The organism is Clostridium sp. BJN0001 (assembly GCF_022869825.1).
Taxonomy (GTDB): domain Bacteria; phylum Bacillota; class Clostridia; order Clostridiales; family Clostridiaceae; genus Clostridium.
Window position 1 is genome coordinate 1,109,133 of the sequence record NZ_CP094971.1, and the last position, 57,671, is coordinate 1,166,803.

Sequence of the window (57,671 nt, forward strand, 5' to 3'; positions counted from 1 at the left end):
GAAGAGTTTCTTAATCATCCTTTTTTTATTGTTACTGTACTTGATGATAACTTCGCAATTTTATCGATACCGAAAGATAAAATAGAGGTACTTGAAGAGGATTTAAAATCATCAACAATTGTTTATCTAAAATTACCTGAAATGTATACATTAGAACAAATATCTCCAGTTCAAGCGTCTCAGGTAGAGTTTCTTCAAATAGATCTTCCACTAAATTTAACTGGAGAAGGTGTAGATGTTGCAGTTATTGATACTGGAATAGATTATTTAAATGAAGAATTAATGGATTTAAATAATAATACACGAATAAATTTAATATGGGATCAAACTATTGATTCAAATAGTAATGATTATGATATAGATATACCATTTGGAAAGGTATTTACTAAGAATCAGATACAAGGAGCAATTGATGAATATAAGGCAGGAAGAGATCCATATAAGGTAGTAGATAGTAAAGATATTATTGGACATGGAACTGAAATGGCAGGACTTATAGGAGCCACTGGAAAAGATGAACAATTAAAAGGTATTGCGTCAAAGTGTAATTTCATATCAATAAAAATGATGGAGGATTATTCTTATAAAGCTTCATATGATATAAATATACCTGTTTATAATGTAACTGTTATTTATGCTGCATTACAGTTTTTATATAGATATTCATTAAAAACAAATAAACCCTTAGTTATATATATGCCATTTGGATCTAATTTAGGGAACCATAGAGGAAAAGGAGTATTAGATTATTATATAGATTTTATATCAATGAATGCAAAAATTGTTGTTGTAACATGTACTGGAAATGAAAGAATAACAGATTGTCATGCTTCAGGAAATATAACTGAAGAAGAGAAAATTAAAGTGGTTGAATTAGATGTGTCTCCTGGCGAAAAAAAATTATGGCTTGAAATTTGGGCAGATGCACCTAATATAATTTCTGCAGAAATTGTTTCGCCTTCTGGAGAAAATAGTGGAATTATTAACTCATTAATTAATGTTACAAATACGTATTCTTTTGTTTTTGAAAAAACAATAATGAAAGTGGCATATCACATTCCTGAGGAATTATCAGGCGATGAACTTATAAGAATTCAATTTTATGATTTGCAACCTGGAATATGGAAAATAAGATTATTTGGTAATCTAGTTTTAGATGGAAACTTTAATGTATGGATTTCTCAAACAGGTCTCACTAAGTTTGATACGCGTATTACTCCAGCGGATACGTATGGAACAATAGCTAATCCTGGAAATGCTGATTTCTCTGTTACAGTTGCAGGATATAATCAGAATAATAATAATATGGTAAATTATTCTGGAATGGCTTTTAGTAAGAATTATATAAATGCTATTGATGTTGCAGCAGGTGCGGTTAATGCTCTTACTATTGCTCCTTCAAATAAAAATGTTATTGTAAATGGTACATGCGTATCAGGCTGTATAGTTTCTGGAGCATGTGCAATGTTATTTGAATGGGGTGTACTTAAAAATAATGATCCATATATGTATTCAAAAACATTAAAAACATATTTAGCAAGAGGAGTTATGAGTAGAAATGGAGATATGTATCCGAATGCTCATTGGGGATATGGCATTTTAAATATATTAAATATGTTTAAAAATTTAATGTAATTTATTATTTTTTATTTTAAGAGGGTGATTATAGTGGCTGAAAATAATAAGATATTAGATAAGATTGATGCAGAAATTGGTCTACTTAGTAATGTACCTGATATATTATTAGATAAAATATTAAAGAAAATGAAAATTAATTCTGATAATGAAAAAATAGAAATTATTATAATGTATAGATATTCTGCACAGAGCATAAAAGTTTTAGTAGAAGAATTGGGCGGTAATTTTTTTGATTTGGATTTTAATTTTGCAATTGTAAATATACCTATAACAAAAATATTTGATCTTGCAAAAATTAATGAAATTCAGTATATGGAGCTTCCACAGAATTTATATGAGTCAAAAATTACTGAAGAAACAGATTTAAGGCAAAAAGAGGGTATCAGTGCAGAATATAATTTGACAGGAAAAGATGTTATTGTAGGATTTATTGATTCAGGGATAGATTATATGCATCCTGCTTTTATGGATAAGGAAGGAAATACCAGAATATTATATATTTATGATTTGACTAATAATGCAGTTTATTCTAAAAGCGATATAGATAAAGCAATAAAATCAGATGATCCTTCTGAAATTGTACCTGAAAACGATACGACAGGACATGGAACCCATGTTGCAGGTGAAGCATGTGCAGGAGGCAGTATACCAGATGAATATAAAGGTATATCAGAAGAAGCATATATAATAATGGTTAAATCTGGACGTGGAAATTGGGTGCTGGCTTCAAATATAATGAAAGGGCTTAAATTTCTAATAGATAAGAGTAAAGAAGTTAATATGCCAATAGTAGTAAATATAAGTCTAAGTACAAATAATGGTTTGCATAATGGATCAAGTCTCTTAGAACAATATATTAGTGCTATAGCAAATTTAGAGAGAGTTACTATAGTAGTGGCAGCTGGAAATGAAGGAGATGCTGGACATTATACATCAGGAATAATAAAAAATACTCAAGTAAGAAGTTTTAATATTTCAAGTGATGAAAATTTAATATCAATTAATATGTATAAATCTGTACTTCCAAATGCATCGATAAATATAATTGGACCAGGTGGTCAAAAAAGCGGGTTCATAAATATAAGTCAAGGATATTATAGTGGTAATATAAGTAGTGATAGATATAGTATTTTTATATCAGGACCAAAACCATTTAACCTAGTAAGTCAGATTCAAATAATGCTTACTCCAATAGTATCTGATTATTTGGTCAAAGGAACTTGGAAAATAGAAGTTAAATCAGATGGTAGAGACACTGGAGTATTTTATATATGGCTTCCAGTACTGGAAGGAATAAATCCTAAAACAAGATTTTTAGATCCTGTTCAGACAAATACTTTGGGAATACCAGCTACAGTTGAAAATGTAATTTCAGTTGGAAGTTATAATTCCTTAACAAATACATTATCTACGTTTACTGGAAGGGGAAGAGAAAGTTTAGATTTGAGTTTGATAAAACCTGATATAGTAGCTCCAGGTGAGAATATTATTGGACCTCTAAATGGGGGTGGATACGGGAAAAAGACAGGGACTTCTATGGCAGCAGCACAAGTTTCAGGAATTTGTGGTTTATTTTCTCAGTGGGGAATAGTAGATAAAAATGATTTATATTTATATGGTCAAAGACTAAAATATTATTTGGCAATTGGTGCAAATAGAGATAGAGCGAATATCATTTATCCTAATGTATCATGGGGATATGGTGCTATATGTGCATTATCAAGCTTTAGAATTTTATTAGATGATCAGTTAAAAAATATTAGAAGCATCTCGGAATCAACTAATATAAAATATGTTAACTTTAAAGATATAAGAAATTATACAAAAAAAATTAAGAAATTAGAAATACAAAAAGAAGGATTCTTTTACAGATTTCCTCGTTATTTTTGATAAAATACAATTTTATTGCATAAAAAAGGATATAAATGAATTTATTTGTTTTAATCATTTATTTATGTTATTATATAATTGTTTATTTATTAAATTAAGTTTGGGGATGACAATATGAATAAAAATAAACTAGTTGTTATTGGAGTTGGACATGTTGGTTCATATGTTTTAGCGGATGCAATGAAAATTGGATTGTTTGCTGAAATAGGGGTTATTGATAGTTTAAACAATGTAGCTTATGGTGAAGCTTTAGATCAAGCTCAAGCTACAGCGTTAACATACATGAACAACATAAATGTTACAAGTGGTGGCTATGAGCAGTGTAAGGATGCAGATGTAATAATCGTTGCAGCAGGACCTAGTATGATACCAGATCCTAATGATCCTACGGGAGAACCAGATCGTACACTACTTACTAAGACAAATTGTGAAGTTATTCGTGAGGTTATGACAGGAATTACTAAGTATACAAAAGATGCAGTTATAATTTTTATTACAAATCCATTAGATACTATGGTTTACATTGCTGAAAATGAATTTGGATATCCAAAGGGACGTGTATTTGGAACAGGAACAATGCTTGATTCTGCACGTTTACGTAAATTAGTTGCAGATGTATATGACATTGATCCAAAATCAGTTACAGGTTATATGATGGGAGAACACGGAAGCACAGCATTCCCTGTACTTAGTCATGTTAATGTTTCAGGTGTTCCACTTAAGGATTTAGATAAATATCTTAAATCATCTAAAGATATTAATGATCCTTATACAGTAAAAAAAGAAGTAGTAAGCGCTGCATATAAAGTGTTTAATGGTAAAGGATGGACTAATGCAGGTGTTGCTCAATCTGCAGTCACTATGGCTAAAGCAGTTTTATTAGATGAAAGAAGTGTTTATCCTGCATCTACAACTCTTCATGGTCAATATGGTCATGATGGTGATGTAGCTTTAAGTATGCCATGTGTAATTGGACGAGAAGGTGTTTTAAAACAAATACCTGTTGAGTTAAATGAATGGGAAACTAAAAAACTTCAGGAATCTATTAAATTTATTAAGGCTACTATGCATGATGCTAAAACTGGTCCTGAATTTTTAAAATAGTGAAGTTAAGTTCTATTAGATATTTTTCTAATAGAACTTTTTTTATTTGCAACTATATATTCTTAAGATTTACTATATAAAGAAAATAGAAATATTGTTAATCCTTTTTTGTTTTAATTATCCTTTATATAAGGATAGTGATATAATATTACTAAATAATCAATTATTTGTAAAAGATTATTTAAGATCATTAATGGGAGTGAAACGAAATGAAAAAAAAATATTCTTTAGAAGATTTAGAGAAATTAATTAATAGCCTTCCATATGAAGTATCTCTTCAAAATGAAAAAGGGGAGTATGTTTTTGTAAATAATTTATTATTGGAAACATTAAAAATAGATAAAGAAGATATTATAGGAAAAAAGCCTGATGAAGTTTTTGCTCCAGGCGATGCTAAAATTATGAAAAAGGTATATAATAACGTTATTAATAGAGGAAAGGGAATTTTTACTGAAATAAAATCTGATACAAATGGTAAATGGTATGATTTATATAAAACAGTTATAGATAATAATTATGTTGCATGTATAGTTAATGAATGCAATGTGAACATTTTTAAAGCATATGATAATTTTTATTATGAAGATGAATCAAATTCTTTAGAATATAGTGATATGCTATGTGATAAAAATCAGAATGAAAGTACGTATTATGAACTTAAGAAGAGATTTACTTCACTGTGCAAAAACATTCAGTATAAAATTAAAGCAGACGGAATTAATGTATATTTAGTAAATGATAGAACTAATGAATTATATGAATTTATAAAAACAGGAGAAAATATAGACAAGTATCCTGAAGTAAAAGAATGCATTCGTAATTTTAAAAAAAGAGGTATTGAAAATTATGATGAAATTTTAAGTACTCAATGTAAAGGTACATACAATTCTAATAAAAATAATAAAGACAGAGGAGTAATAAAGTATTTTCCAATTAAATATGGGTTAAAATTTATGGGCTTTATTGCCGTTTATTATATAGATGAAAATTTAATAAAATTTGAAGCTGATGATTTTCTTAAATCAATATGTTATAAAGTTGGAATTATCTGTAAAAACACTAAAATTAGACGCAGACTTGAAAAAGTATCTCGCGAAAATGAAGAAAGTAAAGAAGAACTTAAAGCTTTTTTAGAGACAGCAAGTGATGTATGGTCTATAATAAAAAAAGATGGAACTTTTATAAAAATGAGTAAAAATATAACTAATATTTTTGGATGGAGTGAGGATGAAGTATTTAAATATAATTATAAAGATTTAATTCATCCAGATGATACAAAATTAGCTCTTGAATATTTACATAAAACAGGAAATACTAATGGAGAAAAAAGAAACGATTTAATAAGCAGATTTAAATGTAAAAATGGTGAATATAAATTAGTACAATGGAGTGCTACATCAAAAAATGATAATAATATTATTATTTTAACTGGAAAAGATGTAACGTTTCAAAAAAAACTAGAAGAAGAAAATAAAAAAATACATGATGAACTGGAATTTGAAACTTTAAAAACAGAATTTTTTATGAATATGTCGCATGAATTTAGAACACCAATTAACATAATACTTTCATCAGTTCAGTTAATAAATATGTATCTTCAGAACAACGAACCGGAAAAAAGTTTGAAAAATTTGTTATATATAAAGCAGAACTCATATAGACTTTTAAAGCTTGTTAATAATATTTTAGATATTAATAAAATTGATTCGGGTTCATGCAAGCTTAATCTAGAAAACTGTAATATTATAGATGTTATTGAAAAAACAGTATCATCTGTAGTTAGATATGCAAAGAGTTTTGACAGCAATATAACGTTTGATACAGATGAAGAAGAGGTAGTAACATCGTGTGATACAGATAAAATAGAAAGAATTATGTTAAATTTATTATCTAATGCATTAAAATATGTAAATAAAAATGGAAAAATACGAGTTAAGATAAATACTGATAGAAAGAAAAAAATTATCTGTGTATCAATATGGGATAACGGAATAAAAATAAAGAAAGAAGATTCAGAAAAAATTTTTGACAGATTTACAAGAGTAGATAATTCACTTACAAGAATTTGTGAGGGTGGAGGAATGGGTCTTACACTTACAAAATCTCTTGTAGAACTTCATGGAGGAAGAATTTGGGTGAACACTAATATTAAAGAAGGTGCTGAAATAAAATTTACACTTCCAATAAAGACAGTTTATAGTAAAGAAAATAAATATTATAAAAAGTTTGATTCAAAAATTGAAAGATGTAATATTGAATTTTCAGATATATATTCATTAATGTAAATTAGTATCAATGATAAAGTTTAATATAAAGAAGCAAATAATAAAAAATGTTGTAATGATTCAAATTTATTGCAGCATTTTCTTTTATTTTATAATTATAAATATTTATTAGATTTATATATTATTTGACTGTTATTTAACTCTAGTCTATAATAAAATTCAGTAAAAACAAGTTTCAGAAAGGAAAGTAAAAATAGATATGTTAAGCATTGTGAAAACAGCAATAATAACTATAATAATATCATTTATTTCAGGTGTCTTATTAGACTATTATAAAAATTTTGGATCAAAAATAGTATGTTCGCTGAAAAAAGTAAAATTAAAAAATGGAATTGAATCAAACTGTAAAGTATATGTAGTAGATATAAAAAATATTTCAAATAAAATAATTCATGATTTGAATTTAAATATTCAAGCATCTTGCAGTAAAATCAGGATAGAAAAAGCGCAGATAACGAAAGGTTTAAAGTTTGATATAGAAGATAACAGAATGTTTTATGATGTATCAATCCCGTTTTTAAGCAAAGATGATGAGTTTAAAGCTTTTATATATTTAGAAGACACAAAAAATGATAATGTTAAGCCAATTTTAGCGTTAAGATCGCCAGAAAAATTCAAAAAAGTTTATAAATTTAATAATAAACAAATAGAAAGTAATAATGATGAAGTTAATAAAAAAACTTCATTATTAGGAAATTTTAATAAAAAGAAAATTATAGCTGCATTTTTATTATTTATAGTAGTATTTGGAGTAGTTTCTATCGGAGAACATATGATAAATAAAATATCTAATCTTTCCGATGTTTTGCCTAAAAGTGATGATTCACAGAAAAATACTACAGATACATCAAGTGTACAAACTGATACACAAACAAATCAAAAAACTAATACTACTGATAAGAATATATCAAAAGAAAATGAACAAAAAAGTGATACGCAAAATAATCAATCTAGTGCATCACAAAATTCTGATAAAAAAGCAACTGAAAATATACAAAAAGATACCGATTCTGAGAGTAGTGATAAAAAAGTAGAAGAAAATGAATCGCAAAGTATTAACGCAAATTCAAATACTGTGCAAAATGTAGAAAAAAGTAAAGATGCTACTGAATCACAAAGTAATGATGTAAAAGAAAAATAATAATTTTATAAATAAAAAAATAATAGGAGAATTGTTATGAGTGTTAATGAATTAATAGAGGAATACTATAAAAATAATAATGATAAAGTTATATACAAAAAGATAGTAGAGAGTTTAAAAAATGAAGATGAAATATATATTGCATACTGTCCTTATATAAGAAACTATTATGTTGATTTTAATGACAAAAAAGCATCAGCATATATTTTTTCAAGCGAAGAAATTTATAAGAAATTTGAAGAGTGTATGGCAAAAAATATGTTCATATTAAAAATTATTAAGAACAGAAAGGATGAAAGAATTTCTCTTTTTCAGGATTTTTATAGAAACGGCATTGAGCAGATTGTAGTAAAAGCTGAAAAAGATTTAAAAATGAGCCTTTTTGATATGATAGACAAGCCTGATTTTTCAGATATTCCGTATGTAAATAGACCTATTTTAAATCCATTTCTTCTATTTAATATAAATTATTTTTTCGAATGTTTAAGTGCAAAAAAAGCAGATAAAAAGATTGAGATAAATATGTTTAAAGAAATAAAAAAAGGAAAATATTTAATTCCTATGGATGCAACAGGAGTTAATTTAGAAAAAAGTGATTCTAAAAATACAGAAGCTACAATTAAGAAAGATAGTGTTATTCATTTCCCAATAATAAAAAATAGAGATGGAAAAAGTTTTTATCCTATATTTACAGACTGGGCTGAATTTATTAAATTTGACTCTAAAAAGAAATATGTAGGTAATATTATTTCGTTTGAAGATATTAGCCATCTTATCAAAAATGTTGAAGGGGTAGCAATAAATCCATTTGGTGTTAATTTAATATTAAATGATTCTATGATAAATACAATTAAAAATATATAAATCTTAAAGTGAAAATCAATATAATGATTTTAAATTGTATATGTGTTAACATATATACGTAAAGCCGTCTCAGTTAAAGACAGTTACTTAAATAATATAAGGGAGCGATAAAATGGATAAAATAGCTAGTTTTACTATTAATCATCTAAAACTTTTACCAGGAGTATATGTATCACGAAAAGATAAATTAGAGTCTAATGTTCTTACTACATTTGATTTAAGAATGACAAGACCTAATTATGAACCTGTAATGAATACAGCAGAAGTTCATACAATAGAACATCTTGGAGCAACTTTTTTACGAAATAATAAAGAATATAAAGAAAAGACTGTATATTTTGGACCAATGGGATGTAGAACAGGATTTTACTTAATATTAGGTGGAGATTATGAATCAAAGGATATAGTAGGACTTGTTACAGAAATGTTTAAATTTATTGCAGATTTTGAAGGAGAAGTACCTGGAGCAGCCCCAAAAGATTGTGGAAACTATCTTGATATGAATCTTAATATGGCAAAGTATTTAGCTAAGAAATATCTTAATGATGTTTTATTAAATATAACTGAAGAAAGACTTATTTATCCTCAGTAATTTTAAACATAAAAAAGCTAGCAAAATAGGCTGGCTTTTTTTTATTTTCTTAATAATATATAGTGACATTTTTTCCTTAAATACTATAATATAAGTTAGAATAGGGGGAGATATTTTGAAAAATGATGAATGTAATTTCATTCCATCTTCACTTGCAGCTTGTTTTATAGATAATAAAGAAGTTCATATAATGAAAATGTCTTCTAGAGGTATTTTTATTAGAACAATTGAAGCTGAAGATAATATAACAAAAATCAATATGTCTTTTTATGATTTTTCAAAATCAAAGTATCAGGAAATAGAAATTAGAAATATAGAAGTAGAGAAAGTAAATAAAAATGAATTTTATTATATATATAAAATAATAATAAATGATGAGAATTATGTTAATATGGTTAACTTCATTTTTAGAGATTATTCAAGATATGTAACTCTTAAGAATTATGGAGAAGAAAATGAATTTTCAGAAGTTATGACTGGTTATCCTGCAGAAAAAGATTTTGATTTCTATGAATTTTATGATGATCAGAAAAAAGATTTAATAAAAGATGTAGATTTTGATAAATTTAATTATATCTTAAAAGATGTTGAACTTGCATGTACAATTAATACAGATGAACTTTGTGACAAATATCTTCTAAATAATATATATGAGTTCACTAAATATTATTTAGAAGATAATTATATATATTCTAGTAGTATGCTTAAAAAGAAATTTTCAAGAATATATATTGGAAATGAGTTTTGCCACAATTTGTTTCCTAAAAAAGATATTCTTTTAAAAATGCTTAATAAAGCTTTATTAGAAAAAGTTAATATAACTATCTGCTTTACGTATATGAGAGAATGTTATATAGAAAAAAATAAAGAAATATTAGAGAAAATTTATAAATGGTGCAAAAAATCAAATAAAAAAGTTGAAATAGTTATAAATGATTGGGGAATGATAAAACTAATATGTGGTAAAGAAGATTTTTTTAGTATTAATTTAGGAATACTTTTAAATAAGAGAAAAAAAGATCCACGTTTCATATTTAAAAAAGGGTTTAATGAAAATAGAGAACTTTTGTCCGAAAATAGTTTAAATGTTCCTTTATATAGGGAATTTTTAAAACAATATGGAATTAAAAGATTTGAATTTGAGACATCTTTATATAAGCTTAAGATTCCAAAAGGAAAACATAGTCTTCATATGCCGTTTTATATTACAAATACTTCTCAGTATTGCCCTTTATATGCAATGTGTACAAAAATGGATAGAGGAGAGCAGATACTTGTTAAAAACTGTCCTAAATATTGCACAGATTATATCTTTTCTTATCCTAAACATCTAAAAATGGTAGGAAAATATAACTCACTTTTTAGTTTTGATGATACTATTTTAAAAGATAGTGAAAAGCTTAATTATTATCTAAAAAATGGTATTGATCGTATAGTTTTAAATTTTATATAAAAGAAGGAATATAAAATGAAAATAGTTGCTGGAATTGGTCTTATTGATGATTATATAAAAATTGTACAAGCAGGGGCAGATGAGATGTTTATTGGTTTTGTTCCTTATGAGTGGACTAAGAAATATGGAAGCCTTTTCCCATTAAATAGAAGAGAAGTTCTTTATTATAACGTTCAGGTAACTTCATATGAAGATATGAAAATATTAAAAAAAATGATAGATGTATATAATGTACCTGTTACAATAACAATAAATTATCCATACTATCCTAAAGAGCAGTATAAAATTATAGAAGATATAATTGAAAAACTCTGCAAAATTGGATTTAATGAATTTATAATTGCAGATATAAGTCTATTATTGTATTTAAGAGAAAGAAAATTAAATTTTAAAGTTCATTTAAGCGGGGAATGTGCCGAAATCAATAAACTTTCAATCGAATTTTTAAATCAGTTTGATATAAAAAGATATATATTTCATAGAAAAAATAGTATATGTGATATGAAAGAATGTATAAAGTCAAATAAAGTTAAAAATTTAGAGTATGAGGCATTTATATTAAATGAAAGGTGTCATTATACAGGAGCTTTTTGTAGTTCACTTCATTGTGATGAACTGTCCCATCTATGTAAAATAGATTATATTATGGCAAAGAATTATAAGAATTCAAATCATTTTAAAAATGTAAGTAGAAAATTAGAAAAGTATTATGAAGAGAGTGAGACTTATGAAAATCATAAAGGATATTTTTTAGGGGAGAATGGATGTGGACTCTGTAGTCTTTACAATTTAGATAAAGCAGGTGTTACACACCTTAAAGTTGTAGGAAGAGGAAACTTAATTTATAATATAGAAAATGATGTTAAAAATTTAAAAAGAGCACTTCACATACTTAAAAATAGTCAGAATTATAAAGAAGATATGAGAAAAGAATTGTTTCCTGATGGTTGCAGTAAAAAATGTTATTATTTTATATGAATAATAAATAGTAATTTATTGAATATCTTATTCGATAATGAAATAAAGTTATATAAAGAAGGAGGAAAGAATTATGAGAAATAAAGCATTATTTATTACAAGTTTTGTCCTAATGATTATATCATTATTTTTTATGGCAGTTAATGCATTTATATTTAAAATTCCTGATGAGTTAATAAGAATATGTGGCATAGCTATTTTTATTAACACTCCGATATTTATATATCTTTTATTAAGGGGAAATAGGTAAAAATAAATTTTGTCAGAAAATGATTTATTAAAAATAGCTTAATTTATGGAAGTACATGCATAATTAATAATTGATAAAAATAGATATATATAATAGATGTATTAAATAAATATCTAGGGAGGTTATTATGAAGAGCAAAAGTGTACTTTCAATTTTAGTACTTGTCTCAATTTTATTTATGACTACAATATCTTCTGTTTCTGTATCTGCAGAATTCAAATATAATAAAGATGGTATATGTAAGTTTTATGATCAAGGCAATTATGTTACTCAGTGGAAATTGATTGATAGAAATTGGTATTATTTTAATCAAAATGGAATCCTTCAAAATGAAAAATGGATAAAATCTAATAATAAATGGTATTATGTGGACCATTATGGAATAATGCCTAAAGATATGATTATTGATGGATACTATGTCAATAAAAGCGGAGAATGGACAGGTTCTAATGAAAATATAATTAAAAGTTCAGAAGCAAAAAATTTAATATATGTAAACGATGGAGGCTTCTTAAATAAGCAACTTAAAAGTAAATTTGTAACTCTTGTAGGACCTGAAGACTTTACATATGATGAAATTTATGAATTATGGGATCTTAAAGGAGCTTTAAGGGAAAATTATTATAGATTTGCAGTGATGAATACATCGGAAGATGGGAAAGAATATTATTTTGATGAATGTTCTTATCTAGTAGGAAAGAGCACAGGAAATGTTTATATGATTCCTCATCAGGGATGTCTACCTATGTATCAGATTAATAAAAATAAAGTTATAAAAAAATTCAATTGGTTTGAAGTAAGTGATTACTATGATTATGATTGGCGCAGTGATTTATTATAAATATAAAAATTTATAGTAATACAGATTGGATGTTACGGAGGATAAAATAAATGAAAATATACCTAATAAGGCATGGAGAAACAGATTGGAATTTGAAACAAATAATTCAGGGTACAAATGATACTGTTTTAAATGATACAGGAAGAAGACAGGCTAAAAAATTAGCAAATAAACTATATTACGATAAAAACATAAAATTTTCCAAAGTATATACAAGCAAACAGAAAAGAGCAGTGGAAACAGCAAAAATAATAGCAAGAATTTTAAATAAAGATTATATAATTGTTCAAGGAATTGAAGAAATGAATTTGGGAAGTTTTGAGAAACATAAATGGGAAGATGTAGAGAAAAAATTCAGTGATGAATTTTCTTTATGGATGAAAGATATACGATATAGAAGAGTCCCTTTTGGTGAATCTTATGAAGATGTTTTAAAAAGAGCAATAAAAACGTTATATAAAATAATAAAGTCTAATTCAGAAAATGTTGCAATTGTAACTCATGGTGCAGTAATTATGGCAATTGTATGTCTTATTAAAGAAAACTCTTTTAACGATATACTTAAGTTTTCTGCGTTAAATAGTTCAATATATGAGATTAATAGTGAAGACGTATTAAAACATATTAATATCTTTAAAAAAGCAAAATAAAAAAACTTCTTATTGAGAATTTTCAATAGGGAGTTTTTTTTATTTAATTTAATGAATAACTAATTCTTTAATAGATAAATCTTTATTTTTTGAAAGATCAATAAAATCATCATCTACAAGAAGAAGTGGCTTTGAAATTTGTTCTGGATTAATTTGAATTATTTTTCCCTGCTTATTATTGCTTAAGATAACACTTTCACCCATATAAAAATTTGCTATATGTTCTAAAAATACTTTTGTATATATATAGTCAAATTTATTAACACTACTTTGTTTTATTTCTTCTAGAGTTTCAAATGCACTTTTTTTAGTGATTCCTTCTATATCTGAATTCAATACATCTAGCTTGTCTGCAATTGCAATTATTTTTGCGAATGGATGGATTTTTTCTCCTTTAATCGCAAAATATCCACTTCCATCTTCTCTCTCATGATGCATTAAAACACCATAGCTTACGCTTTTATCAAGATAAGGAATATTAATAACTGATTCATAACCTAATTTAGTATGTTCTTTTATTTCTTTATGTCTTTTTTCTAAAATCATATCGGGTTTCTTTTGAAGTTCATAATCTAACTTTGTCATACCAAAATCATGAAGAAGAGCTGAATAAATTAAAAGATTTATTTTAGCTTTATCAAAGCCAAGCCATTTAGCAATAAGTGCACTCATAACGGCAACGTTTACCCCATGTCTATATATACAGTCATTTCCGCTTCCTTTAAATAATACACTACTTACTACTATTTCTTGTGATTCGAGTTCTTTTAAAATTTTATTGGCAAAATTTCTTAGCTCATTATTTACTGTAAGATTATTTGTGTGTTTCATTTGCTCAAACATTTTTGTAAGATTATTGCTTATATCATCAAATGTTTGTTCTACTTTTTTTATTTCTTCTTCTTTACTATAGCTTTTTAATATTTCATCTGGTATTCCTACTGTTATTTTATCAAAGAAGTATGATCTTTTAAGAATCGATATTTTCTCCTCATCAAGTGTGGTATCCTTTTTTATAAGAAGATTTCCGTTTTTATAAACGTCATTTGTAATTATCATTCCTGGTTTTAATTCGTTAATTGTTAAAATGCCTAAATTTTGCATAATATCATTCCTTTTTTTCATAACTATACTTCTATTATTGTATATTTATAGAAATTTGTCAAAGAATTTCTTTATAAAAAATTAATTTGTATATATATTAATGATAAAGATTACATTGAGTTATATAATCCTTTTATATCTTTTCACAAAAATTATTATCAGCTTTTGTAAGAAATGATTATTGAATTAAAACCATTACACTAGTAGAATAATAACTGTAGCAAGGAAAAATAAATAACAAAGATTTAAAGAGAGAGCTACACAAATGAAAGGGAGGGATTTAAATGGCAGGTTTGTCATTAAAACATATTTACAAAGTTTATCCAGGAGATGTTACAGCAGTAACAGATTTTAATCTTGAAATTGAAGATAGAGAATTTATAGTATTCGTTGGTCCATCAGGATGTGGAAAATCTACTACATTAAGAATGATAGCAGGACTTGAAGAAATATCAAAAGGTGAATTATATATAGATGGAAAATTAGTTAATGATGTTGAGCCAAAGGAAAGAGATATAGCAATGGTTTTCCAGAACTATGCATTATATCCTCATATGACTGTTTACGATAACATGGCATTTGCATTAAAATTAAGAAAGACTCCAAAAGATGTTATAGATAAAAAAGTTAAAGAAGCAGCTAAGAGACTTGATATTGAACATTTATTAGATAGAAAGCCAAAGGCTTTATCAGGTGGTCAAAGACAAAGAGTTGCCCTTGGAAGAGCAATTGTCAGAGAACCAAAGGTATTCTTAATGGACGAGCCTTTATCAAACCTTGATGCAAAGTTAAGAGTTCAAATGAGAACTGAAATTTCTAAATTATATCAAAATTTAGCAACTACATTTATTTATGTAACACATGATCAGGTTGAAGCTTTAACAATGGGTACAAGAATTGTTGTTATGAAAGATGGTGTAATTCAGCAGGTTGATACTCCACTTAACATATACAATAACCCAACAAACGTATTCGTTGCAGGATTTATTGGAAGTCCACAAATGAATTTATTAAATTGTGTCTTAAAAGAAGAAAATGGAAAAGTTTATTGTGTATTGGAAGATAATAAGATATTAATTTCAGATGCAAAAGCAAAGATTCTTAAAGACAAAGGATATATTGGAAAAGAAGTTGTATTTGGTATAAGACCAGAACACATTGATGATGATCAAAATATAGTTGCAGCAAATCCAGAAGAAACAGTAAATGGAGCAGTTGAAGTTGTTGAAAGAATGGGAGCTGAGAGTTACATTTATTTCAAATCAGCAAATAAGAGTTTAACTGCAAGAGTTAGTGGAAGCACTAAGTTAGAACCAGGAGACAACATCAAATTAGCAATTGAGATTAACAATATCCATATATTTGATGCTGAAACTGAATTAAGAGTATGTTAATATATAAGTAAATATATATATAAATTTTAGCTCCACTACTAAAGTGGGGCTAAAATCATAATAAAGAGAGTTGAGGTGAGTACTTATATTGAATAATTTAAATATATATCTTAAAGATATGTATGATGCTTGTAAATTTGATTTTTCTGTGTATGTTGATGAAAAATTAATATTTTCTTCAAATAAAAAGTTTCAAAAAGATGATGAGGATCTTTATAAAGAAGAATTAAGCATTGAAAATTCAAATATAAAAATAATAGTATTCAAAAAAGATATAAATGTAGCAAATATTATAAAGTTTTTTCTTCAGGAAAAATATAAACCAATTAATAATGAGAAAGAAAACGTAATCTTAAAACTTTTAAAAAGAGAACCAGTGTCAGCTGCTGTTTTAAATAAAAAAATGCCTTTACTAACAGAAAATACATATATGATAACTCTATATCTTGAAAATAAGGTGTTAGATGTAAAAGATATACTAGAAAAAATATATACAGATACTGATTCGATTATTATTAGAAAAGATGATAATGTAGTAATGATCGGAAATTTTGAAGAGATAAAAGATCATATTTCAAGTATTAGTGAAACTATATATACATCTTTATATGAAAAAAGTTTTATAAATTATGATAAAATATATTCATATAATAATTTGGCTGAATTATATGATGAAGCACTTTATCATATAAAGCTTGCTAAAAAATATAATTTAGAAGAAAAGGTTTTTAATAACGATAGTTTATTTTTTGAAAAGATTATTGATGGTCTTTCAGATCAAACTAAAAGCAGAATATTAAAAAGATTTTCTGATGGATTTTCTAAACTTGATAAGGAACTTATAAAAACTATTGAAATATTTTTTATTATGAATCTAAATTTAAGTGAATCAGCAAAAGAATTATATGTTCATAGAAATACACTTATATATAGATTAGATAAAATAGAAAGATATACTACATATGATATTAGAAAATTTAATGATGCTATAATTTTTAAAATGGCATTTTGCATATGGAAGGAACATAATCTTCAGAAAAAGTAAAAATTAGAGAAAATGGAGAAGTGGTATGAATATAAAAGATATAGCTAAATTAGCTAATGTAGGCGTAAGCACAGTTTCACGAGTTATAAATAATAGTCCTGATGTAAAAGAAAGTACAAGAGAAAAAATAAAAAATGTGATTAAAAAGTATAATTATGTACCAAATAACGGTGCGAGAATGTTAAAACAAAATAGAACAAAAAATATCGGACTTCTCGTAAAAGGTGTATTTAATCCATTTTTCTCAGAGATGACAAGTATTATAGGTTCAGAAATAGTTAAAAACGGATATAGTATGATAATGGAGCAAAACGATTTTACAAGACTTGATGATGTTGATACGTTAATTTCATTTATTAAAGAAAAGAAACTTAGAGGAGCAATATGTCTTGGAGGTAACTTTGTAGACATAAATAATGATAGCTTTAATGAAATTACAATACCACTTGTTTTAGCTTCTGTAGATAGTGTCGACTATAATGATGGTGGAAATTACTCATCAATAGGTATAGATAATAGAAATGCAGGGTATGAAGCAACAAAATACCTTATTAAGAATGGGCATAAGAAGATAGCTATTATTATTGGTGATTATGAAGATAGAGGCATAAGTCTTTTAAGACTTGAAGGATATAAAAGAGCACTTAAAGAAAGTAAAATTAAAGAAGAATATATATTAAATGCTAATTATTCAAGTTTTGATGCTTATGATGTAACAAAAGAATTTCTAAAAAAGAATGGAGATAGTGTAACAGCAATATTTGCATTATCAGATATTATGGCTATGGGAGTTGCAAAAGCAGTTTTAGATAGTAACTATAAAATACCGCAGGATATATCAATATTAGGGTTTGATGGAATGGCTGAAAGTAAATTCTATAATCCTGAAATATCAACAGTAGAGCAGCCAAAAGGGAAAATGGCAAAAGCCAGTATTGAGCTTCTTTTTTCACTTATAGATAAGAAAAGTGAAAACAAACATATGGTACTTAAGACAAAAATTATTGAAAGAAGTTCTGTATTGTCTAAATAATTTTACTGGAGGGGGGATTTTATGAAACAGATTGTAGTGTTAGATGGTAAAACCTTAGGAAAGGTTGATTATATAAAACTTAATGAGCTTGGGCAAGTAATATATTATGATATGACTAAGAAAAAAGATATAAAAAGTAGGATAAAAGATGCAGATATAATATTAGTAAATAAAGTTATATTGGATGCTGAAGAACTTCAAAGTGCTAAGAATTTGAAGCTAATTTGTGAAATGGCTACAGGATATAATAATATTGATATAGATTACTGCATTGAAAACAATATTGCAGTAACAAATGTGGCTGGTTATTCAACGTCTGCTGTTGTTCAACATACCTTTGCCTTATTTTTTGCATTAAATAACAGAATAGAATATTTTGATGATTTTGTAAAGTCAGGAGAATATTCTAAATCCAAAATGTTTACGAATTTAGATAAACCGTTTAATGATTTAAATGGTAAGGTATGGGGAATAATTGGTCTTGGAGCTATAGGAAAAAACGTTGCAAGAATTGCTCAAGCTTTTGGTGCTAGAGTAATATATTATTCTACATCTGGAAAAAATGATAATACAGATTATGCAAGAGTAAATTTTGATGATCTTCTTGAAAAATCAGATGTAATATCAATCCATGCTCCATTAAATAAAAAAACAGAAGGACTTATTAATTATAAAGCTTTTAAGAAAATGAAAAAAAGCTGTATCTTAATTAATGTTGGAAGAGGCCCTATTGTAGTAGAGCAAGATCTTGCAAGAGCGTTAGATAAAGATTTAATATTTGGAGCAGGAGTAGATGTATTTTGTAGAGAACCACTTTTAAAATCTAATCCCCTTCTTAAAATAAACGATCCAGAAAAAATAATAATGACACCTCATGTTGCATGGACAAGTAAAGATGCAAGAGATAGATTATTTAATGGTGTTCTTGAAAACATCAGAGCATTTATTGCAGGTGAGAAAAGAAATAGAGTAGATTAAATTTTAATTTTAGGCTATGCTAAGTAACAGTGCTGAAATAGCCTAAAATAATGGAACTCTTGAAAAGGAGTTCCATTATTTTATCATTTAAGAAAGTTGTTAATATAATCATCATAGAACGACGCATTATAAATTTCTATTAAGATATCTGCGTCTTTTTTTGCTTTATGAAAAGTTAAATAGCATATTCAAGTATAGCTTTAAAAACTCCTTCATCAATGTTGCTTTCTGCAATATACTTTGCATCATTTTTCATATCTTCTGGCGCATTTTTCATAACGAAACTATAATCTGCAAGATTAAGCATAGGAATATCATTATAATAATCGCCAAATACCATAGCTTCTTCTTTGCTTGTATTAAGCTTTTCCATTATTTTTTGAAGACAGATACCTTTATTTGCATCCAAATTAGTAACATCTGTCCAACATTCACCTGAAGGTGATATATGAAGTTTATCTTTAAAAGATGAATCTGTTAAATTATGTGTTTTATTAAGATTACAGATAGTAACTTTAATAACATCATCTATATTTTCTATATTATCAGTAAAAGTTATTAAAGGATAATATTTTTTAATCTCATTAAGATGAGCTTCATCTGTATTATTTTCTGCATAAGCGCATTCTGGAGTACAAACTAATATACAGTTGTCAGAATCTTTTCTAGCTTCCTTTATAAAATCTTTTAATAAAGTTTTGTCTATTGTGCCTTTGTATATAGTTTCTCCATTTAATATACATAATGCACCATTTTCACATATATAAGATATTTTAGATGACATAGGACCAAATATTGCTTGAAGAGAGTAGAGCGGTCTTCCACTTGCTGCTATAAAAGTTATGTTTTTTTCTAATACTTTGTTAAAAACAAGCATGAAGTTATCTGGAAGCTTGCTCTTTTCATTTAGTAGTGTACCATCCATATCAGTTGCTATAAGTTTTATCATGTAGTGTATCTCTCCTTATTTTTATTTATAGAATTAATATATTATAATTATATCTTTTATAAATATATAAAGCAATTTATTTTAATAATAAAGTATATATGATATTATATAGATATATATTAAATTTTTGGAAAGGAAGTTTTTTATGAAATACAAATATAAATTAGATGTACATACTCATACTATAGCAAGTGGTCATGCTTATTCAACAATAATGGAGAATGCAAAACAAGCTTCAATAAATGGAATTGAACTTCTAGGTACTACAGAACATGGAAGTATGATGCCGAATTCTCCACATATATGGTATTTCCATAATTATAAAGTACTTCCAAGAGAAATGTATGGTGTTATGATGATATATGGAATTGAGGCAGATATTATTGATAAAAATGGAACTTTTGATGAGGATGACGATACTTTAAATAGAGTTGATATCGTAATTGGAAGCATACATAAGAATGTTTTTAATAGTGATGATATAGACGATAATACAAAGGCTTTTATAAATGCTATAAAATCAGGTAAAATACAGATAGTAGGCCATCTTGGCAATCCTAAAATACCTGTTAACTATAAAAAAGTTATAGATTGTGCTAAAGAGAACAATGTACTAATTGAAATAAATAATAGTTCATTTACAACTTCAAGAAAAGGAAGTCTCTGTAATTGTACAAAGATTGCTGAGTATTGTAAAGAAATAAATACAAAAATTGTAGTAAATAGTGATGCGCATTTTTGTACAAAAATAGGAAAATTTGAAGAAGCAGATGATATGCTTAGTGAAATTTCATTCCCAGAAGAACTTATTATTAATTCAGATAAAGAAAAATTTATATCATTCTTAAAATCAAAAGGAAAACTTTCTGATTTAAAATGATTATTTTAGATATTATTTATTTATTGAAATTTTTAAAAAATTGAATAAATAATAGAAAAAAAGTATAATATTTATAATGTATAGAAACATTATAAATATTAAAATATTATAGCAATATAGGAGGGTACAGAATTATGTTAGAAAGAAGTGTAGTTTTAATTAAACCAGATGGAGTTGAGAGAAACATAATAGGAAATATTATAAGCTGTTATGAAGGAAATGATCTTGCAATAAAAGAGCTAAAGATGATGAAAGCATCTAGAAGTCTTGCTGAAAAGCATTATTCACAACATAAAGGAAAGGATTTTTATGAAGAACTTATAACATTCATAACAAGAAGTCCTCTTGTTGCGATGATATTAGAAGGAGAAGATGCAGTTTCAAGAATAAGAAAGCTTCATGGAGCTACAAGTCCTACTGATGCACTGCAGGGTACAATAAGACATAGATATGCAAGAAGCAAGACAGAAAATTGTGTTCATGCGTCAGATACTTTAGAAAGTGCAGATAGCGAAATGAAATTATGGTTTTCAGAAATTCCTGATTTAGAAAAATATCTTAATATAAGAAAATAAAAAATTAAATTTATAAATAAAAATAAAGATCAATGCTTAACTGTAATGTTAAACATTGATCTTTTATTTTGAAAAATATTAAATTAAAATGAAGGAGGAGTAGATATCCATAAGACTTTAGCTGATCTTTTACCAGAGTTTGAGATATAATGATTTACTTTAACTTTATAATAAAAGCTTTCTCCTTTTTTTACTTTATATATTTTTTTACCAAGATGAAGATTTATTGTTCCATGAAGGACATATCCAAATTCTTCACCATTATGTGGCTGTTCTTCTTCATAATGCCCACCTGGTTCAATCTCTATAAGTATTGGTTCCATTTCATTTTTTTGAGCATTTGGTATAAGCCATTTAATCGAATATTTTAAATTCATGTTTTCTTTTATAAACATGTCATTTTCTGCGAAAGTTACTTTTTCTTCATAATGTTCACTAAAAAATTCTGTAAGATTAGTTCCAAGAATTTCCAAAATATCAATTAATGTTGTAATAGATGGAGATGTGAGATTATTTTCTATTTGAGAAATAAAACCCTTTGATAATTCACATCTATTAGCTAGTTCTTCTTGCGTAAGCTGTTTTTCTCTTCGTAATTTTTTTATTTTTTCTCCAATGTTCATAATAGCACCTGCTTATATTAAGTAACTTTAATTTTTATTGTTATCGAATTTAGCATTATTTTTATTGTGATTATTATTTTTTTTATCTTCAATAGGTGAAGGAAGAGTATTACTATCTTTATTTCCTTCATCACGATCCGATGACTCTTCGTTACTACTATTTAAATTTTCATCACTATCATCAATAGGTGGATCTGGAAGATTTTCTTCTGAAGCATTGTTCTTTTGTGAAGAATTTTCATTACTATATGCAGATCCTACTTGTTTTAAAACCATATAATAATCTTTTGTTATTGGATTTGGATTCTCTTTTTTTATAAATATTTGGCTCTTTGTTAAAATAGAAGGAGTAAAACTACCTGCCATATTGTCAGTAAACATATTTACGTTCCCATAAACGTGAGTTGAGCAAGATGCTTTAGGCTCTGTACCTTCAATAAACATTGCATCAATTACACGACTACCTCTAGGATCGTTTTTACATAAATCTGTAGGAATAAGCCCAGAATCTTTACATACTTGTTCATGAACTATGCCGCTTGGCTCTGTTAAATCTTTAGTTTCTAATCCTTCATGAGCCTTTTTCATTAGAGTACCCCATAGTTTTGCCATAGAACTTGAGTATCCTCTTAAAGTTTGTTCCTTATTGTCGTAGCCTACCCATACAGATGCCGAATAATATGGTGTGAGTCCTGAAAACCATAAATCTTTTGAATCTGTTGTTGTACCTGTTTTACCAGCAGCTGGCATATCAGAAAATTTAGCAGCAGTACCAGTACCAAATTCAACAGTACTTTTCATTAAATCATACATAATATATGCACTCTGAGCTGAGAATACCTGTGTTTGATCTCCAGTATCTCTTTCAAGTATATTTTTACCGTTTGTATCAAAAACTTTAGTATAAAGACATGGTTTTGTGCATATACCATCATTTCCAAAACTTCCAAAAGCAGAAGCGAGTGTACTTGTGTTTCCACCATCATCATGGTTGTTAAACTGTCCAAGTGCTAAACAAGCAAGTGTATTTGAACCATTTTTATATACAATGCCAAGCTTTTTACCATAAGCCATACCAGTTTTTACTGAAACTTTATCTTCAGTAATTACTGAACATACATTTTTTGAGTATGCTATAGCTTCTCTAGGACTTACAAGACCTAAATACTCATTTGGATCATTTCTAGGATTCCATGGAGAACCATCTGGTTGAGGCCATTTTTTACCTATACTTTCCGGGATAGGAGCATCATCTATAGGTGTTGCTGCTGTGATTATCTTTTGATCTATTCCAGGCCCGTAAACAGTAAGAGGCTTTGTATTAGAACCAATAGAACGCCTAGCATCATATGCTCGATTAGTTGATTGAGGCTTTTGATTACCACGTCCACCAACCATAGCTAAAACGTAACCTGTTCTATAATCCATTATTGTTGCAGAAGCTTGAAGTTTTGGAACTCCATCACTATCATAAGTTTCTTCGTTTGACATTCCAAGAGAGGACTTATCATTTAAAGTTTTTTGTGTAAAGTCTTGAAGTTCTCTATCCATTGTTGTATAAATTTTTAATCCACCATTTACAATGAGTTTTGAGACTTCATCATCTGAATATTTATATTTCTTTTTTAGATCCTCTTTAACTTGCTCAACAGCTGGATATACAAACCATTCATAATTGAGATTATAATTCTTTTTTGTTTGTTTAAAAACAAGACCTCCATTTTTAACAGATTCAACCGACGAATCATACTCGTCTTTGGTTATATATTCCAGCTCATACATTTTTGATAATACTGTAATAGTTCTGTTTATATATGGAGATGGATCTTTTTTATTTGCTTCATTATATGCACTATAATATGTAGGAGCTTGAGTTATTCCTGCAATATATGCACATTCAATTAAAGAAAGATCCTTAGAATTTTTACTAAAATACATAGATGCAGCAGCTTCTACACCATATACTTTTCCACCTAATGGAATTGTATTTAAATATGCAGTTAAAATCTGGTCTTTAGTAAGTTTTTTCTCAAGACTTAAAGAAAGATATGCTTCTTTAATTTTTCTTTTTAGAGAAAATTCATCAGTTAAAACTGTATTTTTAATAAGCTGCTGTGTAATTGTAGATGCACCATGCATTCCTGTTTCTTTTTTTAATATTTTTTTTACATCTAAAATAGCAGCACCAGCTATTCTTCTAAGGTCAATACCTTTATGTGAATAAAAACGCTCATCTTCTATTGAAACAAACGCATGTTTTAAGTTATCTGGAATAGATGCTGAATCTATTACATAACGTTCCTCATCTGTATGGAGTGTATCCATAAAATTACCATCTTTATCGTATATACTAGATGCTTGATTAAGTGTTAAAACTTCCTGAACATTTATATCGTCAGTTGTTTTTATAATAGCAAGAACGTATGAAATTCCTACAATTAATATAGATGTAAAAAGGAATAAAAATGTAAAAAATATTCCTCTAAAAATTTTATGTCTCGGTTTTTTTCTGCTTTTTACATTGGGTTTTTGTCTGTTACTCTGCTTAGGAGTTTTTCGTATATTAGATTTATTATTAACAGCCATTTTTCCTCCTATATTTTATATAAGATTTTATGAATAATATTTTATTCTATTATAGCATAATTATAATATGAGTAAACTGATAACTCAATAAAAAGGTGCTGATATGGAATATTATACAAAAAGAAAAAAAACAGGACGATTAAAAAAATTTATAATCTTTATATTGATTATATCCATTATAAATTTGATATTTTACTTTTTTGATGCAAGAGTTCTTCCTCATGTTGCAGATGTATCAGAGACTATTGCACAATCAAAAACTATTGATATAATAAATGAAACTAGTGTAGAAATATTAAATGATGATTTTAATTATGATGAACTTGTAAAAATAAGTAGAGATGATACTGGAAAAATAAATCTTATACAATCAGATACAGCAAAGCTTAATAAAATAGCTTCTAGTCTTGCAATAAAAACTAATGAGAAACTACGTAAAATGAAAGATATAGAAGTGAATGTTCCTCTTGGATGGTCAACAGATAAAGGAATGTTATTTAATATAGGACCTAAAATTAATGTAGCCATTGAACCTGTGGGGAATATGAATATTACGTACGAATCTGATTTTGAAAGCGCAGGAATTAATCAGACAAGACATAAGATATATTTTAATGTTGAAGCAAAAGTTAGAGTAATGCTTCCATTTAAAAGTAGAGAGACAACTATAAATACTCAGATTCCTGTAACAGATACTATAGTTGTTGGAGAAATACCGAGTGGAGCAATAATACAAAGTAAATGACAAAGAACATGTTCTTTGTCATTTATTAAAATTAAATGTTTTAATTTTCAAAATTAAATATATAAGGAACATTTCTATAATAATCCCCATAGTTTAAACCATATCCTGCAACAAAAACATCTTTGATGCTAAAGCAACAGTAATCTGGCTGTATTGTAACTTCTCTTCTTGATGGTTTATCTAAAAGAGAACATGTTTTTACTGACTGAGGGTTTAATTTTAATATATGTTCTTTTACAAAATTCATAGTTATACCTGTATCAACTATGTCATCAACTATTAAAACATCATATCCTTCAAGTGAATCTTTAACATCATTTACAATTTTAACTTTTCCAGAAGAAATGCTATTATTTTCATAACTTGATGTAGTCATAAAGCCTATTTTTACATTAATATCGATTGCTCTTACAAGATCTGCTGTAAAAATAAAACTTCCTCTTAAAAGTGAAAGTACATATAATTTTTTGCCATCATAATCAGTTGAAATTCTCTTTCCAAGTTCTGATATTTTTTCTTCAATATCTTCTTTGGAAATTAGTATATTTCGTTTTTGATTTTCCATAGATTAAACTCCTTTATATATATAATTAAATACATTTTATTTGTAATTACTTTATCAATAGTATAAAATTATATGAAAGTTGTCAATATGATACCAGGAGGTGTATTTATGATTTTTGGTAAAACAGAAGGAATTAAAAATACAATTTTAGACCGTTTAGAAGAAATATATAAAATTAAAACTAGTAAAGACGAGGTATGTGATATATCTATAATTAATATAATGGCGTCTGTTAGTTCTGAGATAGAAAAAGAGGTGTCTGTTTCAATAAGTAGAAATGGAAATACTGAAAATGTCACTATAGGGGATTCAACATCAGCTAAAATTGACCTTATAGATATTTATGAAAAAAGGCTTTCAGGAATTAGAGTTATACATACTCATCCAAATGGAATTTCAAGATTTTCTGCGCTAGATATTACAGCACTTTTAAAACTTAAACTTGATGCTTTAGTTTCTATTGCAGTAAAGGATTCTAAAATTATAGATTTTGCTTTTGGAAATATAGCATTATACAATAATAGATTATCATATGAAGAAAAAGATAATCTTTCATTAGATGAATTATTAAGTATAAATGTACTTGATAAAATAAGATTCTCTGAAGATATGATAAAAACAAATGATGTTATTGAAGATAATTCTGAAAAAGCAATTCTTATAGGCTCAGATACAAAAGAAAGTCTTGAGGAACTTAAAGAACTTACAAAAGCATGTGATATTCCTGTTACTGATTTGATATTTCAAAAAAGAGAAAAAATAGATCCAGCTTTTTATATAGGAAAAGGAAAAGTTTTTGAAATAGCTAATATAAGACAGAAAGAAAGAGCAAATGTTGTTATTTTTGATGATGAACTTTCAGGATCTCAGGTTAGAAATCTTGAAAATGCAATCGGAGCAAAAGTAATTGACAGAACAACTCTTATACTAGAGATATTTGCAAGAAGAGCAAAATCAAAAGAATCAAAAATACAAGTAGAACTTGCACAGCTTAAATACAGATTATCTAGACTTCAAGGTCTTGGAACTGTGCTTTCAAGAACTGGAGGAGGAATAGGAACTAAAGGTCCTGGAGAGAAAAAACTTGAGACAGACAGAAGACATATAATGGAAACTGTTTATGATTTAAAATCTGAACTTAAGAAAATAAAAAAGATAAGAGAAGTGCAAAGAGAAAAAAGAAATAAAGATAATATAGCTAAAGTTTCACTTGTGGGATATACTAATGCTGGAAAATCAACAATACGAAATGCATTATGTGAAATGTCCTCTAAGATAGATGCTAAAGCTAAAGAAGGTGTACTTGAAAAAGATATGCTTTTTGCAACTCTTGATACAACAACAAGAGCTATTATGCTTAAAAATAAAGGAACAATAACAATTACAGATACAGTAGGTTTTGTAAGAAAACTTCCTCATGAACTTGTTGAATCATTTAAATCTACTCTTGAAGAAGTAATATATTCTGATCTTTTATGCCATGTTATAGATATTTCAAGTGAACATGCATTAGATGAATATAATGCAGTAAATGAAGTCTTATCTGAACTTAATGCTTTAGATAAGGAAACAATTATAGTTTTAAATAAATGTGATAAAGCAAGTCCTGAAAATATTAAGAAATTTTATGACTGTGTAAAAGACAAAACTGTAGTAGAAATATCAGCAAAAGAGAAGATTAATTTAGATAAACTTTTAGATCTTATTGAGCAAAAAGTTCCGTATAAATATAAAAAAATTAATTATCTTATTCCATATGATGATACAAAAGCAGCATCATTTTTACATAGAAACGCAAGAGTAATTGAAGAGGAATATAGGGAAAATGGCAATTATATAGTTGCTGAAGTTGATGAGGAAACTTACAATAAATCAAAACAATATGAAATTTAAAGAATTTTAAAAGTTTGCTATAATAAAGTTAAGTATTGTTTATATAAAGAAGGTGTGGGGAACTTGACAAAATCTATAATGGATTATCAGAAAGCTTCAAATAAACTCATAAATCATTTTAAGAATAATGAAAAAGTGCTTGCAATATTTGCTTTTGGAAGTATAGTAAGTGGTGATTTATGGGAAGAATCGGATATAGACATTTTTATTGTTTATAAAGATAATTTTATGGAGATTCGTGATGTCTATTCAAAAATTCTAGGTGTTAATGTTCATATGAAACTTTTATGCAAAAAAAAGCTTATAGAAATATATAACAGTGAACATAACAAAGGAATAGTAAAAAATATTCTTTCTTCATCAAAAATAATATTTTCAAGAGATGATGAAATAGAAAGGCTTTATAATAAATCAAAATATGATTTTGATGATTGTATTGAGAAATGGAATCTTGTATATCTTGGAAACACTATTAAAAATATAGGTGTTGTAAAAAAGTATATGCATAATGATAATATAGTAACATCATATGAAGTTTTAATAAGAAGTCTTGATGAACTTTCAAAACTCTATCTTAATTTAAATGGATACACAATAACTAAAGATTCTGTAAATATGGCTATGAATTTTAATAATAAATTTAATGAAATAGTAAATGAATTATTTAATAGTGAAATATCAGAAGAACTTATAAAGAAAGCTTTAGCTTATTTTGAAAGATATATTGATGAAAATTTATTTAAAGCATCGAAAGTTCTTTTAGACTTCTTAGATAAAAAGGAGTCATATTTAAGTTCTTATGAAATAAAAAAGGATGATGATTTTAAAGACTTTAACATAAGAACTGAGATTATTTTAAAAGAATTAAGCAAAAAGAAATTTATAGTAAGAGATTCGAGAAAACTTAAACTTGAAACAGAAGAAGAACTTATAATTGAAAATGTATATGCTTATAATGATAGACTCAATTACAGATAATTTTAAGGAGGAATTTCTTTGAAGATAGCACTTAGAATATATTCAGGAATAAAATTTAAAGAAGAAGTACCTAAATATATACAGATAGCATCCTTTATAAAATGTCTTATAGATAAAAAGACGATAGAGGAAGGAGATAAACTTCCTACAATACGTGATCTTTCAGAAGTAATTGGGGTAAATAAGATAACAATTGTAAATGCATATAAAAAACTTAAGTCAGATGGATATGCTTATCAAAGAGTTGGAAGTGGTACATATGCTAAAAGAAAGGATATATCATCTGATTTTTCGCGTGAATATTCTAATATATTAAATAATGTAAATAATATGACAGATGATGAAAATATAGTTGATTTTACAGGAGAAACTGTATCGGAAAATTTTTTTCCGATTGATGATCTTAAAGATATAATCAATAAAGTCCTTGAAAGAGATGGAGCTAAAGCATTAATATCACAAAATAAAAGAGGATACGATAAGCTTATAGATACTCTAGATGAGAACTTTTGGTATAATAAAATAAATACTGATAATATGTTAATTATTTCAGGAGCTCAGCAGGGAATAGATATTGCATCTAAAAGTATACTTAATATTAATGATAATATAATTGTTGAAAATCCAACATACATAGGGGCTCTTTCGGTTTTTAAATGGAGAAAAGTTAATCTTTTTCAGGTGCCAATGAAAGAAGATGGCATTGATATTGATAAATTTGAAAAAGTTCTTATGAAAAATAAAATAACAGCGTTTTATACTATGAGCTATTTTCAGAATCCTACTGGGATTAGTTATTCAATTGAGAAAAAGAAGAGGATTATTGAATTATCAAATATTTATAATTTTTACATAATAGAAGACGATTATCTTTCAGAACTTATTTATGATAATAGTTTAAATTATGTTTCTTTTAAAAGTCTTGATAAATATGATAGAGTAATTTATTTAAAGAGTTTTTCAAAAATATTTTTGCCAGGTATAAGGCTTGGATATTTAATAGCTCCTGATAATTTAAGAGATACTATACAAAGCTCAAAATTAAATACTGATATTGCAACTTCTTCACTTATGCAAAGAGCACTAGAAGAATATATATCTTGTGGCAAATGGATTGAAAATATAAGAAATATGAATAGTGAATATTCCAAAAGATACAAATTAATAAAAAAAATATTAGATACTGATTTTAAAGAATTATTGGAGTATATAGATCCTAAAGGAGGATTAAGTTTTTATATAATATGCAAAGAGAAGTCTCTTGATACAGTTGAACTTTTTAGACTTCTTAAGGAAGAAGATATACTAATAACGCCAGGAATATTGTTTTTCCCAGTTTCAACAGGTGGAAAAAATTCATTTAAAATATCATTTTATCAAACTAATGAACAGCAAATAAAAAGAGGACTTAAATTTATAAAAAAAGAATTGGAAAAGTTAATATAAGAAATATTCTGGAGGAATTTAAGTGGCATATATTACAATTAAAAATTATGGAGAAGATAGATTTATAGAAAAAAAATCTGAATTTATAGGTTATGCAAAAAGAGTAGAAAATGAAGATGATGCGAAAAAGTTTATAAACGAGATACGTTTAAAACATAAAGATGCAAAACATAATTGTTATGCGTATGTAATAGGACAAAATTTTAATATAAAAAGGTATTCAGATGATGGTGAGCCAAAGGGAACAGCAGGAATTCCAATACTTGAAGTCTTAAATAAGAGTATGGTTACTGATTGTGCCATAGTTGTAACAAGATATTTTGGAGGAATACTCCTTGGAACTGGTGGCTTAAATAGAGCGTATACAAAAGGAGCTTCTATTGCAATAAAAAATGCAGGTATAGTTGAAAAAGTTATTGGATTTTCCACTAAGTATACTTTTGATTATGATATTTTAGGCAAAATCCAGTATATGTGTACGAAAAATAATTGGTATATTGAAGATATAATATATACTGATAAAGTTACAATAGAGATATTAATTGAAAAGAAGATGTCAGAATCATTAGATAGAGAAATTGCTGAAATTACAAACGGTAAGGCAGTTTTAGAAAAGGGAGAAGAAAAGTTTTATTTTAAAGAAGGATACAGATTATACTCAGAATTATAGAAAAGTAGAGTCATTGTATAAAAGCTCAAATTGTGGTATAATTACTATGTATTTATGAGTTAAAAAGCGAGGAGGAAACGGTATGTCAGGACACTCAAAATGGCATAATATACAGGCCAAAAAAGGAAAAACAGATGCCAAAAGAGGTAAGATATTTACCAAAATAGGTAAAGAATTAATGGTAGCTGTAAAAGAAGGCGGCTCTAATTTAGATGCAAACAGCAGACTTAGAGATGTTGTTGCAAAAGCTAAAGCAGCTAATATGCCTAACGACAATATAGAAAGATCAATTAAGAAAGCAGCAGGAGAATTAGGTACAGTAGATTATGAAAATATAGTTTATGAGGGATACGGACCGAGCGGAGTTGCAGTAATAGTTGAAACTCTTACTGATAATAAAAATAGATCAGCAGCAAATGTAAGATGTGCATTTACAAAAGGTGGAGGAAATCTTGGAACTACAGGATGTGTAAGTTTCATGTTCCAGGAAAAAGGAGAAATCATAATTTCAAAAGAAGATAAAGATGAAGATGAAATGATGATGATGGCACTAGATAGTGGAGCAGAGGATTTTCAGTCAGAAGATGAAGTATTTGTAGTTACAACTACTCCACAAGATTTTGGACAGGTACGTGAGTCACTTGAAGAAAAAGGAATAGAGTTTTTAGAAGCAGAAGTTAAGATGATACCAAATACATATACATCTATAGATGAAGAAGCAGCTAAAAAATTCCAAAAGATGCTTGATATGCTTGAAGATGATGATGACGTACAAAATGTTTATCATAACGCTGAATTCCCAGAAGGATTTGAAGAATAAAGATATTAACCTCTTGGTATTACTAGCTTTGAACGAATTAGAATATTAACTTTAAAAACTAAATAATTAAGGTGTACATCAATTATGGTTTATGTTTAATGATGTATATATAAAAAAACACTTTCTGTTATTAACAGGAGGTGTTTTTTGTTGTTATTAAAAGGTTTATTGAAAGAATTTATATTAGAACTAGAAATAAGGAACTATTCCAAAAGAACGTTAAAAGGTTATAGAAATAATAATTTATTAATGTTTACCTATTTAGAGAAAGAATTTAATATTACCGATATTGAAGATGTTAAACCAACATATATAAAATCTTACATTAAATTTTTACAAAGAATTAAAAGAAAACCAACATATATAAATGGAATTATTAAATGTTTTAGAGCTTTCTTTAAATATGCGACAGATGAAGAAATAATTGAAAACAATCCAATGTTAAAGATTAATTGGTTAAAAGAGGAAAAGGTAATAATTAATACTTTCAATGACGAAGAAGTTGATAGAATGATGAAAGTATATACAGGTAGCGATTATATGAATATTAGAAATAAATGTATTTTGGCAATATTATTTGATACTGGTGTCAGAAATTTAGAATTATGTTCATTAAAAACTAATGATGTAAAAGACACTTATTTAACAGTAAAACAAGGAAAGTGTAGAAAAGATAGAAGAGTGGCTCTAAGTCCTATAAGCAGAAGAATAATTCTTAGATATGTAAGATGCAGAAATAGTTTTTTTGCAAATAGGATTATAGATGAGACTACACCGTTTTTCTTAAGTTACAGATTTAAGGCTTTAACAATTGAAGTGGTTGAAAGAGTCATGAAAATAGCTGGTAAGAAAGCTAATATTAGAAAAGATATACGTTGTAGTCCTCATACTGCAAGACATTATTTTGCACAAGCTCAACTTAGAAATGGATTAGATATATATTCGTTAAGTAGGTTATTAGGTCATGAGAATATTTCAATAACTAAGCGTTATTTACAAGGACTTCAAGATATTGAAATAGTAGAAATGGCAGTAAAAACAAGTCCATTAATGAACTTAAGAAAGTAGGTGAACACATTGTTAGATATAGAAACTGAATATGGGTGTTTTGGACATTTTAAAGACTTACTTCTATTCATGCAAGAAGAATGTTTACAAGAGATAGAGATAACAGATATTAAATATTGTTTAAGTGAAATCTATGGAAAAGGTACTTATACACTAGATGAAATTAAACAAATAGTGCAAAAAAAATAACTGATACTTTATCAGAATACCAGTTACCAAAACTACAATTGAATATAGTTTTATAATTCCCTATTGAAAAGGAACTACTACAATAATATTAGTTTAACCCTTTTTTAAAATATAGTCAATAGGGTTTTATTTCCTACACCCTTTTTTTTAAGAGGTAGGTTTAGTGGAATAGGGGAGAAACACTTAAAATAAAACGTCTCGGGTAGTTCCGACTAATTAACTCGGCGTATTTGCATTGCCTATCATATGCGATATGTCGTCAGTTGAGTAAGATACAACACTCTCAGCGTCTACAGGATAGATAATCAAAAGTGTAGTGGGAGGTTCGCTTGGTCGCAAGACAGGAACTTGTACAAGATAGAAATATCGTAGCCTATGGGCAAGTAGTAGGTTATTAAAGTACATTTGTAAAACAAGATAGGTAATATTACGAAGATACAATTCAGCTAAAGTCAGTAATATTTTGTTAGTCCAATTTTTAGGGCTAACTATACCCAAAAACGTGTCCACAGGCTTAGTCAGTATATAGCACTTTACCTCAAAGTCAAGTAATAAGCTTAAAATATATAGTATAAAACAAGACGAAAGATAAAAACAAGATAGAGTTTAACAAGTGTAGATATATTATAATGTTCATATAAGAAAGAACGAGAAAAAACGTCATAAAATAGAAATAATAGAAAAAGATGAGTTTGTCCGAAACGTAACTACTTGTAAACCTAGTAACACCAACGCTTACAAGGTTTGTTCTCAATTTTCTAATAGGGAGAAGGAAAAAGAGTAGAGAAGAATAGAAATAAATTAAATTTGTCCTAGTAAAGTAAAATTACTATAAATGGCTCAACCATGCGTGTTTGAATGGTATAAAATTTAAAAAGTCCGATAATTTAATATGGTAGGTAATATAGAAAAAAGAGACAAATGCACGAATTTAAATAACAATCTAGAGCTATCTTTAAATAATGAAAAATATAAAAGTTGTGAAGTATGTGGTAAAGAAATAAAATTAAAAAACGATAGAAGAATTCAAAAAAAAAAGGTATAATTCTCGCAAATAGAAAACACACTCAAACACGCATGGTTGTCACGTTTATAAGCAATTTAACTATATATTCCCTTTAATGAGTAGAAACAAAATAAAAACATATATAATTCTACTCAACTTTTCATTTTTCATAACACATACCTCTTTAATTTTTATTTAACTCTCCTAAAATAAAGATGGTAAATTTAATAAAAATAAAAGATTAAAATAATCGACTAACGTAACATTGCTACATACTAGTAACACCAACGCTTACAAGGTTTGTTCTCAATTTTCTAATAGGGATAAAGTGTGCGAAAAGAATAAGGAAAACGTAAATAGTATTTAAACACGCATGGTTATCACATTTATAGATATTTTGAAAAGCGATTTTCCAATAACTTAACATGATAGGTAAATAAATAAAAAAAAATGATGATCTAAACATTCAAGGAGAATGTTTTTAAGATATAGTGTCCTTTTGTGGGACAGTACCAAATTTGGAACTCAATAAATCCGAAGACGAACTGAACGACCACGGATTAGAAATACTTCTAATAGTTCAATGTGAACCGATAGACTTATACAATAGAAAAAAATAAAGCTAACTGTTTGAAATAGAAAACCCATTCAAACACTCATGAATACTAGGCTTAAATGGGTTTTATAACTCAATTTTCCAATAACTTAATATGATAAGTAATAATAGAAAAACATACTCAAAAATGGCTAAAAATTTAATGAAAATTTAAAAGTAAATCTCTATAAGCTAGTAATATCAACGCCTTACAGAGTCGGTCGTTTGGTACGTATGGTAGAGAATAAAATATATTTTTTTTATGCAAGTTTTTTAAACATAAATAAATAGGGAGAAGATTAAAATGAATGAAAAGGAGTTTAGACAAAGTGAATTAAAAGAAAAGCTAATAAACTTTTTAAATGAAAATGGAGTTAAGCAAAGATTTATCGCAAAAAAGATAGGAGTGCATGAAGCTACTGTGAGTAGATTTTTAAAAAGGAATAATTATTATTTATCTGATGATTATTTCAAAAGATTAGAAACATTTTTAAACAATAAAATAGGCTAACTACATTATGAAGTTAACCTTATAAAATAGCGATTGGGAAAATCTGAACGCTCATAAAATTGATAATTAGTCCTCATCTAAGTATTTAGGTGGGGCTTTTTATATATATAATATGTCTTTTTAACATATCAAAAAATGGTAATTTGTTAGATGATGCAAGTTCAAGTCTTGCCTTCCTTAAAAAAAAACGAAATCTAACTAGAAAGAATCACGTATAAAACGAAGGGGAAATTCCCCTCGGTACAATTTGTACTGGACTTTCGAAGTGTTTGGCTTATGCACAATAAAATTATAGGCTTTAAAGCGATTATAAGCGTCATACAGACGTTTTAATATAAATAGGTATAAATACTAGGGTATACGCCTATGAACTCAAATGAGGGCATATAAGACGTATAAACTAAGGAAAGGAAGAATGTATTATGACATTAGAAGAATTAAATTTAAACGAAGAACAATTAGAAGGTGTAAAGAGTTTTTTACAAAGCGAAGGGGATAAAATTAGAACAAAATACAATAAAGAAATTAAAGAGTTAAAAGAAAAAGTACCAAAAGAACTTACAGACGAAGAAAAAGCTTATAACAAGGAAAAAGAAGATTTTAAAAGAGAAAAGATGCAATTTGAATTATCTAAAAATCTAACAAATAAGGGTTTAGACTCTAAACTTGCACAATACTTAAATGTACAAGGTGTAGAAGATTTAGAAACTTATATTTCAGATTTTAGTAAGATTGTAGGAGCAAACAACTCTTTTAAACCAAACAGTCATAGCAATGCAGGTGGCTCTATAACAAAAGAACAGTTTAACAATATGGGATATAAAGAAAGAGAAAATTTATATAACACTAACAAAGAATTATATACAATTTTAAGCAAATAAATACAAATATTAGGCAAATAACAGACGTTTGGGAAATCCTAAGCGTCTTTTATTATATAAAATTTTACATTAAAGAAAGAAGGAATTTATATTATGGCAATTATAATACCAGAAATTTACAAAAATTTAGTAACAGAAAAGATGAAAGGTTTAGTAAAAATTAGTTCTTATGCACAAGACCTAGGAGAAGTTGGAAACTTTGCAGAAGAAGGAGACTCTATTACATTTCCTCAATTTTGTGCACTTTCAGATGCAGAAATATTAACAAAAGGTGATGCAATTAAGACAGAAGAATTAAAACAGACTTCTACTAAGAAAACTGTAAAACATTACTGCAAAGGTGTTTCTATCTATGATATAGACGCAAAAACAGGAATGGGCAATTTTCAGGATAATGCAGTAATGCAACAAGCAAGAATATTTGCAAAAGCAAGAGATAAAGAATGTGTTGCTGATATATTAGCAAATACACTTTTAAAGAGTTCAACTGCAAATGCAAATTCTATAACAAATACAGAACTAGATAACGCTTTAAATCTTTGGGGAGATGAACAGGATTCAGACTCATTTGACGCTATTATAATTAATAGTAGACTTTTACCAAGCTTTTTGTCTATGGACGGCTTTGTATCTAATACACTTACATATACAAAAGACGCAAACGGTATTGTTAGACAGGGTGTTGTCGGATTTTACAGAGGAATAAAGATCGTACTTTCTGATGTAGGAACATATGATACTACTGCAAATGAATGTATTACTTTTATTCTTAAAAAGCAGAGTTTAGGAGTAAAAGATAAGAAAGACGGCGTAGATATAGAAGTTTCAAGAGATGCAGAACATAAGAAAGATGATATATTTGCAGATGAAATTTTCGTTATTGGACTAATAGACAAGACAGGTGTAGCAGTTGTTAGAAAAACAATAGCTTAGTTATTTAAGGAGGTACTACAAAACGTGGTACTTCCTTTTATATATTTTTTTTAGTACCAAAGGTAACTATTAAGGAGGTGAGAAACATGACAATAAGGGAAAGAATACGTTATACAAGAACTATTTATCAATTAACACAACTAGAAGTCGCAAAAGGTCTAGGAGTTTGTAAACAGTATATAACACAAATAGAAACAAACAAGAAAATAGCAAGTGATGAAAGATTAGAAGAAATACTTAATCTAGTATACGTGCTAGGAGAAAATAAGAAAAAAGGCAGATTAAAAGACGTTTTAGACGATTTAAAAGAACAAAATGATATTGAACACGAAAGGTAGGTGAATTTTAATTAATTTATCTATCTTTCTACTTAATCAGTCAATTATGATGAAGTAGGAGAGATATACAATGATCCCGTTAACACTACGTTTTTCACAAATTTGTGAAATAGCGATTACAGAATGAAATAAAAATTAACAAACGATATGAATATTAAATTTGAAATAAAAAAAATGAAATAAAACGATTTGAAAGGGAATGTTAGTTATGAAAATAATAAAAGTAATCAAAGAATATGAAATCTATAAAAAATATGAAGTAAAAATGATAGTTAGATTAATTAAATCTAATTATGTTAAAAGAAGTAAAAGAAAAATTTCCGAACTGGTGCGAAGACACCGATACAAAATTACAATTAATGATGTCAGACGACATTGACGCACTTATGTGTTATATGTTTCAGAAGATACAGTTTAATAGAGAATGTGAATATTTTATTGATATGAGCAGTAAAAAGGCTTATGAAAACTATAGTAGAACAATAAGACATGACGGCACACAAACTCTATATAAAACTAAAGACGCAACAAAACGAGGAAAAAACTTATTAACTTTAGACGTAAGTATAAATAGAAATAATAAGAGTTGGGATAATCATGTTGTACAGTTATCAGAGAATGAAACAAATTACAATAAATTATCTGCGAACATGAATGTAGCAATGAATGTAAATAAATCTAATTATACAAGTAAGTTTTGTATTAGTACATTTATAACAATGTTAAGTTACTATAATTACAATATTAGTAAATTTGATAGAGATAAACTAGCTTTAATTTGTGCAATAGACAGTACATATTATCCATTTAACACAAGTTTTGAATATACTGCAACTAAAAATCTTAAATTATTAGGATTTGGTTCTGTAGTAGATTTTATAAAGAAAAATAGAGATTATATACAACAAATAGACAAAAAATATCTAAAAGATAAACATATATATGTAAAAAATGGATATTTAGATACTAATTTAAACTTAAATGTAATATCAGATTTATTTAATTGTACAGTAGAATTACCAACAAAAAAATTTACTAAATGTGCAGAATTTAAAAGTCAAGTATTTGATGCAAATAAATTTAGAAATAAAGAAGAGATGCAAGAAACTTTTAAAAAGAAGATATTTAATATTGCACTCACATATAAACAAACTGGAATAGTTAGCTTTATAGAGCCAACAAATAATAAATAAAAATAAAAGGAGAAATATAAGATGAAAAAAGGATATTATATAGCAAAAACTTTAAGAATTAAGAAATTATTTAAGCGAATATAAATAAAATACACCGTTTCAAACGGGATCAAGGTTGGTAAGGTTCTTAATAGACTTTACTAGCCTTTTTTAATATGCACAATATGAAAGGATAGATTTAATAATGGAAAAGAAATACTATTTTATAACAAATAAATATTTAGCAGATACGATGTCTTACTTATTGCAAGAAAGATACTATAAATTAGATAACAAAGATTATAAAGATAGAAAGATTTATAGTTTTGTCAATACTGCAAAATTTAGGGAGGTATTAACATTAGTGCAGAAGATTAAAAATGAGAATAAAAAAGATAGCCTTTAAGCCTAGTAAATACCACACTCCATTTGATGTACTGTTTTTAGTACATTCAATATTAAAGATTAAAAAATTCAATGTACTGTTTTTAGTACATTCATTAAGGTGTAACAAGAGAGAATCCTATTAACAATATAAAATCTAATTATGCAAGTGAAACAAGTTCACTTTCAACACACATATATTTGTTTCTTGCTACGCCTATATATATTACATTTTTCGATTTAGAAAGGATAGATTTAATTATGAAAGATTATTTTACAATGTTACCAAACAATGTCATTTGGACTTATTCAGATGAAGAAATTGCACTTATCAAAGGAAATGATAAATTACTTATTACAATGATTTACCTAGACACTCATATCAATAAAGTCGGACAATGTTGCTTTACACTAGAAGATTTAATTGTTTTTAGTGGTTTTAATGTCAGAACTGGTAAAAATAATTCTATAGAACAATTTAAAAATACATTATTATATTTACAAAATTTAGGCTACTTAGATACTACACTAGATATCAATAGTCTAAAACCGAAAAAATTTATATCTTGTTCATACGAAGTTAAATTTGATAAAGATGAAGATGAAAATAATACTCACTATTTTAAGTTATATTATGACAAATTTAAAAAGATTATGAATAGTGATAGTAAATTAGATAAATTAATAACACTTAAAATATACTGTTATATTCTCGCAAGAATGAAAAGAAATAATTCAGAGCAAAAAGAAATGAGAGATAATTCAGCTTTTGATTGTACTGTAATTGAATGTTTCTATGATAGTTATAAAAAGATTTGTAAAGATTTAGATATTTCAGACACAACATTCAATTTACATATTAATTTATTACAAGAACTAGAATTAATATTCAATGACAATATTGGTTTAGTTAAAAATGAATATGCAACTCACTATGCAAACAATGTTTATGTAGAAGATAAAGATGAATTAAAACAGGCTCTAAGTGCTAGTAAACTATATTATATTGCAGAAGGATATGATTGTATTGATAAAAAGTGTTCTAAACAAACAACAAAATTAAAAGGACAAAAAGGACAAATTAAAAGACAAGCAAAGTTAAAGCAAAATTAAATAATAATTAAATAATAATTAAATAATAATGTTAAAGTTATTAAAGTATAACATAAATTGCTTATTTTTTAGTAAGATAGCTTAATTTTAAATAATATTATTTACTTTTAAGTTATCTTACTAAATTATATTTAATATAGCTTATTTTTCAGCAAAATTAAGCAAGAATAAGCTAATTCTGTAAAAGAATAAAGATAGTCTAAATTACTTATCGCATACGCTTATACGCTAAGTATATGCAGATGATAACTTAAATAGAACTAATTTTAATAAAAAAAATGAATATTTAATATGAAAGGATTGATTTTAATGATAAATATTATAGAAATTTTAATGATATATGGATTAGCAGGAATTGCACTTTATTTAAATAGTAAAAATGAGGTATTGAGATTAGAAAATAAAGGACTTAGAGATAGAATTAAAAGAGATAACGAATGGCATGAAATTGATAAAAAATATTCAATTGATTTAGCTAGAGCAGATGAAAGATTGAAAACATCTAGTGAAGAATTTAGAAAACAATTTCATAAACAATGTGAAGAGTTTCATAAACAATGTGAAGAAATAAATAAGGAATTGGAGTTGAGAAATAATGAGTAAGAAAGTAAGAACGCTTAATGATAATATAAAAGATTTACTTGATAACAAGAAATTATTTGTATTCATAAGGTGGTATCTAAACGGAGCTAAAGACGAAGATTTCAAGACAGTACAACAAACAATGGACATACAACAGGATAAAAAGTGGGCAATTAAAAATTATCTTGAAAGAGAAGATGTTCAACGTGCAATGATTGAAATTACTAAGCTTAACAAGGACTTTAATCTAGTGCAAATTTATAATAAAATGTTAGAAAACGCACTAAAAGGTGATGTAAATAGTGCAAATTGGATTGTTAAGTTTAGCGAAAGTGAATTCTTTGATAAGAAAGTAAACGAAGTACAAAATATTATAGATAAATTAGATTTAGAAGAATAAGTTTTTGCTATCATTTTATTTGATAGCTGAAGGTGTCTGTTATTTTTAGACACCTTTTTATTATATCAGAAAGGAGATATTTTATTGAAAAATGAAGAAAAATTTTTGAAAGTTTGGAATGATCCTGTATTATTCATTGATAACTTTTTAAAGATAAATAATAAAACGGGAAAATTAGTACCATTTAAACTCAATGAGCCACAGAGAGAATTTATAAAGAATATGGATACATATAATATTATACTTAAAAGTAGACAAATGGGCTTAAGTGTTGCAATATGTGGACTGGCTATATTTTATGCAGTAACTCAACCCAATTCAACTTGTATGTTACTTAGTCATAATGATGAGAGTTGCAGAAGTATATTTAATAAGCTAAAGAATATATATAATACTTTACCAAATGTGATAAGACCTACATTGATAAGAAATAATAGGGCAGAATTACAACTTTGCAATGGAAGTATAATTTCATGTTCAACTCTAGGCAGAAAAGACAAAGGTCGTGGAAATACTTGTAAATTAATACATATATCAGAATTTGCATTTGTAGATAGTGCAATAGCAAATAAACAATTATTATCATTAGAACAGACACTAGGAGCAGGAGACTCACATCTAATTATTGAATCTACTGCAAATGGACTTAATCATTACAATATACTATATAATAAAGCTAAGAATAAAGAGAACGCTTATAAATCATTCTTCTTTAATTATATCAAGGGTTCTTGTATGTTCTTAGATGAATATAAGAAATATAAAAAGATATTTAAAAATCTTAATGGACACAACTTTAATGAGAGTGATTTAACAGATGAAGAAAAAGAATTGCTAAAAATCAAAGGAATGACACTTGATATTCTTTGTTGGAGAAGATTAAAGATACAAAATAGTTCTGTAGATCAATTTAATCAAGAATTTCCACTCACAGACCAAATGGCGTTTGTAACAAGTGGCAATAGTGTATTTGATAATGAACGTATAACTAATGTATTAAGAGTATTACAATTAGAAAAGAATAAATATATAAAGAAGAAAGATTTAAAAGATTTACCAAAATTACTTAAACAGTATTACGGTAAGTCTTTTTATATGCACAAAAAACCAGTTGTTGGAGAACGTTACTATATAGGCTTGGATTGTTCGCAAGGCGTAGGAAAGGACTATAGTGTTGCAGTTGTTCTCAATAAAGATGCAGAGGAAGTTGCAATATTTAGAGATAATAAGATAAAAGCCTATGCACTTGCAGAGTTTATAAATGAATTAGGAAGATATTACAATAAAGCGTTTTTAACTATAGAAACTGCATCAGCAGGTAATTCTGTAATTGAAAGATTGAGATATACTCATAAATACATGAATATGCACAAATATAAAGCCTTTGATGAATTTAACAGAGTAAAATGGAGAATTGGTTTTGATACTAATGCAAAGACTAAGTCGCTAATTATTAATGATTTTGTTGAGATGTTTGATAAAGGTGCATTATGTTTACATAGTGAAATTATTCTACAAGAAATGAAGGTTTTTGAAGCTAAAGATAATGGCTCTATGGGTGCAATGAGTGGGTTTCATGATGATACCATTATGTCAACTGCACTAGCACTAGCTGGACTTAAAACGGGAAAATACTACAAGTGGTAATAAATAAATTAAGGAGTGATAATATGAATTTAGAACAATATATAGAAATAGTTTATAAAAATAATCCTCTATGGTTTATGGAGGAAGTAAAGAAAGGACATCATGCAACTAGAATTGCAAATGTTTTCAAAATAAAGAATTATCTTCATGGAACACATAAGGTATTACAAAGACAAGATGTTACATACAAGGAGCAGACTTATAAGGTCAAGAAGTTGATACTACAGAACGCTAAGGCTATATGTAACTTCCATAGTACATATATTTTAGGAAAACCAGTAAGTCTTACAGGTTCAGAAGATTTAGTGTCAAAGATGCAGAATATATATAATTATGCAAATTATAATAGTATAGATTTTGATATTGCAGACAAACTGGTAAAATATGGTGATAGTTATGAATATATATATAAAGATAAAGATAAAATTACATCTAAATTAATAGATAATTCATGTGCATATCCAGTTTATAGTGAAACAGGTGAATATATTGCCTTTATTGAGTATTGGACTAATTTAGAGAATATAAGCTATTATAATGTTTATACAGAAGATAGCGTTACAAGTTGGAGCAATGAGGGTTGTGATATGCACATAATAGGAGAATATAAAAATGAGAGTGGTTTACCTATTCATTACAAAAGCTCAAATGATTGGGATAATAGATATGGAGAAGGACTACTTGAAAATATTATTCCTATCTTAGATGAAATAGAAGATTTATTAAGCAAAATGGGAGATAGTATATATACTCTTAGTTTAAATCCTTTATTATTGTTGTGATAAAGTAAAGTTGTAACATGAGTACCTAATAAATTATAATTTTATTAGGAAAAGGGGAATAGATTATGGTACAACATTTTGAGGAAGAAGTAAAAAGAAAAATAGTAGCTCTTCATGTTGAAGGAAGAACAATTAAAAGTTTAGTTGATGAATATAAAGTATCAAAGGCTAGTATTTCAAATTGGGTTAAGCAATACCGCAGCGAATGCCAGACAAACCAGGATTTAAAAAGCGAATATGATTATCTTACTGAAAATAAGAAGCTTAAGAAACAGCTTCAGGAAATGCAGAAGGAAAATGATTTCTTAAAAAAAGCAGCGGCATTCTTTGCAAAGGAAATCGATTGATGGTTTATCGATTTATTGATGATAATAAACAGCACTTCGGTGTACGATGGCTGCTTAGACGATTTAGTATCTATCCTAATGCATATTATAACTACAAAAAAGCAAGAAAACAGGCTTATAATGATAAGAAGAAGTCTATATATTCTACAATAGAAGAAATCTATCATGAAAATAATGGTGTATTAGGCTATAGAAATATGAAAATATTCTTAGAACGTAAGCATATATATTTAAGCTGCCAGACTGTCCATAAATACATGAATACTGACTTGAAGATATATTCTATAGTTCGTAAAAAGAAGCCTTCTTACAGACATGGAAAAGCGTACAAGAAATTTCCTAATTTGTTGAATCAAGATTTCGTAGCTGCAAAAATTAATGAAAAATGGTGCACTGATTTCACATATATTACACTTGCTAATGGTCAAAAAAGATATAACTGTTCAATCGTAGATCTGCATGACCGCTCAGTTGTTGCATCACTTAATGGTAAAGAAATCACGTCTGATTTGGCTATAAAAACAGTAAAAAAGGCATTCGCCGCGCAGCATATTACTAATAATGGTAATATATTACTTCATAGTGATCAAGGTACTCAATTCACTTCAAAGGAGTTTGTTAATTTCTGCAAAGGTAACGGTATAACGCAAAGTATGAGTAAGGCTGGTTATCCCTATGATAATGCACCTATGGAACGATATTTCAACACTCTTAAGAATGAATTGATAAATCTAAAATATTATCATAATGATAAAGAGCTTAATTCAGATATCGATAACTTTGCATACGTCTGGTACAACCACTTACGTCCACATACATTTAATAATGGTCTAACGCCATTTGAAGCAAGATATAAAAAAATTAGGTCAAAGTGTTACAAAAACACTTGACCACAACATATTAACAACAGGACAAGCCGTAGAAGGAACTGTTTCAAATGATGCAGTAGGATATAATGTAAGTCTTGAAGTAGGTTCTGATATGAAATATGTATCTGCAAATATGGACTATTCTACTATTAAGTATTATTTAGATACTATACAGAATCAGCTAAACTTTAATAGTTATATTCCTTTGATATTAGCAGGAAGTGGCAATATAGCAAATGTATCAGAAGTGTCATTAAAGATGTTATATAACTTAGCAGATGTATATGCAATGATGAATGAGAAAGCAATAAGAGAAGGACTTAACGAAAGGTTTAATATTATTAGAAAATTAATAGGCGAAAACAATAAAGAAGAATATGTTAATGTAGAATTCAATTATAGTAGACCTCAGAACGCTAGTGAATTACTAGATAACTTAGTTAAACAATTTGGCGTAGGAGCTATTAGCGTAGAAAGTGTAATAGAGAAATCACCGTTGACTAAAGATAAGACAATGGAAATGGATAGACTTAAAAGAGGTAGCAAGGATAAGAACGATAAAGATGTATAATTAAATAATTCTACCTATGCGTTCACGATTTCGCATACGGTATATATAGTAGTATCGGTTATTTAATACCATTATATATAGTATTATCAATAGGTTTAATGGTTCTATTATTAATCGTCAACCTTGTAGAGATTATGATAGGTAACAATTAATGGATAATAATGGATAAATTTAAATAATAATCTGTACACAAACAAGTAAAAACAGGTATAAAAATCGAACTTGTCTTGAGTTTCAAAAAATGAACAATAATATTAAAAAAAATCTAATTAATAATGATTATTATTTAAAATTGTACAATAAATGAACAGTACATATGTTCGTATAAAAATAGTGAAATAGTTGGGAAATAATATGATGTGTATTTATGCAATAATCATGTATAATTAAGTGTTTTATACAAGTTTTATACATAAATTTTATACATCTCAGACGTTATCTTGCTATTTCACTTTATATTTTATGTTAAAAATGGCTGAAACGTAGTTATATCAACGGTTTACAGGATTATTAACAACTACATATAATTTATATTATACGCAGTTATATTTCGTTAAAATTTCATTTAGCGAAACTTTTTTTATATAAAATTGTACAATAAATGAACAGTTGAAATAAAAGTGGGAAATAATTTGATTAAAATTTTGATTTTATTAGAATATTTATAGCTGAAAAGCCTTTATTTTCCTTGATGTTACCCCTTTTTTCTAAAAGATTTTGTATCTAATCAATTTACCACCCTCAGAAAAAAATGACTTTTATTTGTATTAAAAGCCTTGTATACTATTAGTATTACTAATGATTAAAGGAGAGAAACCAATGGATGAACAAAGATTGTTAGATATAATAATGGAATTAACTAGAGAAAATGAACGTTTAAAATTAAAACTGGAACAATATGAAGATAAGGAAAAAGTAGCTTCTGGATTAACTGATTTGTGGAATGATGATAAATTTTGGAAAATATAATTTATAAAATATAGAGGAATTAAAGCCCTTTTGTGGAATTTATTTCTATGAGAGGGGGTGAGATTTATGAAAAGTCGTATTATTAAATATTCAAGTGAAGAAAATAAGAGAAAAGCCTATAAAGAATTAATACAGGAGCTTAATGAAGAAGTTAAAGATAGAAAAAAGACAAAAGAAAGATTGGAAATTGAATATTTTAAAAAATTTCTTTTAAACATAGCTTATAAAGATAAATATAAAGAAGAAGTAGTTTCTTTACAACAGAGAATAGAAGAAATAGAAGACTATATTATAGATTTACCAGAAAAAATAAAATTTTTGGAAAATAATTTTGATAGTACCTATGGAAAATAACATATTAGAATATGCAAAATTAAATAAACCAATTAAAATAGAAAGGACAGTCCAATTATGGACAGTCCTTTTTTGCTAACTAAAATTTTAGAAACCAATAACAACGTGTCCTTCTGTGGACACTATAGAAAGGAAATGATTAAATGAGTAATTTAGAAAGATTGAAACTAGAACTATCAAACAAGGAATATTATACAGATGATGAATATTCAGTATTCTTAAACGAAAATAACTTGATACCAAATTCAGACTATAATAAAGCTGATAGTCAAATTAATTTATTAGAAACAGTAGTATCAATATTAGAAACACTTAGTAATGATGTAGATTTAATGAGAAAGATTGATTCTAAAGATATTATCACAACAGAACAGGCGTTTAAGTATTTAGATGTAAGAATTACTAAATTAAATGCAAAGATATTAGATCTTAAAGAATCTAAAGAAGAAAAGCAAGGAAATATAAGACCTATATTCTTTACACGCTAGGAGGTGTTTAAATGAAATATAACACAATAGATTATTCTTATAATAAAGCTATAAAAGATTATGGAGTTGTTGCCATCCTTGGAGATACTGAAACAAAAGTATTAATTAGAGAGATTACAGATCCAAAATCTGATTATGGAATTGATTATAAGAAAATTATAAGTTCAAGAAAAATAGAACAGGGCAATTATGTGTCTATCAATAAAGTTAAATTCTTAATTTGTGCAAAAGAGGAACAAATGACACAAAGTATATATAACGTAGCAATTTTCAGAAAGACACTACCAATATTACTAGGAAGTGAATATAAACCAGTAGACGCTATAGTCAATATGGATAAAAATGTACTTTTAAATGGACAATATATAGAAGAAGTACACGACCAGTATCAATTCATAATACCAAAAAATGGTAATGATATAGGTGTAAATACTGAAATAGTTTACAATATGGGAATATATAAAACTATTAGCGTAGATGAAACAAAGGACAACTTATATTATGTTATTGCAAAATATAAAGATATATATAACCCTCATAAGTACACTATTACATTAAATGAAACAAGTAAGACACTTAAAGAAACTGAAATATTTAATATTATTGCAACTTGTACTGATAATGACGTAGTTGTTTCTGAACCAGTAGTTACATATGTTTCATCAGATGATAGCGTAGCAACTGTAGATAATAATGGTGTCGTAACTTGTGTAGGGGCTGGAAGTTGCACTATAACTTGTACATATAATAAAGTAGATGCAACATTAAACTTAGTTGTTGAGGAGAAACCAGCAGAGCCAATAGTGTCATATACACATACTTGGAGTCAACCTATAGATTCATTAAGAAACTACTGTTCAAGTACATTAACAGTAACTAAAATAGTAAATGAAACTGAAACACCATGTAAAATTACATACAGTTTAGACACTTTAGGACAAAGTTATTTAAGTGGTGGCAAGATAAAAATTACTGTAAAGGCTAATAATTCTATACAAATTAAAAATGTAAGTGCCACAGAGGGCAAAACTATTGTATTAACTATTAAAGATAGTGAAGATGATAAAATTATTTTAGAACAAAATATAAAATTGATAAGTGGATTTTAGGAAGGGGTTCAAAATGGAACAAGAAATATTAAAAATGGCTCTAAGCTATGGAATTTTTGGTATACTTTTTGTATACCTTTTCTTTTATATGTTAAAAGATAGTAAAGCTAGAGAAACAAAATATCAAGATATGATAGATAAAATAACTGATAAATTTAATATCGTAGAAGATATTAAAACAGATGTAGATTTTATTAAAGAAAAAATTTCAAAATAGGTATTGCAATTCTTTATGAAAAGGTGTATCTTTATATTAAGGTATACGCTACTTTAATATAAGGGTATTTATTAAACTGTATTAAGGTGTATATCGTAATATAAGTATAACAGAAAATGTTATAAACTTAGTTATATAGCCATTTTAGAGTTGAAGATGATGATGACGTACAAAATGTTTATCATAATGCAGAATTCCCAGAAGGATTTGAAGAATAATACTATTTAATATAGTATACTAATTTAAAATTTACACTTTCAGTATCGATATATTTATTTTTTCGATATTGGAAGTGTTTTTTTGTTATACATAAAAACTTGATTAAACTTAATAATAATGATATACTACCAAATGAAAATAAATAAGACAGTTCGTAACCATCCTGTCTATAAATAAAACTAGGGAATAATTTATTTTATATGTATTTTATGATGGGCTTATCTTATAAGAAATTAACTTATAAGTGAGGCCCTTTTTATTTTTATAAGATGGATTGCTGCCTGAGTAAATTATTAGATACAAATCTGATATTTATAAAGGTAGTTTTTATTTACGGACTGAAATTTTATGAAAGAAGGAAACAAAATGTCAAAAGAATTTAATCCAGTTCGTTATAGTACAATAACAGGCAAAAATAATAGGGAGATAGTAATGCTTCGTGGAAGTGGATGTACGTGGAGAAGATGCAAATTCTGTGATTATCATCTTGATTTTTCAAAAGATACTGAATCAAATTTTAAATTAAATAGTGAGGCTTTAAGCAATGTAACAGGGAAATATGGCAAGCTTGAAGTTATAAATTCAGGAAGTTTTGTAGATCTTGATGAGAAAACAATGAAATTAATAGAAAAAACATGCTTAGATAAAGATATAAAGGAACTTCATTTTGAATCTCATTATAAGCATAGAGATCAGATTAAGAATATTCGTGATAGATTTAAAAAACTAGGTATAACTTTAAAATTAAGGGCAGGAGTTGAGACTTTTGATTATGATTTTAGAGAAAATGTTTTAGATAAAGGTATTTATGAACATGATCCTAAAGTAATTGCTTCATATTTTGATGAGATATGTCTTTTATTTGGAATTACTGGACAAACATCTGAAAGTATGAAAAATGATATTGAAACAGGACTTAAATACTTTGATAGAGTATTTGTAAATATAATGAATGAGAATACAACTAATGTTAAGCCTGATAAAGATGTAATAAATACATTTATTCAAAAGCTATATCCAATATATAAGGATAATGAATCAATTGATATTCTCCTTAATAATACTGATTTTGGTGTTGGAAAGGATCGTGATTAATTTATGAATAATGAAATTTTACTATTTATTAATTTAATTGTAGTCTTTGGAGGAGTTTTATTAGCATATTATCTTTTTGGAAAATCTGGGCTCTATGGTTTTACTGTATTTGCAACAATTACAGCTAATATTGAAGTCCTTATACTTATTGATGCATTTAAAATGCAGCAGACACTTGGAAATATAATGTTTGCATCTACATTTTTAATTACTGATATTTTAAGTGAAATGTATGGAAAAGAAAGTTCTAAAAAAGCAGTTAATATAGGAATAGCTACGTCTATATTATTCATTGTAGTATCTCAAATATGGCTTCTATATACTCCAAATGAAAATGATTGGGCTATGCCTTATATGAAAACTATCTTTTCAAATACTCCAAGACTTATGTTTGCAAGTTTTATTGTTTATGCAATTTCTCAAAGATTTGATGTATGGGCATATCATAAATGGTGGGCTTTTACAGAAAAGAAATTTCATGATAGAAAAAGATTTTTGTGGCTTCGTAATAATGGTTCAACATTAATATCGCAATTTATAAATACATTCTTATTTGCAGTTTTTGCTTTTTACGGTGTTTATGAAATACCTGTACTTTTAGAAATAGTATGGAGTAGTTACATAATATTTATTGCTACAAGTCTTCTTGATACACCTGTTATATATGCAGCAAGATTAATAAAACCTAGATGTGAATAAAAAGAATATAAATTTTTTCCTTGAAACTATGTAAAATATTTAATATTATATATTATAAGGCAATAAATAATAAAAAAAGGAAGTGATAAGATGCCTATAAAAATACCAATGGATTTACCAGCATATAAAGTGTTATCTAATGAAAATATTTTCGTGATGAGTGATAATAGAGCCGTCATGCAGGATATAAGACCTCTTAAAATTGCTGTATTAAATCTTATGCCTAAAAAAATTGAAGCAGAGAATCAGATATTAAGGTATCTTTCTAATACTCCTCTTCAAGTTGAAATCACTCTTATAGGGACTAAAACATATATTTCACATAATACTCCTATAGAGCATTTAAAGAAATTTTATAGCGATTTTAATGATATAAAAGATAAAAAATTTGATGGACTTATAATTACAGGGGCACCAGTAGAACAGATGGATTTTGAAGAAGTTGATTATTGGAAAGAACTCGAAGAAATAATGAATTGGAGTAAAACTCACGTTTATTCATCTATTCATATATGCTGGGCAGCACTTGCAGGACTTTATTATCATTATAATGTTCCAAAATATGATTTGAAAAAAAAGATTTTTGGTGTGTTTAAACACTGGGCAAATTATGAAAATGATGAGATTACAAGGGGACTTAATGATGTATTTTATGCACCTCATTCAAGACATGCTAAGGTAAAAAGAGAAGATATTGAAAAAGTAGAGGAACTTCAAATCCTTGCAGAGTCAAAAGAAGCAGGTGTATTTATAGTCGCAACAAAGGATAGAAGACAGATTTTTGTATTAGGACATCTTGAATATGATAGAAATACACTTAAAGATGAGTATTTAAGAGATAAAAGTAAAGGCAATGATATTGAATTACCTAAGAATTATTTTCCTGACGATAATGTAGATGCAGAGCCTAGCTATTTGTGGAGATCTACTGCTAACATAGTTTTTGGAAATTGGCTTAACTATTGCGTATATCAGAATACTCCTTATGATCTTAATGATTTAAAATAATACTACTGATTATATAAAAGAAATATAGAATTAATTTATTTCTCTTATATAATCAGCCTCCTAAAGTAATATCTTGATCTTCATACCATTTTAGTGCATCATAAAAATCTTTCTCTTTAAAATCAGGCCAGTAATCTTCGACACTATAAAAATCCGAATAAACTGATTGAACTGGCAAAAAGCCACTTAATCTTTTTCTACCTCCCCATCTTATTATCATATCAATTCTTGATATGTCTTTTGAAGCGATAGATTTTTCAATACTTAATGAATTTGTTCTTATTTTGCTTAAATCCCATTTCCATCCATAGTTTATTAAAAAATTAACTTTTATTCCTCCACTTCCAAATTTTTTTCTTTCTGTAAATTCTTTTAGCTCTTTTGGAAAACAATCTGAATTAGAATTCCCAACAACTAATATTTCACAGTTTTCCTTAGTAAGAACATTAACAGAATCTATACAAGCTTTTGTAAAAGATTGTTTCTGAATAGCAGGTCTTTTTGTATTATCGGTTGTAAAACCAAAAAATGTAACTTCTTCTATGTTTTCTTTTTGGCATAACTTAAATATAGTGTATCCTGGAATTATTCCGTGTGAATACCCCCTGTCTTTTGAAAGATTATTTTTAGCGGCCCATCTTCTATTCCCATCAGGAATTATACCTATATGTTTTAATCTATGCATCTTTTATACTCCTTTTATTTTTATTATGTATTGTTTAATTATTAACATAATTCATTTTTTTATACATATAATAAAAGCCGGATGCTAAAATGATTAAATAGCATCCGGTAAAATAGGGGGATAATATAGTAATGCTTAATTACTTTACAATTATTATTATATAGATTTAATATGACAATATAGTGACAAATATTTAGAAATAATTTATTTAATATATACTTTATATTAGTGAATTATTGATATAATATATTAAAAAAAGGTGATATAATTTAAATAGAAACTTAATATTATATTTATACATATTAGAAATGGTACAATAATGTATTTCTGAGATAAAAACTATTAGAATCACTTTTTAATGTATGGAGGAATTTTTATGAGTGAGATAATTGACTTTAATGAAATAAAGAATAAGGTTAAAGAGCAGGATGTTGATAAATTTGAAGATTATGTTTATTCAATGTATTATAAAATGGAATCTGGAAGTCTAAATATGGGAGAATTTTCACAAAATATAGTAAAATACATGCAGGAGAATAATATATCACAGGAAAAATTTATTCAAATACAAAAGAAAATTCTTGAAAGATATGGACTTGATCCAGAAAATTTTGAAAAACAGATTAAGATGGCAGGAATTGATTTAAATTCTATAGCATCTGATTCAAATTATCAATCAATTAGAAAAGCGGTTAGTTTTAAGGAAAAATATGATGATAAAGTGAAAGATAAGCAGATATCTGAATATTTTATAAAAAATGATAAAAATGATATTAAAATTGTTTTAGATGGGGAAAATGTATTTATTATAAGTGATAAAAATATAGACATTAAGGATGTTGAATTAAATGAATTTTTATGTTCTTATAAAAAAGTAAGAAAAGATAAGATGCTTAAAATAAATATTTGTGAAAACAAAAGGGAATATAATTATTAAAAAAAATTCACCATTTTTATTAAAATGGTGAATTTTTTAATATGAAATATATAAGTCCTTTTGAAAGAGATATTATATCATTTTTTGAAATACTTGATAAATCATGTTCTGCATCATTAAGTGTTATAAGCTTTGCAGATACGTTATCTTCAAGAGTACATCTTTTATATAATTTTTCGGAAGAAAGATATGGTACAAAAGAATCATTTTTACTATGAATTATTAAAGTATCTGGAGTATCTTTATTTATATAGTTTATAGGATTATATTTAGACATTACTTCATCAGTGTCATCAATTGAATCAAATATCTTTTTTAAATCATAATTTAGATTTGTGGTATCTAAGAGACTTAAATCAGTAGGACCTGAAAAATCTATAATGTATTTTACCTTTGAAGGATAAGTTCTAAGCGAAGGATCATCAGTAAAAGAGGAACTATCGCTGTAACCTGCCATAAGAGCAAGATGAGCCCCAGATGATATTCCAAGAAGTCCTATTTCTGATGTGTTAAAATTATAAGTGTTTTTATTTTTATAAACCCATCTTATAACATCTTTAACGTCTGATATTTGTTTTTCAAAATTTTCTTTTTCTCTCATAAGCTGATAATCTACACTTATAACAGTATATCCACATTCTCTAAAGGTATCAAATATTGGAAGTAGTGTATCAGGAAGTGATTTATCACCGTAAGCCCAACTTCCTCCATGTATAAATATTAATACAGGAGAGGATCTATAGACTTCTTTTGTTGGACTGTATATATCAAGATTTAAAGAAACTCCAGAAGTTTCCTTATATTTAATATCTTTAATGTTAATATCATTTAAAGTACTTGCAGATATATCTTTAAAATTGGTTTGTTTCTCGGTTTTATATAAAATAATGTATTTAGATATTATTTTATATGAAAGATTTATCTTATGCCGAATTAAAAATATAGTAGAAGATAATATTATTAGAATTATACTAAAAATATATAAAAATTTTTTATTTAATATTTTTTTCATTTCTTTTTATTGTTCTTATATTCACTAAGAGCAGAATTCACCTCCTATTTAAAATTATATAAATTATTATAGCATATTATTATAACATAAATTTTATGATCATTATGAATATTACTTTAAAGTCTGCATTAAAATTAAATAGAAAGCTTTTTTACATGGAGGAAGAAAATGAACAGCCTTTTAGATGTCCTAATTTATCTTGATGAAGGTATTGTTAAAAATTTAGCTTCTCTAGTTCTTACAGGATATATAGAAACAAGAACGTATACACAATCTATGGACAAGTATCTAAATGCAGATGTTCATATTGGGGATCGAGCAGAGAGAAATGACCAGTTTTCATATTCAAAAACAGAAAGAAGCGGATTTAAAGATAAAAATAAACTTGATTTAAATAACTGTCTTACGCATCATCATATTGATAAAGATCTTGGAGGAAAACAGGTAGTACATGTTGAAGAACAGCTAAAAACAACATATACAACTTTTGTTTTAAACGGTAATCTTGTGAATTATTTAAATGAAAATAATATACTGCTTAAAAAGAACGAGAGTGATATAATTAATAATGATGTTAAGTCGGGAGATATAGTTGAAATTGAAGGAACGATAACTAATTCTTGTTTAGTAACATATGTTGATACTTTAATTAATGTAATTGATATTTTTGGAGTAGATACACTTAATGAGATGATCAATAAAAAAGATAAAATTTTTAATTTTAGTATTTTTCTTAAGATATTAAAGTATTTAAAAGGTTTACTAACAAGCAATAATACATGTGATATGCTTATGAATACAGGTTCATGTTCTGTTGTACTTACAATAAACAAAGATAATTTTATGAATACTAGACTAAATATGTTTGATGAAGTAAATTGTAAATGCAGAGTCGTTGGCAAAGTAGTAAAGACATGTGCAGCTAAAGAAGATACTATAGGTTTACTACGAAAAACTGGTGAAGAGGAATTTTATGAAAGAATTTTTAAAAAATATCAATCACTTATTGAAATTATTACAAAGCTCGGTATAGTAATTCCTAAATGTCCTACTCTAAGAATTAGTGAAAAATCAATCCAAGTACTTCCTTTTAATATTTATATATGAAAAAATTCAAAAAAAGTTGTGGCTAAAAAAAATACATGTTAATATAAAATAGGGTAGAATATAATATATTCATATCTAATATAAATTTGAGGTGATTAAATGAAATTTAGAAGCACTAGAGGTGCAGAAGAAAGCATCTCTGCAGCAAAAGCAATAATTAATGGATTATCAAAAGATGGAGGTCTTTATGTACCTGATAAATTTCCTGAAATATATGATTCATTAAAAAAAGATACTGTTATAAGTTATGAAGATCTTGCATTTGAAGTTATAAAAGAGTATTTTACAGATATTCCAGAAGAAGATCTAAAAGGGGCAATTCATGATGCTTATAATGGAAGATTCAGTGTTTCAGTTAAGAATAACTTTTTAGAGTTATATCATGGACCAACATGTGCATTTAAGGATGCAGCACTTCTTTTCCTTCCACAGATTATGAGAAGAGCTAAAAGACTTTTAAATGTTAAAGAAGAAATAACAATTTTAACAGCTACATCAGGAGATACTGGTAAAGCAGCTCTTGAAGGTTTTAGTAATGTAGATGGATTTAAAGTAGCTGTCTATTATCCAAAACATGGAGTTAGCCCAATTCAGGAAAGACAGATGGTAAGCCAAAAGGGATCAAATGTCGAAGTAATAGGAATAGAGGGAAACTTTGATGATGCACAGACAGGAGTAAAAAAAATATTTGGGGACACAGATTTTAAGGATTCTTTAGCAAAAAAAGGATATATTTTATCATCTGCAAATTCGATAAATATAGGAAGACTTGTACCTCAAATAGTATATTATTTTTATGGATATTTTGCACTTGTAAATCAAGGAAAAGTTAAGTTAGATGAAAAAATAAATGTTGTAGTTCCAACTGGTAATTTTGGAAATATTTTAGCAGGATTTTATGCTAAGAAAATGGGACTTCCAATAGACAAATTAATTTGTGCATCTAATGAAAATAAAGTTTTAACTGATTTCTTTAGTTCAGGAACATATGATAAGAGAAGAGAATTGGTTTTGACAGAATCTCCTTCTATGGATATTTTGGTATCATCTAATCTTGAAAGATTATTATATGAAGCTTCTTCACGAGATGCAGTTAAGACAAAAGAATTTATGGATAAGTTATTTGAAGAAGGAAGCTATAAAATAACAGATGAAATGGAAGAATTTATAAAAGACTTTTATGGAGATTATGCTATAGAAGATGAAGTTCATGAATCTATAAAAGAAATATTTAATGATAAAAATTATTTAATTGATACCCATACTGCAGTTGCATATTCTGTATGGAAAAAATATGTTAAAAATACAGGTGATGATAAAGAGGCACTTATACTTTCTACAGCAAGTCCATTTAAATTTCCAAGAAGTATCTGTAATTCTTTAGATATATCAGTTGATAAATTAAATGATTTTGATGTTTTAGAAAAACTTTCAAAAGATACTAAAAATGAGATACCAAAGAATCTTGCAGGACTTAAAAATGCTGAAGTTTTACATAAAACAGTATGTGAAAAGAATGAAATGAAAAAAGCATTACTTGAATTTTTAAAATAGGAAGAAGGAAAACTTAAGATGATAAGAGTAAAAGTACCAGCTACATCAGCTAATATGGGACCTGGATTTGACTCTATCGGAATTGCACTCAATCTGTATAATGAGTTTTTATTTGAAAAAACAGAAAATAGATTAGAGTTTTTTGGAATTCCAGAGGAATTCTGCAATGAAAATAACATAATTTATAAAGCTGTAAAGTATTGTTTTGATAGAGCAAATGAACCTATATGTAATCTTAGGATTACAGAAAAAAATCAATTTGTTCCTATTTCAAGGGGACTTGGATCTAGCTCAACATGTATTATTGCAGGACTTATTGGAGCAAATAGAATGCTTAATAATAGATTTAGTATAGATGATCTATTAGAGATGGCTGTTAATATAGAAGGACATCCAGACAATGTTGCTCCAGCACTTCTTGGAGGAATGGTTGTATCGGCGTCTTCTAATAATAAAACATTTTATGATAAAGTAAATGTAAAAGAAGGTTTAAAATTTGTATCAATTATTCCTAATTTTAGACTTGAAACAGAAAAGGCAAGGAAAGTTCTTCCAAAAGAAATTCCTTTAAAAAGCGGAGTATTTAATGAATCAAGAGCAGCGCTTTTAGTTGCAGCTATGGCAAATGGAAAATTTGATCTTTTAAAGACTGCATGTGATGATTCTTTTCATCAGAAATTTAGAGCATCGCTTATTAAAGGATTTGATGAAGTATATAATAAGGCATATGACTTAAATGCTTATGCATGTTATTTAAGCGGAGCAGGTCCTACAATAATGGCTATAATTAGTGAAGATAATAAAGATTTTACTAAAAATATGATTGAATTTTTAAATAAAATGAATTTTAAGTGGACAGT

The 57,671-nt window shown here is 27.0% G+C and carries 58 protein-coding genes (2 of these 58 cut by a window edge); 51 read left to right on the forward strand and 7 right to left on the reverse strand.

Going from position 1 to position 57,671, the window contains the following annotated elements:
• From MTX53_RS05230 to MTX53_RS05285, 12 genes are all read left to right on the forward strand, one after another.
• A protein-coding gene (locus tag MTX53_RS05230) for a S8 family peptidase (RefSeq protein ID WP_244835199.1) crosses the window boundary here: on the forward strand, window positions 1-1,635 show its 3' portion. Its footprint begins 84 nt before the window's first position; 1,635 of the gene's 1,719 nt are visible here — the last part of the coding sequence; the start codon falls outside the window, past its left edge; the stop codon is at window positions 1,633-1,635.
• 33 nt (window positions 1,636-1,668) lie between these two features.
• Window positions 1,669-3,528 (forward strand): S8 family peptidase, encoded by a 1,860-nt coding sequence (locus tag MTX53_RS05235; RefSeq protein ID WP_244835200.1) that lies wholly within the window; start codon window positions 1,669-1,671, stop codon window positions 3,526-3,528.
• Between the two features lie 114 nt (window positions 3,529-3,642).
• Entirely contained in the window at window positions 3,643-4,632 is a 990-nt protein-coding gene (locus MTX53_RS05240; RefSeq protein ID WP_244835201.1) for an L-lactate dehydrogenase, read from the forward strand.
• 209 nt (window positions 4,633-4,841) lie between these two features.
• Complete coding sequence (locus MTX53_RS05245) at window positions 4,842-6,917, forward strand: ATP-binding protein (RefSeq protein ID WP_244835202.1); 2,076 nt, start codon at window positions 4,842-4,844, stop codon at window positions 6,915-6,917.
• A 199-nt stretch (window positions 6,918-7,116) separates the two neighbouring features.
• Window positions 7,117-8,058 (forward strand): hypothetical protein, encoded by a 942-nt coding sequence (locus MTX53_RS05250; protein WP_244835203.1) that lies wholly within the window; start codon window positions 7,117-7,119, stop codon window positions 8,056-8,058.
• A gap of 36 nt (window positions 8,059-8,094) precedes the next feature.
• Window positions 8,095-8,922, forward strand: a complete 828-nt coding sequence (locus MTX53_RS05255) for an SseB family protein (RefSeq protein WP_244835204.1) — start codon at window positions 8,095-8,097, stop codon at window positions 8,920-8,922.
• Between the two features lie 112 nt (window positions 8,923-9,034).
• A complete protein-coding gene (locus tag MTX53_RS05260; protein WP_244835205.1) occupies window positions 9,035-9,514 on the forward strand; it encodes an S-ribosylhomocysteine lyase in 480 nt (159 codons plus the stop codon).
• 115 nt (window positions 9,515-9,629) lie between these two features.
• Window positions 9,630-10,967 carry a hypothetical protein gene (locus tag MTX53_RS05265; RefSeq protein ID WP_244835206.1) on the forward strand — a complete coding sequence of 446 codons (1,338 nt, stop codon included), beginning with the start codon at window positions 9,630-9,632 and terminating at the stop codon, window positions 10,965-10,967.
• A gap of 15 nt (window positions 10,968-10,982) precedes the next feature.
• Window positions 10,983-11,945 carry a U32 family peptidase gene (locus MTX53_RS05270; protein ID WP_244835207.1) on the forward strand — a complete coding sequence of 321 codons (963 nt, stop codon included), beginning with the start codon at window positions 10,983-10,985 and terminating at the stop codon, window positions 11,943-11,945.
• Between the two features lie 73 nt (window positions 11,946-12,018).
• Window positions 12,019-12,195 carry a hypothetical protein gene (locus MTX53_RS05275; RefSeq protein WP_244835208.1) on the forward strand — a complete coding sequence of 59 codons (177 nt, stop codon included), beginning with the start codon at window positions 12,019-12,021 and terminating at the stop codon, window positions 12,193-12,195.
• 127 nt (window positions 12,196-12,322) lie between these two features.
• Window positions 12,323-13,036, forward strand: coding sequence for a hypothetical protein (locus MTX53_RS05280; RefSeq protein ID WP_244835209.1), 714 nt, complete (start codon window positions 12,323-12,325; stop codon window positions 13,034-13,036).
• Between the two features lie 50 nt (window positions 13,037-13,086).
• The gene (locus MTX53_RS05285; protein ID WP_244835210.1) at window positions 13,087-13,686 is read left to right on the forward strand and encodes a histidine phosphatase family protein; all 600 of its coding nucleotides are present in this window, start codon (window positions 13,087-13,089) and stop codon (window positions 13,684-13,686) included.
• Window positions 13,687-13,734: 48 nt separating this feature from the next.
• On the opposite strand, the gene MTX53_RS05290 is transcribed toward MTX53_RS05285, so the two are convergent.
• Entirely contained in the window at window positions 13,735-14,811 is a 1,077-nt protein-coding gene (locus MTX53_RS05290) for an HD domain-containing phosphohydrolase (RefSeq protein ID WP_244835211.1), read from the reverse strand.
• A 263-nt stretch (window positions 14,812-15,074) separates the two neighbouring features.
• On the opposite strand from MTX53_RS05290, the gene ugpC reads away from it, so the two are divergent.
• From ugpC to MTX53_RS05310, 4 genes are all read left to right on the forward strand, one after another.
• Window positions 15,075-16,184 (forward strand): sn-glycerol-3-phosphate ABC transporter ATP-binding protein UgpC, encoded by a 1,110-nt coding sequence (ugpC, locus tag MTX53_RS05295; RefSeq protein WP_244835212.1) that lies wholly within the window; start codon window positions 15,075-15,077, stop codon window positions 16,182-16,184.
• A gap of 88 nt (window positions 16,185-16,272) precedes the next feature.
• On the forward strand, window positions 16,273-17,229 hold the full coding sequence (locus tag MTX53_RS05300; protein ID WP_244835213.1) for a helix-turn-helix domain-containing protein: 957 nt from the start codon (window positions 16,273-16,275) through the stop codon (window positions 17,227-17,229).
• Window positions 17,230-17,254: 25 nt separating this feature from the next.
• Window positions 17,255-18,262 (forward strand): LacI family DNA-binding transcriptional regulator, encoded by a 1,008-nt coding sequence (locus MTX53_RS05305; RefSeq protein ID WP_244835214.1) that lies wholly within the window; start codon window positions 17,255-17,257, stop codon window positions 18,260-18,262.
• A gap of 21 nt (window positions 18,263-18,283) precedes the next feature.
• Complete coding sequence (locus tag MTX53_RS05310) at window positions 18,284-19,240, forward strand: D-2-hydroxyacid dehydrogenase (RefSeq protein WP_244835215.1); 957 nt, start codon at window positions 18,284-18,286, stop codon at window positions 19,238-19,240.
• A gap of 175 nt (window positions 19,241-19,415) precedes the next feature.
• Here the strand turns inward: MTX53_RS05310 and MTX53_RS05315 are convergent, their stop codons facing one another.
• Window positions 19,416-20,189 (reverse strand): HAD family hydrolase, encoded by a 774-nt coding sequence (locus tag MTX53_RS05315; RefSeq protein WP_244835216.1) that lies wholly within the window; start codon window positions 20,187-20,189, stop codon window positions 19,416-19,418.
• Between the two features lie 145 nt (window positions 20,190-20,334).
• Between MTX53_RS05315 and MTX53_RS05320 the strand changes: the two genes are divergently transcribed.
• Window positions 20,335-21,069: a phosphatase gene (locus MTX53_RS05320; RefSeq protein WP_244835217.1), complete on the forward strand. Its 735-nt coding sequence runs from the start codon at window positions 20,335-20,337 to the stop codon at window positions 21,067-21,069.
• 134 nt (window positions 21,070-21,203) lie between these two features.
• Window positions 21,204-21,644, forward strand: a complete 441-nt coding sequence (gene ndk / locus MTX53_RS05325; protein WP_244835218.1) for a nucleoside-diphosphate kinase — start codon at window positions 21,204-21,206, stop codon at window positions 21,642-21,644.
• Window positions 21,645-21,727: 83 nt separating this feature from the next.
• On the opposite strand, the gene MTX53_RS05330 is transcribed toward ndk, so the two are convergent.
• Window positions 21,728-22,267: an XRE family transcriptional regulator gene (locus MTX53_RS05330; protein ID WP_244835219.1), complete on the reverse strand. Its 540-nt coding sequence runs from the start codon at window positions 22,265-22,267 to the stop codon at window positions 21,728-21,730.
• Window positions 22,268-22,294: 27 nt separating this feature from the next.
• Window positions 22,295-24,853, reverse strand: coding sequence for a PBP1A family penicillin-binding protein (locus MTX53_RS05335; RefSeq protein WP_244835220.1), 2,559 nt, complete (start codon window positions 24,851-24,853; stop codon window positions 22,295-22,297).
• Between the two features lie 103 nt (window positions 24,854-24,956).
• On the opposite strand from MTX53_RS05335, the gene yunB reads away from it, so the two are divergent.
• The gene (yunB, locus tag MTX53_RS05340; protein ID WP_244835221.1) at window positions 24,957-25,598 is read left to right on the forward strand and encodes a sporulation protein YunB; all 642 of its coding nucleotides are present in this window, start codon (window positions 24,957-24,959) and stop codon (window positions 25,596-25,598) included.
• A gap of 40 nt (window positions 25,599-25,638) precedes the next feature.
• Here the strand turns inward: yunB and hpt are convergent, their stop codons facing one another.
• Window positions 25,639-26,163 carry a hypoxanthine phosphoribosyltransferase gene (gene hpt, locus MTX53_RS05345; RefSeq protein WP_244835222.1) on the reverse strand — a complete coding sequence of 175 codons (525 nt, stop codon included), beginning with the start codon at window positions 26,161-26,163 and terminating at the stop codon, window positions 25,639-25,641.
• Window positions 26,164-26,271: 108 nt separating this feature from the next.
• On the opposite strand from hpt, the gene hflX reads away from it, so the two are divergent.
• The 28 genes from hflX (at window position 26,272) to metA (ending at window position 51,516) form a co-directional block, all read left to right on the forward strand.
• Window positions 26,272-28,056, forward strand: coding sequence for a GTPase HflX (gene hflX / locus MTX53_RS05350; RefSeq protein ID WP_244835223.1), 1,785 nt, complete (start codon window positions 26,272-26,274; stop codon window positions 28,054-28,056).
• Between the two features lie 63 nt (window positions 28,057-28,119).
• Window positions 28,120-29,034 carry a nucleotidyltransferase domain-containing protein gene (locus tag MTX53_RS05355; RefSeq protein ID WP_244835224.1) on the forward strand — a complete coding sequence of 305 codons (915 nt, stop codon included), beginning with the start codon at window positions 28,120-28,122 and terminating at the stop codon, window positions 29,032-29,034.
• Between the two features lie 18 nt (window positions 29,035-29,052).
• Window positions 29,053-30,480: a PLP-dependent aminotransferase family protein gene (locus MTX53_RS05360; protein ID WP_244835225.1), complete on the forward strand. Its 1,428-nt coding sequence runs from the start codon at window positions 29,053-29,055 to the stop codon at window positions 30,478-30,480.
• 22 nt (window positions 30,481-30,502) lie between these two features.
• A complete protein-coding gene (locus MTX53_RS05365; protein WP_244835226.1) occupies window positions 30,503-31,150 on the forward strand; it encodes a YigZ family protein in 648 nt (215 codons plus the stop codon).
• A gap of 82 nt (window positions 31,151-31,232) precedes the next feature.
• Window positions 31,233-31,970: a YebC/PmpR family DNA-binding transcriptional regulator gene (locus tag MTX53_RS05370; protein WP_244835227.1), complete on the forward strand. Its 738-nt coding sequence runs from the start codon at window positions 31,233-31,235 to the stop codon at window positions 31,968-31,970.
• Window positions 31,971-32,120: 150 nt separating this feature from the next.
• Entirely contained in the window at window positions 32,121-33,038 is a 918-nt protein-coding gene (locus MTX53_RS05375; RefSeq protein WP_244835228.1) for a tyrosine-type recombinase/integrase, read from the forward strand.
• 9 nt (window positions 33,039-33,047) lie between these two features.
• Window positions 33,048-33,227: a hypothetical protein gene (locus MTX53_RS05380; RefSeq protein WP_244835229.1), complete on the forward strand. Its 180-nt coding sequence runs from the start codon at window positions 33,048-33,050 to the stop codon at window positions 33,225-33,227.
• Between the two features lie 1,905 nt (window positions 33,228-35,132).
• Complete coding sequence (locus tag MTX53_RS05385) at window positions 35,133-35,339, forward strand: hypothetical protein (RefSeq protein ID WP_244835230.1); 207 nt, start codon at window positions 35,133-35,135, stop codon at window positions 35,337-35,339.
• A gap of 422 nt (window positions 35,340-35,761) precedes the next feature.
• The gene (locus MTX53_RS05390) at window positions 35,762-36,220 is read left to right on the forward strand and encodes a hypothetical protein (protein WP_244835231.1); all 459 of its coding nucleotides are present in this window, start codon (window positions 35,762-35,764) and stop codon (window positions 36,218-36,220) included.
• Between the two features lie 93 nt (window positions 36,221-36,313).
• On the forward strand, window positions 36,314-37,153 hold the full coding sequence (locus MTX53_RS05395) for a hypothetical protein (RefSeq protein WP_244835232.1): 840 nt from the start codon (window positions 36,314-36,316) through the stop codon (window positions 37,151-37,153).
• An 86-nt stretch (window positions 37,154-37,239) separates the two neighbouring features.
• Window positions 37,240-37,491, forward strand: a complete 252-nt coding sequence (locus MTX53_RS05400; RefSeq protein WP_244835233.1) for a helix-turn-helix transcriptional regulator — start codon at window positions 37,240-37,242, stop codon at window positions 37,489-37,491.
• 293 nt (window positions 37,492-37,784) lie between these two features.
• Window positions 37,785-38,684: a hypothetical protein gene (locus tag MTX53_RS05405; RefSeq protein WP_244835234.1), complete on the forward strand. Its 900-nt coding sequence runs from the start codon at window positions 37,785-37,787 to the stop codon at window positions 38,682-38,684.
• Window positions 38,685-38,868: 184 nt separating this feature from the next.
• The gene (locus MTX53_RS05410) at window positions 38,869-39,069 is read left to right on the forward strand and encodes a hypothetical protein (RefSeq protein WP_244835235.1); all 201 of its coding nucleotides are present in this window, start codon (window positions 38,869-38,871) and stop codon (window positions 39,067-39,069) included.
• 239 nt (window positions 39,070-39,308) lie between these two features.
• Window positions 39,309-40,160, forward strand: a complete 852-nt coding sequence (locus MTX53_RS05415; protein ID WP_244835236.1) for a hypothetical protein — start codon at window positions 39,309-39,311, stop codon at window positions 40,158-40,160.
• A gap of 291 nt (window positions 40,161-40,451) precedes the next feature.
• The gene (locus tag MTX53_RS05420; RefSeq protein ID WP_244835237.1) at window positions 40,452-40,763 is read left to right on the forward strand and encodes a hypothetical protein; all 312 of its coding nucleotides are present in this window, start codon (window positions 40,452-40,454) and stop codon (window positions 40,761-40,763) included.
• Window positions 40,756-41,142, forward strand: a complete 387-nt coding sequence (locus MTX53_RS05425; RefSeq protein ID WP_244835238.1) for a hypothetical protein — start codon at window positions 40,756-40,758, stop codon at window positions 41,140-41,142. Before MTX53_RS05420 ends, MTX53_RS05425 begins: the two co-directional genes overlap by 8 nt.
• Before the next feature lie 84 nt (window positions 41,143-41,226).
• A complete protein-coding gene (locus MTX53_RS05430; protein ID WP_244835239.1) occupies window positions 41,227-42,789 on the forward strand; it encodes a hypothetical protein in 1,563 nt (520 codons plus the stop codon).
• A 23-nt stretch (window positions 42,790-42,812) separates the two neighbouring features.
• On the forward strand, window positions 42,813-43,571 hold the full coding sequence (locus tag MTX53_RS05435; RefSeq protein ID WP_244835240.1) for a phage portal protein: 759 nt from the start codon (window positions 42,813-42,815) through the stop codon (window positions 43,569-43,571).
• A 65-nt stretch (window positions 43,572-43,636) separates the two neighbouring features.
• Window positions 43,637-44,808 (forward strand): IS3 family transposase gene (locus tag MTX53_RS05440; protein WP_244833913.1). Its coding sequence is split into 2 segments (ribosomal slippage): window positions 43,637-43,877 and window positions 43,877-44,808, totalling 1,173 coding nucleotides; the frame shifts between segments, so codons are not numbered across the junction.
• On the forward strand, window positions 44,759-45,358 hold the full coding sequence (locus MTX53_RS05445; protein WP_244835241.1) for a phage portal protein: 600 nt from the start codon (window positions 44,759-44,761) through the stop codon (window positions 45,356-45,358). Before MTX53_RS05440 ends, MTX53_RS05445 begins: the two co-directional genes overlap by 50 nt.
• An 819-nt stretch (window positions 45,359-46,177) precedes the next feature.
• Window positions 46,178-46,327, forward strand: a complete 150-nt coding sequence (locus MTX53_RS05450) for a hypothetical protein (RefSeq protein ID WP_244835242.1) — start codon at window positions 46,178-46,180, stop codon at window positions 46,325-46,327.
• A gap of 66 nt (window positions 46,328-46,393) precedes the next feature.
• Window positions 46,394-46,681 (forward strand): hypothetical protein, encoded by a 288-nt coding sequence (locus tag MTX53_RS05455; protein ID WP_244835243.1) that lies wholly within the window; start codon window positions 46,394-46,396, stop codon window positions 46,679-46,681.
• Window positions 46,682-46,824: 143 nt separating this feature from the next.
• Window positions 46,825-47,169, forward strand: coding sequence for a hypothetical protein (locus tag MTX53_RS05460; protein ID WP_244835244.1), 345 nt, complete (start codon window positions 46,825-46,827; stop codon window positions 47,167-47,169).
• Window positions 47,170-47,180: 11 nt separating this feature from the next.
• Window positions 47,181-48,278: an Ig-like domain-containing protein gene (locus tag MTX53_RS05465; protein ID WP_244835245.1), complete on the forward strand. Its 1,098-nt coding sequence runs from the start codon at window positions 47,181-47,183 to the stop codon at window positions 48,276-48,278.
• A gap of 13 nt (window positions 48,279-48,291) precedes the next feature.
• Window positions 48,292-48,495, forward strand: coding sequence for a BhlA/UviB family holin-like peptide (locus MTX53_RS05470; protein ID WP_244835246.1), 204 nt, complete (start codon window positions 48,292-48,294; stop codon window positions 48,493-48,495).
• 585 nt (window positions 48,496-49,080) lie between these two features.
• Window positions 49,081-49,809 carry a radical SAM protein gene (locus MTX53_RS05475; protein ID WP_244835247.1) on the forward strand — a complete coding sequence of 243 codons (729 nt, stop codon included), beginning with the start codon at window positions 49,081-49,083 and terminating at the stop codon, window positions 49,807-49,809.
• Window positions 49,810-49,812: 3 nt separating this feature from the next.
• On the forward strand, window positions 49,813-50,508 hold the full coding sequence (locus MTX53_RS05480) for a queuosine precursor transporter (protein WP_244835248.1): 696 nt from the start codon (window positions 49,813-49,815) through the stop codon (window positions 50,506-50,508).
• A gap of 90 nt (window positions 50,509-50,598) precedes the next feature.
• A complete protein-coding gene (metA, locus tag MTX53_RS05485) occupies window positions 50,599-51,516 on the forward strand; it encodes a homoserine O-succinyltransferase (RefSeq protein WP_244835249.1) in 918 nt (305 codons plus the stop codon).
• A 52-nt stretch (window positions 51,517-51,568) separates the two neighbouring features.
• On the opposite strand, the gene MTX53_RS05490 is transcribed toward metA, so the two are convergent.
• Window positions 51,569-52,201, reverse strand: a complete 633-nt coding sequence (locus MTX53_RS05490; RefSeq protein ID WP_244835250.1) for an undecaprenyl diphosphate synthase family protein — start codon at window positions 52,199-52,201, stop codon at window positions 51,569-51,571.
• A 376-nt stretch (window positions 52,202-52,577) separates the two neighbouring features.
• Here MTX53_RS05490 and MTX53_RS05495 point away from each other — a divergent pair, with 376 nt between their 5' ends.
• Window positions 52,578-53,138 (forward strand): DUF3867 domain-containing protein, encoded by a 561-nt coding sequence (locus MTX53_RS05495; protein ID WP_244835251.1) that lies wholly within the window; start codon window positions 52,578-52,580, stop codon window positions 53,136-53,138.
• A 19-nt stretch (window positions 53,139-53,157) separates the two neighbouring features.
• On the opposite strand, the gene MTX53_RS05500 is transcribed toward MTX53_RS05495, so the two are convergent.
• The gene (locus MTX53_RS05500; protein ID WP_244835252.1) at window positions 53,158-54,150 is read right to left on the reverse strand and encodes an alpha/beta hydrolase; all 993 of its coding nucleotides are present in this window, start codon (window positions 54,148-54,150) and stop codon (window positions 53,158-53,160) included.
• Window positions 54,151-54,318: 168 nt separating this feature from the next.
• Here MTX53_RS05500 and MTX53_RS05505 point away from each other — a divergent pair, with 168 nt between their 5' ends.
• The 3 genes from MTX53_RS05505 to thrB form a co-directional block, all read left to right on the forward strand.
• The gene (locus MTX53_RS05505) at window positions 54,319-55,257 is read left to right on the forward strand and encodes a hypothetical protein (RefSeq protein WP_244835253.1); all 939 of its coding nucleotides are present in this window, start codon (window positions 54,319-54,321) and stop codon (window positions 55,255-55,257) included.
• Between the two features lie 99 nt (window positions 55,258-55,356).
• Window positions 55,357-56,811: a threonine synthase gene (thrC, locus tag MTX53_RS05510; protein ID WP_244835254.1), complete on the forward strand. Its 1,455-nt coding sequence runs from the start codon at window positions 55,357-55,359 to the stop codon at window positions 56,809-56,811.
• Window positions 56,812-56,829: 18 nt separating this feature from the next.
• Window positions 56,830-57,671, forward strand: the 5' portion of a protein-coding gene (gene thrB, locus MTX53_RS05515) for a homoserine kinase (protein ID WP_244835255.1). The gene runs 52 nt beyond the window's last position; the window shows 842 of its 894 coding nt (coding positions 1-842); the start codon lies at window positions 56,830-56,832; its stop codon lies off the right edge, out of view.

What these genes read in the sequence shown, in the direction of transcription:
- MTX53_RS05290 (WP_244835211.1), bottom strand. Translation starts at nt 14,811, where the DNA reads ATGAAAAAAAGGAATGATATTATGCAAAATTTAGGCATTTTAACAATT.
- MTX53_RS05245 (WP_244835202.1), top strand. Translation starts at nt 4,842, where the DNA reads ATGAAAAAAAAATATTCTTTAGAAGATTTAGAGAAATTAATTAATAGC.
- hpt (WP_244835222.1), bottom strand. Translation starts at nt 26,163, where the DNA reads ATGGAAAATCAAAAACGAAATATACTAATTTCCAAAGAAGATATTGAA.
- MTX53_RS05310 (WP_244835215.1), top strand. Translation starts at nt 18,284, where the DNA reads ATGAAACAGATTGTAGTGTTAGATGGTAAAACCTTAGGAAAGGTTGAT.
- MTX53_RS05275 (WP_244835208.1), top strand. Translation starts at nt 12,019, where the DNA reads ATGAGAAATAAAGCATTATTTATTACAAGTTTTGTCCTAATGATTATA.
- MTX53_RS05460 (WP_244835244.1), top strand. Translation starts at nt 46,825, where the DNA reads ATGAGTAATTTAGAAAGATTGAAACTAGAACTATCAAACAAGGAATAT.
- MTX53_RS05455 (WP_244835243.1), top strand. Translation starts at nt 46,394, where the DNA reads ATGAAAAGTCGTATTATTAAATATTCAAGTGAAGAAAATAAGAGAAAA.
- MTX53_RS05315 (WP_244835216.1), bottom strand. Translation starts at nt 20,189, where the DNA reads ATGATAAAACTTATAGCAACTGATATGGATGGTACACTACTAAATGAA.
- MTX53_RS05415 (WP_244835236.1), top strand. Translation starts at nt 39,309, where the DNA reads ATGAAAGATTATTTTACAATGTTACCAAACAATGTCATTTGGACTTAT.
- MTX53_RS05385 (WP_244835230.1), top strand. Translation starts at nt 35,133, where the DNA reads ATGAATGAAAAGGAGTTTAGACAAAGTGAATTAAAAGAAAAGCTAATA.
- MTX53_RS05500 (WP_244835252.1), bottom strand. Translation starts at nt 54,150, where the DNA reads ATGAAAAAAATATTAAATAAAAAATTTTTATATATTTTTAGTATAATT.
- MTX53_RS05260 (WP_244835205.1), top strand. Translation starts at nt 9,035, where the DNA reads ATGGATAAAATAGCTAGTTTTACTATTAATCATCTAAAACTTTTACCA.
- metA (WP_244835249.1), top strand. Translation starts at nt 50,599, where the DNA reads ATGCCTATAAAAATACCAATGGATTTACCAGCATATAAAGTGTTATCT.
- MTX53_RS05410 (WP_244835235.1), top strand. Translation starts at nt 38,869, where the DNA reads ATGGAAAAGAAATACTATTTTATAACAAATAAATATTTAGCAGATACG.
- MTX53_RS05435 (WP_244835240.1), top strand. Translation starts at nt 42,813, where the DNA reads ATGAATTTAGAACAATATATAGAAATAGTTTATAAAAATAATCCTCTA.
- thrC (WP_244835254.1), top strand. Translation starts at nt 55,357, where the DNA reads ATGAAATTTAGAAGCACTAGAGGTGCAGAAGAAAGCATCTCTGCAGCA.
- MTX53_RS05505 (WP_244835253.1), top strand. Translation starts at nt 54,319, where the DNA reads ATGAACAGCCTTTTAGATGTCCTAATTTATCTTGATGAAGGTATTGTT.
- MTX53_RS05270 (WP_244835207.1), top strand. Translation starts at nt 10,983, where the DNA reads ATGAAAATAGTTGCTGGAATTGGTCTTATTGATGATTATATAAAAATT.
- MTX53_RS05335 (WP_244835220.1), bottom strand. Translation starts at nt 24,853, where the DNA reads ATGGCTGTTAATAATAAATCTAATATACGAAAAACTCCTAAGCAGAGT.
- MTX53_RS05465 (WP_244835245.1), top strand. Translation starts at nt 47,181, where the DNA reads ATGAAATATAACACAATAGATTATTCTTATAATAAAGCTATAAAAGAT.
- MTX53_RS05285 (WP_244835210.1), top strand. Translation starts at nt 13,087, where the DNA reads ATGAAAATATACCTAATAAGGCATGGAGAAACAGATTGGAATTTGAAA.
- MTX53_RS05420 (WP_244835237.1), top strand. Translation starts at nt 40,452, where the DNA reads ATGAAAGGATTGATTTTAATGATAAATATTATAGAAATTTTAATGATA.
- MTX53_RS05250 (WP_244835203.1), top strand. Translation starts at nt 7,117, where the DNA reads ATGTTAAGCATTGTGAAAACAGCAATAATAACTATAATAATATCATTT.
- MTX53_RS05405 (WP_244835234.1), top strand. Translation starts at nt 37,785, where the DNA reads ATGTTAAAAGAAGTAAAAGAAAAATTTCCGAACTGGTGCGAAGACACC.
- MTX53_RS05255 (WP_244835204.1), top strand. Translation starts at nt 8,095, where the DNA reads ATGAGTGTTAATGAATTAATAGAGGAATACTATAAAAATAATAATGAT.
- MTX53_RS05425 (WP_244835238.1), top strand. Translation starts at nt 40,756, where the DNA reads ATGAGTAAGAAAGTAAGAACGCTTAATGATAATATAAAAGATTTACTT.
- hflX (WP_244835223.1), top strand. Translation starts at nt 26,272, where the DNA reads ATGATTTTTGGTAAAACAGAAGGAATTAAAAATACAATTTTAGACCGT.
- MTX53_RS05280 (WP_244835209.1), top strand. Translation starts at nt 12,323, where the DNA reads ATGAAGAGCAAAAGTGTACTTTCAATTTTAGTACTTGTCTCAATTTTA.
- MTX53_RS05400 (WP_244835233.1), top strand. Translation starts at nt 37,240, where the DNA reads ATGACAATAAGGGAAAGAATACGTTATACAAGAACTATTTATCAATTA.
- MTX53_RS05320 (WP_244835217.1), top strand. Translation starts at nt 20,335, where the DNA reads ATGAAATACAAATATAAATTAGATGTACATACTCATACTATAGCAAGT.
- MTX53_RS05370 (WP_244835227.1), top strand. Translation starts at nt 31,233, where the DNA reads ATGTCAGGACACTCAAAATGGCATAATATACAGGCCAAAAAAGGAAAA.
- MTX53_RS05450 (WP_244835242.1), top strand. Translation starts at nt 46,178, where the DNA reads ATGGATGAACAAAGATTGTTAGATATAATAATGGAATTAACTAGAGAA.
- MTX53_RS05395 (WP_244835232.1), top strand. Translation starts at nt 36,314, where the DNA reads ATGGCAATTATAATACCAGAAATTTACAAAAATTTAGTAACAGAAAAG.
- MTX53_RS05390 (WP_244835231.1), top strand. Translation starts at nt 35,762, where the DNA reads ATGACATTAGAAGAATTAAATTTAAACGAAGAACAATTAGAAGGTGTA.
- MTX53_RS05490 (WP_244835250.1), bottom strand. Translation starts at nt 52,201, where the DNA reads ATGCATAGATTAAAACATATAGGTATAATTCCTGATGGGAATAGAAGA.
- ugpC (WP_244835212.1), top strand. Translation starts at nt 15,075, where the DNA reads ATGGCAGGTTTGTCATTAAAACATATTTACAAAGTTTATCCAGGAGAT.
- MTX53_RS05305 (WP_244835214.1), top strand. Translation starts at nt 17,255, where the DNA reads ATGAATATAAAAGATATAGCTAAATTAGCTAATGTAGGCGTAAGCACA.
- MTX53_RS05240 (WP_244835201.1), top strand. Translation starts at nt 3,643, where the DNA reads ATGAATAAAAATAAACTAGTTGTTATTGGAGTTGGACATGTTGGTTCA.
- MTX53_RS05330 (WP_244835219.1), bottom strand. Translation starts at nt 22,267, where the DNA reads ATGAACATTGGAGAAAAAATAAAAAAATTACGAAGAGAAAAACAGCTT.
- MTX53_RS05495 (WP_244835251.1), top strand. Translation starts at nt 52,578, where the DNA reads ATGAGTGAGATAATTGACTTTAATGAAATAAAGAATAAGGTTAAAGAG.
- MTX53_RS05475 (WP_244835247.1), top strand. Translation starts at nt 49,081, where the DNA reads ATGTCAAAAGAATTTAATCCAGTTCGTTATAGTACAATAACAGGCAAA.
- MTX53_RS05470 (WP_244835246.1), top strand. Translation starts at nt 48,292, where the DNA reads ATGGAACAAGAAATATTAAAAATGGCTCTAAGCTATGGAATTTTTGGT.
- ndk (WP_244835218.1), top strand. Translation starts at nt 21,204, where the DNA reads ATGTTAGAAAGAAGTGTAGTTTTAATTAAACCAGATGGAGTTGAGAGA.
- MTX53_RS05480 (WP_244835248.1), top strand. Translation starts at nt 49,813, where the DNA reads ATGAATAATGAAATTTTACTATTTATTAATTTAATTGTAGTCTTTGGA.
- yunB (WP_244835221.1), top strand. Translation starts at nt 24,957, where the DNA reads ATGGAATATTATACAAAAAGAAAAAAAACAGGACGATTAAAAAAATTT.